This is a genomic window from Pseudomonas sp. UV AK001, from assembly GCF_046097675.1.
GTDB classification, from domain to species: domain Bacteria; phylum Pseudomonadota; class Gammaproteobacteria; order Pseudomonadales; family Pseudomonadaceae; genus Aquipseudomonas; species Aquipseudomonas kribbensis.
Genome location: NZ_JBJUVZ010000009.1, coordinates 1 through 56,231, shown reverse-complemented (window position 1 = coordinate 56,231; position 56,231 = coordinate 1). Strand labels below are relative to the sequence as shown.

Below are 56,231 nucleotides of genomic sequence, written 5' to 3'. Positions count from 1 at the left end.
CGACGCTGCACTCGACTTTCATCTTGGCGCACAGGGCGTCGCCGATGTCTTTGTCGAAACCAACAACCTGGCCGCTGGCGTCTTTATTGTTGAACGGCGGGTAAGCGGCTTCGATGCCCATCTTCAGGGTCTCGGCCATGGCGCCGGCGCTGAACGCCAGGGAGACGGCGGCGGCCAGGAAGACCTTTTTGTAGTTCTGCATGCGGGTAGCTCCGTTAGCGGTTGCTGGACATGAATTGTTTGCAGCGCGCCGAAAGCGGGTTTTCGAACACCTGCTGTGGCGATCCTTGCTCTTCGACCAGGCCCTGGTGGAGGAACACCACTTCACTGGACACCTGACGGGCGAACCCCATTTCGTGGGTCACGAGCAGCATGGTGCGGCCTTCTTCGGCCAATGCGCGGATGACATTAAGTACTTCCTGGACCATTTCCGGGTCAAGGGCGGAGGTGGGCTCGTCGAACAGGATCACCTTGGGCTGCATCGCCAGCGTGCGGGCAATCGCCGCGCGCTGTTGCTGACCGCCCGACAGTTGCGCAGGGTAGGCGTGGCGCTTGTCTGCGATGCCGACCTTGGCCAGCAGCGCTTCGGCGACTTCGATGGCTTCGGCCTTGCTCTGGCCGAGCACGCGGCGCGGGGCTTCGATGATGTTGTCGAGCACGCTCATGTGCGGCCACAGATTAAAGTTTTGAAACACAAAACCAATCTCGGAGCGCAGGCGATTGATCTGCTTGCCGTCGGCGGCAACCAGCTCGCCATTCTTGGCGGCCTTGAGCTTGAGTTCTTCGCCGGCAACCAGGATCTGGCCCTGGTGCGGGTTCTCCAACAGGTTGATGCAACGCAGGAACGTGGACTTGCCGGAACCGGAGGAACCGAGGATCGAGATCACATCGCCGTCGCGGGCGGTCAGCGAGATGCCTTTGAGCACCTCAAGCTGTCCGTAGCGTTTGTGCAGGTTGCGGATTTCAAGCGCGGGCGTGGCCTCAGCCATGTGCGTTCCTCATATATGTTGCGCTCCAGCTGTTGGTGGCCTCCCTGGCGAGGCGGCCAAGCTAGCATAGCGTTTCAATGGCAGCCAACAGCGCTACGAGCGGTAAACGGATGGCGTGTGGCAGGTTGTCGCATCAGCGCAGCAGACTGTCGCCCCGTCAACAACCGAACGGGCGTTTGAACGTTGATTCCCGTGGGTGTCGCGTAAAAAAAGGCGCGATGTTGCCACCTTTGGCGGGGTGTTGGAAGCGCTATCCGGCCGAACGTTCCTCATTCGCCCTTTTATTGTGCATCCCGCACTTTTTCAGTGTGTTTCTGGTGCGCCCGTTCGTTTGAAAAGTGAGTCGCAGGGTAACGCTTTGGCGAAAGGCCAGTATTCTCAAGGACTTGCGATGACTGTCCGGTCGCGCTAAAAACCGCGGGCCAGAAGACTTTGAAACATTTTGGCGCAATTATTGCGTGCAGAATCTGGAACGCCCCGTTGGATTCTTTTTACGAGAAGGAACGCCAGACGGGCCGGACGCAATCGCTTTCCTCGCAAAGGTAGTTTCAATGAGCAGTACCCCAAGCTCCAATGGCCTCGAACAGGGGCTCAAACCGCGTCATGTGACCATGCTGTCGATCGCCGGTGTGATCGGTGCAGGTCTGTTCGTCGGCTCCGGCCACGCGATCGCCGCCGCCGGCCCGGCCGTGCTGCTGGCCTACGCCGCTGCCGGCATGCTGGTTGTGCTGGTCATGCGCATGCTCGGCGAAATGGCCGTTGCCTCGCCGGACACCGGCTCCTTCTCGACTTACGCCGACCGCGCCATCGGCCATTGGGCCGGTTTCACCATCGGCTGGCTCTACTGGTGGTTCTGGGTATTGGTGATCCCGCTGGAGGCCAACGCCGCCGCGACCATCCTGCACGCCTGGTTCCCGAGCGTGGAGATCTGGGCCTTCGCGCTGATCATCACCATGCTGCTGACCGTGACCAACCTGTTCAGCGTGAAAAACTACGGTGAGTTCGAATTCTGGTTCGCCCTGCTCAAAGTCGTGGCGATCATCGGTTTCATCATTCTGGGTGTGGCGGCCATTTTCGGTTTCCTGCCGAACAGCCAGGTGAGCGGCGTTTCGCACATCTTCGACACTCAAGGCTTCCTGCCAAACGGCCTGGGCGCTGTATTGGGCGCGATTCTGACCACCATGTTCTCCTTCATGGGTACCGAGATCGTGACCATCGCGGCCGCGGAATCGAAGAACCCTGGCAAGCAGATTTCCAAGGCCACCAACTCGGTGATCTGGCGGATCGGTCTGTTCTACCTCGTATCGATCTTCATCGTCGTGGCCCTGGTGCCATGGAACGATCCGGCGCTGGCCAGCCTTGGTTCCTACCAGACTGTGCTGGAACGCATGGGCATCCCTAACGCCAAGATGATCGTCGACATCGTCGTTCTTGTAGCTGTGACCAGCTGCCTGAACTCGGCGCTGTACACCTCTTCGCGCATGCTGTTCTCCCTCGGCAAGCGTGGCGATGCTCCTGCCATGGCAACTCGCACCAACAAGAGCGGCACCCCTTACTGGGCGGTGATGCTGTCCACTGGCGCGGCGTTCCTGTGCACGTTCGCCAACTACGTGGCCCCGGCTGCAGTGTTCGAATTCCTGCTGGCCAGCTCCGGCGCCATCGCGCTGCTGGTGTACCTGGTGATCGCGATTTCGCAACTGCGCATGCGTAAACAACGCATGGCTCGCGGCGAAAAAATCGTCTTCAGCATGTGGCTGTTCCCGGGCCTGACCTACGCGGTGATCGTGTTCATCGTGGCCGCCTTGACCATCATGCTGTTCCAGGAAGCCCACCGCGTGGAAATCCTCGCGACCGGCCTGCTGAGCCTGGTGGTTGTCGCGACCGGCATGCTCGTGGCGCGTCGTCGCAAGGCAGAAAACCGTGGTGCGGTGGTGTTGAACTGATCCGTATCGCGTAATGCAAAACGGCCGCTGTCAGTGATGACAAGCGGCCGTTTTTGTTTGCGGGCGAGGTTTATTCGCTCTTTTCTTCCTGCGCTTCGAGCGACTGGCCGTAGGTGTCCAGTGCCTTCCCGAAGTCTGTGATGAACTGCGGCTCGCTCAGCCAGGCCTGGGCCGTCTCGCGATCCATGCCATCGGCCCACATGCGATAGTCGATCAGCATGTCGGCGGCCAGGTGAGTGGCAGCCATGCCTTCGTCGTCGGCGTTTTCCATGTCCAGCAGTTCAGGATGGTCGACGATGATGAACGCCAGTTCCCGCAGCAGGGTCAGCAGCATGTCGTCGCGGCTGACGGCTTCGGCGTCGCGCATCTTGCTGAACATCGCCAGGGTGTATTCCGGGATCGGCTCGGCCAGGTGACCGTGGTCATCGTCCAGGGCCAGAGGTTTGCGGCCGACCATGCGGATCTGCTTGGCTTTGGCCTTGGCGCGTTTGGCGCGTTTCTGTTGCTTGTTCAGGGATGCCATGGGAACTCAGTCTTTCTGTTGGGTTTGTGCGGCGATCGCGTCGGACGCGGCCACATAGTCTTTCTGGAAGTCAGGCGATTCGATCCAGGCCAGGGCGCCGGCTTCGTCGGTCTCGGTGGACCACTGGCGGTACTCGATCAGGGCGGCGAGGATGAAATCCATCGCGCCTTCTTCGCCTTCCTGCTCGTACACCAGCTCCAGCAGCGGGTCCTCGAGGAACGCGGTGCACATGGCCTGCTGGCTGATCTTCTCGGCGTCGATCATTTTCTTGAACAGTTCGGTCAGGTCCACCGACTCGAAATCGATGCGGTCGTCGTTCGGGTCCAGCTCGACCGGTGCCTCGGCGCGTTTGGTGCGGTTCTGCTTGGCCTTGGTCTTGGCCCGGGCGGCGCGTTTTTGCTGCTTGTTGGCGGAAGCCATGGTGTGTGTTCCGTGATGCGTTGGAGGGGACTCAACTGCGCGGCACTTGCCGCCCCGGTGTATCGGGGGCCAGTGCGCCGGTTTGCAGCCAGGTCAGCGCGATGGGCCATAGTGTGGCTTGGTATGCGCTGCGAAAAAAGGCGAAATGTCCGACTTCCTGTTCGCCGATGTCCTGCGGCTCGATTCGCAGGTGGGTCTTTTGCGCATTGTGGAAGTAATCGAGCAGGCGTTCGGTTGCCGGGATGGTTCCGTAAGGATCGTCGCTGATGCTGATCGCCAGGGTGTTTGCGCGGACGTTGCTGAAGGGCAAGCGACCCGTTTTTGTCAGCATCGCGCGACCGCTCGGACGCCGTTCATACCGCGCGCTTGGCGTGCTCCAGTCGCGCACAACACCAGCGGGCGTGTCCTCCAGCCAGCCGAGACGCTTGCCGGGGAAGTAACCGCAGAACAGCGTCAGCAGCGGCATCAGCAGATGCCACTTGCCGAACATCCGCCGGCGATGTTCCGGGGCGTAATCACGCCAGTAGGCAAACTGGGCGCCAACGGTTACCAATCGTCGGATCGCTGATCCGGAAGCGCCGAGCCCCGCCGCACAACCGCCGAAGCTATGCCCGACCACATCGATCGGCTGGCCGGGAAACTCCCGCTGAGCACGATTGAGCATCGCCTCGAAATCCAGTGCTCCCCAATCTGTCCACGAAGCCTGCAAGCGTTTCATCGACGTTGGTCGCGACTCACCAATACCCCGGTAGTCGAAGATGATCACATCGAAATTGTGGGCGAACAGGTAAGCGGCAAAACGCGAATAGTGGCGGCAACGCACCGAGGTGGCAGCGTTAATGATGACCACCGGGCGCTGTGCGTCAGGTGAGGCGTGGCGCCAGGTGAACCCGCCAAGAACATATCCGTCGGCGGCGGGCTCCCGGAAGGGTTCGTCCTGAACGTCGCTTGTGAGGGCGACCCTGTCCCGAGCATTTTCCAGTGCCTGCGTCTCTTGAAAACCCATGGCTCTCGACCTTCGCGAAGTAGCTGCCAACGATAGTCTCGGCAGCTCTCGTGAACAATCCGTCAGTGTTTATTCACTCGGTTGATTGCGCAGGCGCTCTTCGAGTTGAAGCTGTTCACGATTCAATTCCGCTCGCAATTCATCTTCGCTCGGCAGCACCAGCTTGTAGCTGCTGGCGAACAGTTGTTCATTGCCCTTGAGCATCGAGTAGTGCGCAACCGACTCGTTCTGTTGTGCACAGAGAATGATCCCGACTGTCGGTCCGTCGCCCTCGCTGCGTTTGAGGTCGTCGTACATGCGGATGTACATGTCCATCTGCCCGACGTCCCGGGCACTGAGTTTGCCGCGCTTGAGGTCAATGATGACGAAACATTTGAGCAGATAGTTGTAGAACACCAGGTCGATGTAAAAATCATCGTCGCCGGCGCTGATGCGTTGCTGACGGCCGACAAAGGCGAAGCCCTTGCCCAGTTCGAGGAGAAAACCCTGGAGCTGATCGATCAAGGCCTGTTCCAGTTCGGATTCCTGAAGCTTGCCCGGTGAGGGCAGGCCGAGAAACTCCAGAAGGACGGGGTCGCGGATGAATTCCCGGGGATTGCTTTTCATCGCGGCGATGTTGGTCGCTGCCTCTGCATAGAGGTCGGTCCTGTCTCGGCTCATCAACAGACGTTCGTAGTAGAGCGTGTTGATCTGCCGATCCAGGGCGCGGCTTGACCAGTTTTGCGAGGCGGATTCGTTCATGTACCACTGCCTGGCTGATTCGCTTTCGACCTGCAATATCCTGCGGTAATGGGTCCAGCTCAATTCGAGACGCAGTGCGTCTCGAATTGGAAAGAGCTGATAAAACTGCCGCATTTTGCGAAGGTTGGTTACGTCAAAGCCTTTTCCAAAGTCTGTGGTCAGCCCTTCCGCCAATGTGGCCAGCAAAAACTTTCCATACCCGGCCCGCCGGGCCCCTTGTTGTTCAAACTCGACAATATGCCGCCCGATCTGCCAGCAGGTCTGGACCTGAATCGTATCGACCGTTCGTAATACTTTCTTTCGCGCTTCACGTATCAAGTCACCGAGGTTGCCCAGCAACGAGTCGAGTTTCGGATCTTGCGTATCAGCAGGTTCAAGTTGGCTCATCAGGTCTTCCGGCTCAGGAGAAACAGAAGCGAGAGCATGCCAATAACCTACGACTTGGCGATGCCGGCCATGTCTGGTTCAACTGAAGGAAGGGTGAGGGGGTTTTGCGGGATCTGACCGAGTACGGCAATGATTGGGGAATACAACGCGTAGTCCTTTTCGCACCCAGGACAACTCCCAATCAATCTGAAACCTGCCCCGCATCACAAAATCTAAACAGGAGTAACGATTGGGTTCTGCGAGAACCCGGGAGTACTCATCATGAAACGCGTCACTTCACTCATGTTGCCCGTCGCCGCTGTGGCGATTCTGATGTTCCCGCTCATGGCGCAGGCCACGAGTGCCGAGCCTGTCGAAAGCGCCGGCGTGCAAGTCCAGCAGCAACAGCAAAACGGGATCAATTATCTGTCCGGCGGGATTGGGCTGGACGAGTCGCGGGCCATTCAACAGTCCGCTGGTTACAACTTGCACATGACCTTCGCGGTCGGTGCGCAAAATCTGTACACCTCGGACGTCGATCTGGTGGTGCAGAAGTCGACAGGACAGCCTGTTCTGAACCTGAACCAGATCGGGCCTCTGGTTTATGCACAGTTGCCTCCGGGCAAATACACCGTGGTCGCTACCCGCAATGGCGAGGTGCGCCGGGACGTTGCCAATGTCGGCAGTGGTGCAGCCAGCAATCTGGTATTCCATTGGGACTGGCACCAATAGCGTCGGCCAGGACGGGATTCGCCCTGAATCCCGTCCTTCGCGATCACTTGCGTACTTGCCGGTAGATCCGTAAGCCGAACAGCGCAACGCTCACCAGCATTAGGGGAATGAGGCTTTGCCACACGACTTCGAACCAGTACCTGCGCGGTTGCAGATCCCGGAGGAACGTTGTGCGCGGGCCGCGGTTCGTCGTCGTAATTGAGCCACTGATCAGGCTGTCGATGATCAAGTAGATCGACGCGCCAATGGCGAACGTGATCAACACCCCAACTAGAAGGGTCAGCCAGAACGAAGTCCGGCTCTGCCGATAAGGGGGCGGATGGGGCAGGGGGACGCGGGTTCGTTTCTGGTTCATCGACGTGATGACCCTCTTCCGTAAGGGGCGGCCAAAGTATCGTGGATCCGCAATGACTGAAACCCGTCAGCGTTGAAAACTCATCGCTCAATGACTGATACTGTTTCTCATTAACGCCCGTGAAAGGATCACATTGGCTCAGTCAAACGAACCCGGACTCGCCCCTCGATGCCGCCAGCCCCCCGCCTGCTGCTGAGTTTTCAGGAACACTACGACGACTTGCTGAATTTCCTCACCCGACGCATGAGCGACCGGCAGCGAGCGGCCGACGTGGCACAGGAAACCTATCTGAAGCTGCTGAACATCGATGAGTCGGTGGCGGTGCTCAACGACCGTGGTTTCATCTTCAGGGTGGCGGGCAATCTGGCAATCGATACCTTGCGTCGCGAGCAGCGCTTGAGCGGCAGTTTCGGCGACGATCTGGAATATTCCCAGGTCGTCGATCCTGCTCCCGCGCCGGAGGCGGCGTTTCTGGCCAAGGAGCGCCTGGGGATACTCGACGACGCCCTGCAGCAGTTGTCACCCAATGCGCGGCAGGCATTGCTGCTCAATCGCCTCGAAGGCTTGACCCAGGCGCAAATCGCCGTTGAACTGGGCGTCTCCGAAAGCATGGTGGCCAAGTACATCGGCCAGGCCCTGCGTCACTGTCGCGACTGGCTGAAGACCAACCATGCGTGACCTTTCTCTTTCCAGCCACGATGCCGCCATGACCGACCCTTCGCAAAGCCTTGAAGACACCGCACTCGACTGGGTGGTGCTGCTCAACTCGGGCAAGGCCACTGCGGCCGATCGGCTCGCCTATCAACAGTGGTGTGGCGAAAGTCCGGTTCATCAAACCCTGGCCGATGAGGCGCAGATGCTGTGGTCGATGATCGGCCAGACTTCGACCGCCAGGCAGCACCCGAAAACGCACCCGGCTGCACGTCGGGGCAGGCACTGGTGGCCGGCCCTGGCCGCCTCGGTGGTGCTGGCGATTGCCGGAGTGACAGGCTGGCAGCAATGGCCGGCGCTCAGTTCCGATTATCACACCAGTGTCGGCCAGCAGCAGCGCGTGACGCTGCCCGATGGCAGCCAGGTCATCCTCAACAGCGCCAGCGCGTTTTCGCTGGCCTATTCCAACGATGAGCGCACCGTGATCCTGCGCGAAGGCGAAGCGCTGTTCGAGCCTGCGTCGGATCCCCGGCCGTTTGTTGTGCGCATAGGCGATGAGCGTGTGCAGGCCAGTGGCGGAGCCTTCAGTGTGCGCCGCGATGGTGACGCCGTGACACTGGTGGTCAGCACCGGTCAGGTTCAGCTCAGCGGCCAGCACCAGCCGATGCTGGTGCAAGCCAATCAGCGACTGGAGCATCAACCCGGCCAGCCACTGCTCGCCGGGCAAAAAGTCGACGCCGCAAGTCTGACGGCCTGGCAGCGCGGCAAGCTGATCTTCAACGGGCGCCCGCTGGGTGAGGTGATTGGCGAGCTGGAGCGTTATCAGCACGGCAGGATCCTGATCTCCGACCGCGAACTGGCGGCGCTGCCGGTCAGCGGTGTGTTCGAACTCAACGACCCGCAAGGCTCGCTGCGCACGCTGGAGCAACGCTATCCGCTGAAGGTCACCTACCTGCCGTGGCTGGCGGTGCTGCACTGATCTGAAACTTTTTTCATAACGCGACTGCAAGTTCCTTCCTGCCGAATCGTCGTAGTGGGACTGAGAAGAAACTCATTCTCATTGACGCATTCATTTTGGCTGGGAAGGAAGACGTGAAAGGTATGTTCAAGCAGTCGGCACAGACGCGCAGCAACCACGGCAGAAACATCATGAGCCGGACCCTGTTGGCTCAGGCGATCATCGCCGGCCTGTTCGGTTCTACCCTGGTGCAGGCGCAGACCAGGGATGCTGCCGCGCAGGAAACCGGCGCACAACAGCGCCAGGTGACGCTCTCGTTGCCTTCCCAGTCCCTCGATCAATCCCTGACTGCGTTTGCCGATCAGGCCGGCTTGCGCCTGCTTTACACCACCGCCGACGTCGAAGGCGTGCAGGCCGATGCGCTGAACGGTTCGATGAGCATCGCCCAGGCGTTGCAGACGCTGCTGGCCGGCAGCGGCATGAGCTGGGAATTCAGCGACGCGCGGACGGTGATCCTGCGCCGTGCAAAGGCACCGGCGGACGCCATGACGCTCAAGCCGATCGAAGTCAGCGTGGCTTCGCGCACCAGCACCGCCATCAGTGAGATTCCCGGTACGGTCTGGGTGGTCGATCAGACCCAGTTGCGCGAACAACTGCAGACCGGTGTCAGCCTCAAGGAGGCCATCGGCAAACTGGTGCCGGGCCTCGACCTGGCGCCGGAAGGGCGTACCAACTACGGCCAGAACATGCGCGGGCGCAACGTGCTGGTGATGATCGACGGCGTCAGCCAGAACAGCTCGCGCGGGTTGTCGCGCCAGTTCGACAGCATCTCGCCGTTCAACGTCGAGCGCGTCGAAGTGCTGTCCGGTGCCAGTGCGATTTACGGCGGCGGCGCCACCGGCGGCATCATCAACATCGTCACCAAGAAGGCCACCCCGGGGCCGGCGCAATTCGAAACCCAGATCGGTGCCAGCAGCGGCTTCAACAACAGTGACGATCTCTCCACGCGCATCGCGCAATCGGTCAGCGGCGGCAACGACAATATCAGCGGCCGCCTCGGAATTGCCGGCGAGCAGAACAAGGCGTTCTACGACGGTGCCGGCAAGCAGATCTTCATCGACAACACCCAGACCGACCTGCAATACAACCGCACCATCGACGTCATGGGCAGCCTGGCGATGCGCTTCACCGACGAGCAGACCCTCGATCTGCTGGCGCAGTATTACGACTCGGGCAACAACGGCGACACCGGCATCTACTTTCCCAACCTGAAATACCAGAAGCCGTCGAACCTGGAAGACGCCGAACTGCGCAGCGGTTACTCCACCGACCTCGATCCGCGCACCAAGCGCGTGCTGCTCAATGCCAACTACCACCACAGCGATGTGCTGGGGCAGGACTTCTACCTGCAAGCGTCGTATCGCAAGGAAGACAACAACTTCTACCCGTTCCCTTACTACAACACCGGCAAACCGGTGGGTTCAAAAGGCGTGTACTTCGCGGCATCGCAACAGAACTTCGAGGTCAGCAGCCTCAAGGCGCTGTTCGCCAAGGAGTGGCAATCCTTCAAGTTCACCTACGGCGTGGACCTGGATCGCGAGCGTTTCAATGCCGAGCAGAGCACCTTCGATCAGCGCGTCTCTTCGGAAAGCGGCGGGCTGGATCTGGATACGTTGAGCAAGGCCCCGCGTTACCCGAGCTATCGTGTCGACGGCCTCTCCGGTTACGGCCAGCTCGACTGGTACGCCACGGACAACCTGACTGTCTCCGGCGGCATGCGTCGTCAGCAGATGGACGTGGATGTCGGCAACTTCAAAGGCATCGCCGGCGGCAGCAACGATTACGCGGTCAACCTGTACAACCTCGGCACCATTTACGATTTCAAGAACGGCCATCAGCTGTGGGTCAACTACGGCGAAGGTTTCGATCTGCCGGACCCCGCCAAGTTTTACGGCAAGCCGGGCCTGAGCGTCGCTGACAACCCGTTGGCCGGCATCAAGAGCCGTCAGGTGGAAACCGGCTGGCGCTACTCCGACAGCGACTGGGACGCACAGGCGGCGCTGTATTACATCTGGTCGGACAAAGTCATCACCACCGACAGCGCCACCCTGACCATCGACGTGATCGATCAGAAGAGCCGCGACTACGGTTTCGAAGGTGCACTGACCCGGCACTTCCAGAGCGGCTGGGAAGCGGGCAGCACCCTGCACCTGGTGCGTTCGGAAGAGGAGGGCGCCAACGGCGGCTGGATCAAGCGCGACGCCCGCTACGCCTCGCTGTCGAAATCCACCGCGTTCATCGGCTGGAAAGGCGACCATACCAGCGCCCGCCTGCAAGGCAATCACGCCTTCACCCTCAAGGACGACGCCGACCACAAGATCAGCGGCTACACCACCTTCGACCTGCTCGGCAGCCGCGACACCGAATTCGGTACCTTTAGCGGCGGCATCCAGAACCTGCTGGACAAGCAGTACAGCACCGTATGGGGCCAGCGGGCGACGCTATTCTACTCGCCGACCTACGGCCCGGCGTACCTGTATGACTATCAGGGCCGTGGGCGGACGTATACGTTGAGCTGGTCGATGGCTTATTGACCGGCTGAAAAGACAAAACCCGCGATTTCTGGAAAGGGATCGCGGGTTTTTTTCGGGCTGCGAGATGGGCCGGATTCAGCCGCCATCAAATCGCAGGCATAAAAAAACCCTGAATCTTGCGATTCAGGGTTTTCGGTATTTGGTGCCCAGAGACGGAATCGAACCGCCGACACGGGGATTTTCAATCCCCTGCTCTACCGACTGAGCTATCTGGGCAACGGGGCGCATTAAAAGGGTTTTTCGGATTTACGTCAACGACTTTTTTAAAATTTCTTAAATTAATTCCGTCGCTTACGATCAGACCCCCGATTTCCGCTGATTATTCCGCTGGCGGAACGTAGCCTTCGGCCTGGGCGTATTCCTCGCCGGAGAAGTACTTGTCCATTTCGCCCTGCAGATATTTGCGGTCTTCGGCGTTCATCATGTTCAGGCGTTTTTCGTTGATCAGCAGGGTCTGGTGTTTCTGCCAGTCGGCCCAGGCCTTGGCCGAGACGTGTTCGAAGATGTCCTGGCCCTTGGCGCCCGGGTACGGTGGGCGCTCCAGACCTTCGAGTTGTTCTTTGTACTTGCGGCACATTACGGTGCGGGTCATGTCGACTCTCCTGCATTCAAGACGGCGGCCGCGCGTTCGAGCAAGGTCTTGACCGGGGCGGCGAGGCCCAGGCGCGGCGGGGTGGCGAGGTTATACCAGAGCCAGTCGGCCTCGGCCACGTGACCGCCGGCTTCCTGTACCTGGACCAGCCAGGGTTCGATGGACAACTGGAAATGGCTGAAGGTATGGACGAGGCTCGGCAGCGCCTGCTGCTCGCCCAGTTCCAGCGAGTGCTGCGCGGCGAGGTGTGGCAGGTCGTCGAGGTCGTCGAGTTCCGGCAGGCTCCACAAACCGCCCCACAATCCGCTGGACGGGCGGCGATAAAGCAGAATCGCGCCATCCTCGTTGGCCAGCAGCGGCATCAGCGTGCGTTTCTGCGGAATGGCTTTGCGTGGCTTGGGGATCGGGTAACGCGTCTCCAGACCGAGCATGTGTGCTTCGCAGCCCTTTTCCAGCGGGCACAGCAGGCAGCTCGGTTTGCTGCGGGTGCACAACGTGGCGCCCAGATCCATCATCGCCTGGGTGTAAGCGTTGACCCGATCCTGTGGCGTGAAGCGTTCTGCGTTGGCCCACAGCTGTTTGGCGACCTTCGGCTCGCCGGGGTAGCCCTCCTGCGCGGTAAAGCGCGCCAGCACCCGTTTGACGTTGCCGTCGAGGATCGGCGCCCGCAGGCCCATGCTGATGCTGGCAATCGCGCCAGCAGTGGACAGGCCGATGCCCGGCAAGTCCGTGAGCTTCTCGACATCCCGGGGAAACTCGCCGCCGTACTGGCTGACCACGATCTTCGCGGTCTTCTGCAGATTGCGCGCGCGGGTGTAGTAACCCAGCCCCGTCCACAGGTGCAGCACTTCGTCCTCCGGCGCTTCGGCCAGGGCCTCGACCGTCGGCAACGCGGCCATGAAGCGGTCGAAGTAATTGAGCACAGTGCTGACCTGGGTCTGCTGCAACATGATCTCGGATACCCACACCCGATACGGGTTGATGTTCTGTTGCCAGGGCAAATCATGGCGGCCGTGGCGGTCGAACCATTCCAGCACCGCCGTGGAAAACTGCTCCGCTCTCATCGCTTGAACAGCCCCTTCAATGCGTTTTTCAGTTCCGGGCTGACTTTGTCGCCCAGTTTCTCGTCGATTTTTTCGCTGAGTTTGTCGCCGGCCATTTTGGTCGCGACCTGGCCCAGACGTTCGTTGTCCACGCGGCAAGCCTTGGCCCCTAGTTCCAGCGGGCCACGGCAGCGCAGCGGCCATTCGATGCCGACGAATTTCTCGCCGACCTGGCAGGCCGGATCCGGCATGGCGCTGGTGTCGCCTTCGACGATGATGCCGACGCGATAGTCCATGCCCAGCACTTTCAGGTCGATGTCGCCGTCACCGTTGACGGTCATGCCCGGGATGCGCACTTTCAGGTCCGGGTTGTTGGCCACACCGTTGCGGAAGGTCAGGTTGCCCTTGAGCTCCTGGAACGGCGTGTCCTTGCCCCGCGGTTCGCCGCTCAGGGATTTGCGGTTGAGGGTGGCGATGCCTTTGCACAGTTGCTGTTCAAGGTTGGCGTTGAGCAGCACGCCGTTGTTGATCACGAAACTGGCGTTGCCGTTGAGGGTGTCGATCAGCGCCTGCTGGCTGTTGCCGCTACCTGTGACGGTGCTGGTGAGGTTCACCAGGCCTTTGACCGGCGGGTTCTTGCCCTGGCTCTCGAGGATTTTTTCCACCGGCACGCGGTTGATCCGGGTTTGCAGGTTCAACAGCGGTGCATTCGGGCGTACGTCGAGGGTGCCCTTGGCTTCGAAGTCGCCGTTGTACAACTCGCCGCGCAGGTTCTCCAGGGTCAGCAGGCCGCCCTGGCCGGTGGCTTTCAGCGCGGCGTTCTGGATCGGCAGCTTGTCGAGGGTCAACTGGCCGAAGGTCAGGTCGGCATTTACGTCCAGTCTGCTCAGGCGCTCCACCGGAAACAGTCGCTCGGTGCTCCAGGCGCTTTTGCTCGGTTTGTCCGGCAGCGGGGTGCTGCCGGCGCCGGCCATGGCATCGGCTTCGGTGCTGGCGACTTCCGTCTGGCGTGCCTGGGTGGCGCTGGCGGCTTTTTCCGATTTCGGCGGCAGGTAGCGGTCGACGTTGAAGGTGTCGGCCTTGAGGATCGCCCGCAACGATTGCTTGGCGAAGTCTTCGACGGCGATGCGGCCGCTGAAGCTGCTGTCATCGAGTTTCAGGTTGATGTTGTCCAGCGCCAGGCTGGTCGGTGTGGCAGCGACACGGCTGACCAGCTCGACCTTGCTCAGGCTGCCTTCGGCCATGGCCGGCAGGGTCTGGCCGATGCTGTCGACGAACTTCGCCAGGTCGAACTGGGCGATGGAGATCGCGCCGGTGATTTGCGGGGTCTTGTCCAGATCGTTGGCCTTCAGTTCACCCAGTGCGCGCAACTGGTTGGCGGAGATCTTGATCCCGGTCCATTCGGCGACATTTGCAGCCTTGTCCAGCAGCATCTGCCCTTGGGCGGAGAACGTCATGGCTTTGCCTTGCAGCGGGTCGCCGGTCAGTTCGCCGGACAGCTTCAGGTCTTCGAACTTGTAACGTTGCAGGGCGCGCTCGATGCGCAGCTCGCCGTTCAGCTCGGTGCGCACGCGCAGCACGGGCTGATTGGTGCTGAGGAACGCCGTGGCTTTCAGCGGAATGTTGGTCGAATCGTGCACCGCACCGGTGCTCAGCTGGATGCTTTCGGCGCTGAACTGCTTGCCGGTCTGCTCGTCATTGTATTCAACCCGGGCGTTGTTGACGGTCAGGCTGTCGATGTCGAGGCGGATCGGCTGCGGTGGTTTTTCCGGCTGGGCAGGCGTTTCGGCGACCGGTTCGCCGGCGGCAGCTGGCGGGGTGCTGCCCGGCGCAGGAGCGGCAGTCGGCAGCTTGCCGATGTCTTCCCAGTTGCCGTGGCCGTTCTTGTCGCGGTTCAGGCGCAGGTTCAGGCCTTCGACACGCACATCGCTCATCTGCACTTCGCGGCGCAGCAGCGGCAGCACGCGCACCGACAGACCGAGCATCTGCAGATCGGCATACGGTTCGTCAGGCTTGATCAGGGTGGCGACGCTGGCCTCGTGCAGTTCCAGGCCGAGCCACGGGAACAGGCTCCAGCCGATATCGCCATTGAGCGTCAGCTCGATGTGGGCCTTGTCGCGGGCTATCTGGCGGATCTCGTTTTTGTAGTCGTTGGGATCGAAGAAGTGGGTCAGGGCGAAGCCCGCCGCCACAATGATCAGCAACAGCCCGAGAAGTACCAGACCCAGGATTTTGCCGAACGCTTTCATGGGCGAGTCCTTGTAGTTAGTCGAATTCGTAATTTAGCCGGGGAGTATAGCGCTGCCTGACCCCGTGCTGGTGCGGTGTCCTGAGGAGCCTCTTGAACCGCGGCGTGCAGCGCTTCGACAACGGTCGGCGGGAGGGTTCCCCGGTGATATGAGATCAGATGACTCGAAAAAGGTGATATCAGTTTGGTTTTTCTGTCACGTGCAGATGGTAACCTTCGCCCGTTCGTCCGTCCCTCTGCGACTTTTGGTCGCGCTTCAAGGAGCTCCACCCACCAACACGGTCATGCCTGCGTGCATAAAGGCCGGGGGTGAGCAGTGGCTGACGAACGCATACTAATAATTGGGGGATACACAATGAGCACGAGCATCACGGCGGACGGCCTCAGCGCCGCCCAGCCTGCGTTCCTGTCCAAGGAACGCATCATCGCCAAGCCCGGTTTCAACCGCTGGCTGGTCCCACCGGCCGCTCTGGCCATTCACCTGTGCATCGGCATGGCCTACGGTTTTTCCGTGTTCTGGCTGCCGCTGTCCAAGGCATTGGGCATCACCGCGCCGGTGGCTTGCGCGCCGGACATGGGCTTCATCGCACAAGTCTTCTCGTCGCAATGCGACTGGCCGATCTCCATGCTCGGCTGGATCTACACCCTGTTCTTCATCTTCCTCGGCTGCTCGGCAGCGATCTGGGGCGGCTGGCTCGAACACGCCGGGCCACGCAAGGCCGGCGTCGTATCGGCACTGTGCTGGTGCGGTGGCCTGCTGATTTCCGCGCTGGGTATTTATACCCACCAGATCTGGCTGATGTGGATCGGCTCCGGCGTGATCGGCGGTATCGGTCTGGGCCTGGGCTACATTTCGCCGGTCTCGACCCTGATCAAGTGGTTCCCGGACAAGCGCGGCATGGCCACCGGCATGGCGATCATGGGTTTTGGTGGCGGCGCGATGGTCGGCGCTCCACTGGCAACCGCACTGATGAGCCATTTCGCTTCGCCGACTGGCGTGGGCGTATGGCAGAGCTTCGTGGCCATGGCCGCGATCTACTTCGTGTTCATGATCGGTGGTGCGCTGGCTTACCGCGTGCCGCCAACCGGCTGGAAGCCTGAAGGCTGGACCGCGCCGGCGAAGAAAGCCTCGAATGCGATGATCACTCACCGTCACGTTCACGTGAATGTGGCGTGGAAAACCCCGCAATTCCGTCTGGTGTGGCTGGTGCTGTGCCTGAACGTGTCGGCCGGTATCGGCATCCTCGGTATGGCTTCGCCACTGTTGCAGGAAGTGTTCGGCGGCAAGCTGCTGGGCAACGATCTGCCGTTCGGGCAACTGGATGCCGGTCAACTGGCTTCCATCGCTGCCATTGCAGCCGGTTTCACCGGCCTGCTGAGCCTGTTCAACATCGGCGGCCGGTTCTTCTGGGCCTCGTTCTCGGACTACCTGGGCCGCAAGAACACTTACTTCGTGTTCTTCGCGCTGGGTTTCGCGCTGTACGCACTGATCCCGAACCTCGGTCACCTGGGCAACGTTGCGCTGTTCGTGGCGGCGTTCTGCATCATCCTGTCGATGTACGGCGGTGGTTTTGCGACCGTTCCGGCGTACCTGGCCGACCTGTTCGGCACGCAAATGGTCGGCGCGATCCACGGTCGTCTGCTGACTGCCTGGGCCGCCGCTGGCGTGCTGGGTCCGGTGTTGGTGAACTACCTGCGTGAGTATCAGTTGAGCATTGGCGTTGAACGCGCCGCGGCTTACGACATCACCCTGTACATCCTCGCCGGCCTGCTGGTGCTGGGTTTCCTGTGCAACCTGCTGGTGCGCCCAGTGGCGGACAAGTACTTCATGACTGACGCCGAACTGGCCGCGGAGCAGGCGCTGGGCCACGACAAGGGTGCTGACAGCAGCACTGTGCTGGAGTGGAAAGCCGCGCCGGGCAGCAAGCCGTTGGCAATCGCTGCGTGGCTGGTGGTAGGGATTCCGTTGGCGTGGGGTGTGTGGGTGACCCTGCAGAAGACGGCGGTTCTGTTTCACTAAGTAGCTGAAATTGCCAGCCTGATGTTTCGGGCTGGCGCTAAAACCTGTGGGAGCGAGCTTGCTCGCGAAGAGGGTAGATCAGTCGACATCACTGTTGGCTGGCCCACCGCTTTCGCGAGCAAGCTCGCTCCCACAGTTGTTTCGGGCTGTCCGAAATGGCTTGTATGGACATGTCTATCCCCGACAGCACGGGCTTCTATCCGTCTGCCATATCACGTCTCGTGTTTCTGTTTCGGCCCCGCACCCCTATAATGGCTGCCTTTTTCGCCCAATGATTTTGCGGAGCTGGTGATGGCCGAACGTAAGGCGTCTGTCGAGCGCGACACTCTGGAAACCCAGATCAAAGCCTCGATCAACCTTGATGGCACCGGAAAGGCCCGATTCGATATCGGTGTTCCTTTTCTTGAGCACATGCTGGATCAGATCGCCCGTCACGGGTTGATCGACCTGGATATCCAATGCAAGGGCGATCTGCATATCGACGACCACCATACCGTGGAAGACGTCGGTATCACCCTCGGCCAGGCCTTCGCACAAGCCATCGGCGACAAGAAAGGCATCCGTCGCTACGGCCACGCCTACGTGCCGCTCGATGAAGCGCTGTCGCGCGTGGTGATCGATTTCTCCGGCCGTCCGGGCCTGCAGATGCACGTGCCGTACACCCGCGCCACCGTTGGCGGTTTCGACGTCGACCTGTTCCAGGAATTCTTCCAGGGCTTCGTCAACCACGCGCTGGTCAGCCTGCACATCGACAACCTGCGTGGTACCAATACCCACCACCAGATCGAAACCGTATTCAAGGCTTTCGGCCGCGCGCTGCGCATGGCCGTCGAGCTGGACGAGCGCATGGCCGGCCAGATGCCTTCGACCAAGGGCGTGCTGTAATGCAGACGGTTGCGGTAATCGATTACGGCATGGGCAACCTGCACTCGGTGGCCAAGGCCCTCGAGCACGTTGGCGCCGGCAAGGTGCTGATCACCAGCGATGCGGACGTGATCCGCGAAGCCGACCGCGTGGTTTTCCCCGGCGTCGGTGCGATTCGCGATTGCATGGCGGAGATCCGTCGCCTCGGTTTCGACTCGCTGGTACGTGAAGTCAGCCAGGATCGCCCGTTCCTCGGCATCTGCGTCGGCATGCAAGCCTTGCTCGACACCAGCGAAGAGAACGACGGCGTGGACTGCATCGGCCTGTTCCCGGGCGCAGTGAAGTTCTTCGGCAAAGACCTGCATGAAGACGGCGAGCACCTGAAAGTCCCGCACATGGGCTGGAACGAAGTGAAGCAGTCGGTGGATCACCCGCTGTGGCACAACATTCCGGACCTGGCGCGTTTCTACTTCGTGCACAGCTACTACATCGCCGCCGGTAACCCGCGCCAAGTGGTCGGCAGCGGTCATTACGGCGTCGATTTCGCCGCAGCGCTGGCCGAAGGTTCGCGTTTCGCCGTGCAGTTCCACCCGGAGAAGAGCCACACCCATGGCCTGCAATTGCTGCAGAACTTCGCTGCGTGGGACGGTCGCTGGTAAATGGCTGTCAAGAAATCCAAGCCGCCGATCCTGACCCTCACGCCTGAGCAGGAGAGCGAGGCCAACCGCAAGATCCAGCGGTTCATGGAGGATCGTTTCGAACTGGACCTGGGTTCGTTCGAGGCGGCGGAAATTCTTGAGCTGTTTACCCGCGAAATTGCTCCGCACTATTACAACAGGGCGATTTTCGATGTGCAGACCCACCTCAAGGAGCGGTTTGAAAGCATCGAAAGCGACCTGTGGGCGCTCGAGAAAAACTGATTTCCGAGCCAAGCTGAACATTCAAATTTGAAGGTTTGCCAGATGCTGATTATTCCCGCTATCGATCTCAAAGACGGTGCCTGCGTACGTCTGCGCCAGGGCCGCATGGAAGATTCCACAGTGTTCTCCGATGACCCGGTGAGCATGGCTGCCAAGTGGGTGGAGGGCGGTTGCCGCCGTCTGCATCTGGTCGACCTGAACGGCGCTTTCGAAGGCCAGCCGGTCAACGGCGAAGTGGTGACCGCGATTGCCAAGCGCTACCCGACCCTGCCGATCCAGATCGGCGGCGGCATCCGTTCGCTGGAAACCATCGAGCACTACGTCAAGGCTGGCGTGAGCTACGTGATCATCGGCACCAAAGCGGTGAAAGAGCCGGCGTTCGTTGCAGAAGCCTGCCGCGCATTCCCGGGCAAAATCATCGTCGGCCTCGACGCCAAAGACGGTTTTGTCGCCACCGATGGCTGGGCTGAAATCAGCCAGGTGCAGGTCATCGACCTGGCCAAACAGTTTGAAGCCGACGGCGTGTCCTCGATCGTTTATACCGACATCGCCAAAGACGGCATGATGCAGGGTTGCAACGTACCGTTCACCGCTGCGCTCGCTGCCGCGACCAAGATCCCGGTGATCGCTTCCGGCGGCATTCACAACCTGGGTGACATCAAGTCGCTGCTCGACGCCAAGGCACCGGGCATCATCGGCGCAATCACCGGCCGGGCGATCTACGAAGGCACCCTCGACGTCGCCGAAGCGCAAGCTTTCTGCGACTCGTACCAAGGCTGAGGACTGACCATGGCGCTGGCCAAACGCATCATCCCTTGCCTGGACGTGGACAACGGCCGGGTCGTCAAAGGTGTGAAGTTCGAGAACATCCGTGACGCCGGCGACCCGGTGGAAATCGCCCGTCGCTACGACGAGCAGGGTGCCGACGAGATTACCTTTCTCGACATCACCGCCAGCGTCGATGGCCGCGACACCACGCTGCATACCGTCGAGCGCATGGCCAGCCAGGTGTTCATCCCGCTGACCGTCGGTGGTGGCGTGCGTACCGTGCAGGACATCCGCAACCTGCTCAATGCCGGTGCGGACAAGGTGTCGATCAACACCGCTGCCGTGTTCAACCCGGAATTTGTCGGCGAAGCGGCGCAGCATTTTGGCTCGCAATGCATCGTCGTCGCCATCGACGCGAAGAAGGTTTCGGGCCTGGGCGAAACCCCGCGCTGGGAAATCTTCACCCACGGCGGCCGCAAGCCGACCGGCCTCGACGCGGTCGAGTGGGCGAAGAAAATGGAAGGCCTGGGTGCCGGTGAAATCCTCCTGACCAGCATGGATCAGGACGGCATGAAAAACGGCTTCGATCTCGGCGTGACTCGCGCCATCAGCGATGCGCTGGGCATTCCGGTGATCGCTTCCGGCGGCGTCGGCAATCTGCAGCATCTGGCTGACGGGATTCTCGAAGGCCACGCCAGCGCCGTGCTGGCGGCGAGTATTTTCCACTTCGGCGAATACACGGTTCAGGAAGCCAAAGCCTACATGGCCAAACGCGGCATCGTAATGCGTTAAACCATACAGGCCAGTGGACAGCATGGCGTACCCGAGGCACTCTTGGGCACGCCATGGATTCCGGTAGCCCGACATGATCAAACGCCTGCTTCTCGCCCTCGCCAGTGCCTCCGTGTTGTTGATCAACACTGGCCACGCCGAAGAAAGTCCCGACACCGATCTGGTGCTCCTCACCGAAAACTTCCCGCCGTACAACATGGCGAAGAACGGCAAGAATTTCGCCCAGGACGAAAACATCAACGGCATCGCCACGGACATCGTGCGCGAGATGTTCAAGCGTGCTGGCATCACTTACAGCCTGACTCTGCGCTTCCCCTGGGAGCGGGTCTACAAGCTGGCGCTGGAGAATCCTGGTTACGGTGCTTTCGTCATGGCACGCCTGCCGGATCGCGAGACGCTGTTCAAGTGGGTCGGCCCCATCGGCCCGGATGACTGGGTCATGCTGGCCAAAGCCGACAGCAAAATCACCCTCGAAACCCTGAACGATGCGCGCAAATACAAGATCGGCGCTTACAAGGGCGATGCGATCGCCGAGACCCTGGCCAAGCAGGGCCTGAAGCCGGTAGTGGTTTTGCGTGATCAGGACAACGCCAAAAAGCTTGTCAGTGGTCAGATCGATCTGTGGGCTACCGGCGATCCTGCCGGCCGTTATCTGGCGCGGCAGGATGGCGTGACCGGGTTGAAAACCGTGCTGCGCTTCAACAGCGCCGAGCTGTATCTGGCGCTGAACAAGGACGTGCCGGATGCAACCGTTGCCAGGTTGCAGGCTGCGCTGGATCAAATGCGCAAGGACGGCGTGGTGGACGAGATCATGGGGCGGTATCTGTAGTCACCATCACTTGTTCCGTCGGCAGGACGGGGATTTTATCCTGCCCGAAAGAGGCTTTGCCCTGTTCATGACCGGATGTCATCGGCGAGGGGCAGGTGATTACGGCGTCTTTTTCGGACGGGTACTGGCTTATATAGAGGCTTTCGTCATCGCTGTACTCGACACCGAATGTCACTGGCGTGTTGTCCGCACGCAGCAGCCGGTACTCGCTCTGCAATTGATATACCGCAACCATCGTGTTTTTCGCTGCCAGGGCGACAACTTCAAGAGGGTAAAACTTGCTCCATCCGCCGGATGATGTTTCGGTGTGAGTGAAGGTTTTGCTCAGGTTGGCCGAAAATCGTATCGCCCAGTTATCGCCGGGTGCCCTGATCGGCCAGGCCTTGTCGAATTCGATGGCTGTCAGACGACCGAACACATGCAGTAAAGACGCATTTTGAGCTCGCTCTGCCGTCCATTTCACAGATCGATATTGATCCCCCGCGTTATGGTCGTGACCGACCAACACGTACCGATCCGCTCTTTCCAGGCGGTAGAACGGCGATGACCGCAGCTGTTCGAGCGGGTGCATATCGTCTCTGACGGCGAACCACGGAAGCCGGGCGACCTGAGTAACCGTAGCCGGCTCGATGGGGGAGGGTGATCCGAACCCGGACAGCAACGGGGCTGCTGGTGCCGCGTTTGACTGTACGGTGAGCGGTACTCGCAACGCGTAAGAAGCCAGGTATGACGAAGGTCTGGAGTGGCTCTGCACGCCCGTGAATGTGCCGGGTAAAAAGCAGATTTCTCCTGTTTCCGCGATCGGTGGTTCGATACTCCAGGCGCTGAAGTTCTGTTTTGCTCCGCTGCCTTTGTCACTCCAGATCAATGGGCCGGCGTTGGCAGGCGTTACCAGATCCATGCGCACGCAACGTACCGAATTGACCGATGGTTTTTCATGGTCACTGGCGCAGACCAGACCAAGAGCGACATAGCCTTCAGGAGGAATCGGGCGCCAGATCGAGACATAGGTTTTGGCACCCGAGCCTGAGTCCTTCCAGACCAGTTCGAAGTTGTCGGGCCGGCTGAGTGCTTTGCCCTTGGTGCTGTCGATGCTCGGGGAGTCCGCCTCCCGTACAACAGCCGCCACGTTCGTACCGTTGATGTTGGCAAATCCGGGAATCGCAATATCGCCCAGCGAAAAATAACCCGGCAATACATCGGGGGGCGGAGCGGGGCGCCAGAAACCGGCCGGGCTCGAGCGAAGGCTCTTGGTGTCCCACACTCGCTGAAACTCTGTGGTGAAGCTGATCAGCAGGTTGTCGAGTTTGATGGGTTCCATTGGCCGCGAGGGGGCGGCGGTGTTGTCAGTGATCGTCATGGTCAGTCCTGATAGTGAAAGGCGACTCGACTGAGTCGCTACCGGTTGCAGGTTTCACTATCCGGAAGTGGGCGCGGGGGCTGGCGGTAATTATGTATGGGCCGGCATTACCGATAGACACCGTCTTTGCCATGAGCGGCGGTGGCGCGATTGCTGCGCACACTGATCATCTGCTTGATGTCGATCCACTCGATGCCTTGAGCTTTCAGCTTCGGCAGCTCCCGCTCCAAAACAGCCAGCGTCTGTGGATAAGGATGGCCGATCATCACCGCCGAACCTTGTTTACGAGCCAGATTGATCGCGGTCTGCAGTTGGGTGTAAATCGCCGCTTCGGTGCGCTCGTCATCGAGAAACACATCTCGCGAAACACTCGCCAGATCGATCTTCTGCGCCTGTTGCGCGGCAACGGTCTGGGCGCTGGTGCGGCTGTCGACGAAGAACTTGTGACGGCGTTGCAGTTCGCCCATCAACCAAGCCATGGCCACCGGTTGTGCGGTCATGCGACTGCCCATGTGGTTGTTGATGCCGGCGGTGTACGGGACCATTTTGAACGCGGCGTCGAGACGCTTCTCAAGCTCCTCGATGGGCAGTTCGGGATGCCAGGCGAACGGGCCGGTGGCCGGGTCCATCGGCATGTGCAGGATCACGATCTTGCCGGCGCGATGGGCTTCGCGGGCGAATTCGGTGGCGTGCGGGGTGTCGGGCATGATCGCCGTGGTGACCGGCCCGGGCAGGGCCAGCACGCGGCGATCCCGGGGCAGGTTCTGCCCCAGGTCGTCGATGATCAGTGTCAGGTAGGCTTTTTGCGGTGTCGGTCTGGCAGGCTCTGCGTGAACAGCACCCGCCAGACAGCACAACAGGACAAGGACGAAACGCAAAGACATCCTCAACGGCCGGACGTAATGCTCAGGCCTTTGAGCAGGCTCAGGGCCTGGGCCAGCTGGTAATCGTCATCCTGCGGCATGGCTTTCGGCTTGCCGCCGGAGCCGGTCGGTTTGTCCGCGCCGCCGTTGCCGTTGCCCAGGTGGCCCTGCAGGTCGGCTTCCTTGAAGTAGTCGCCGTCCGCCTCGTTGGTGATCTTGGCCTTGCGCACTTCGATGTCCGGGACGATGCCCTGGGCCTGGATCGAGCGGCCGTTCGGCGTGAAGTACAGCGCGGTGGTGATCTTCAGCGCGCGGTCGTTGTTCAGCGGCAGCACGGTCTGCACCGAGCCCTTGCCGAAACTGGTGGTGCCCATGACCACGGCGCGTTTCTGGTCTTGCAGGGCGCCGGCGACGATTTCCGAAGCCGAGGCACTGCCACCGTTGATCAGCACGACCATCGGCACGGCTTCGCTTTCGTCCTTGCCGGTAGCGGAGAATCGCAGCTCGGAGTTGGCGATCCGGCCTTTGGTGTAGACGATCAGGCCCTTGGTGATGAAGTGGTCGACCACTTCCACCGCAGCCTGCAGCACGCCGCCCGGGTTGTTGCGCAGGTCGAGGATGATGCCGTTGAGCTTCTTGCCGTTGTCCTTGCGCAGCTTGGCCAGGGCCTTGGAGACTTCTTCGCCGGTCTTGACCTGGAACTGGGTGATGCGGATCAGGCCGTAACCCGATTCCAGCAGTTGCGCCTTGACGCTTTTCACCTGGATCACTGCACGTGCCAGGGTCACATCGAACGGCGTACCACCGTCGCGGACCAGGGTCAGGGTGATTTTCTGGCCGATCTTGCCGCGCATCTTGTCCACGGCTTCGGTCATGGTCTGGCCACGGGTCGGCGCGCCGTTGATCTTGACGATGAAGTCACCGGCCTGGATGCCGGCCTTGGATGCTGGCGTATCGTCGATAGGCGACACGACCTTGATGAAACCGTCTTCCGAGCCGACTTCGATGCCCAGGCCGCCGAACTCACCGCTGGTGCTTTCCTGCAGCTCGGTGAAATCTTCCGGGCCGAGGTAGGCCGAGTGCGGGTCGAGGTTGCTCAGCATGCCCTTGATGGCGTTTTCCAGCAGGGTCTTGTCGTCCACCGGTTCGACATAGGCGGCCTTGATCCGGTCCATGACCTCGGCAAAGGTGCGCAGCTCTTCCAGCGGCAACGGGGCCTTGGAAGTCGCGGCAGTGCCTGCCGGAGCGACAGCCGGGGCCGGTTGAGCGGCGAACGCCAGAGGCGCGCCGATCACCAGGGCGATCGTCAGGGCCAGCGAGGTAAGGCGGGACAAATGCAGCATGTCGAACGAACTCCTGAATTAGGCGACGCGCTTATCCTTGCGCGTGACACCATTGCGCCGGATCACTCGGGTGACCCTGCTGACGAATTGCGAAATACAGCGCTGGTGTGTCCTGCCCGCCACTGTTACCGACAGTGGAGATGGACTCACCGGCTTTTACCACGTCACCAGCCGATTTCAGCAGCGTCTGGTTATGACCGTAAAGGCTCAGAAAACCGTTGCCGTGGTCGAGGATCACCAGCAGCCCGGCACCGCGCAACCAGTCGGCAAACACCACGCGCCCGCCGTGCACGGCATGCACCTGGCTGCCGGCGGCGGCGCTGATCATCACGCCGTCCCACTTGGTGCGGGCATCGTCACCACGGGTTTCACCGAAGCGTGCCAGCAGTCGACCATCAACCGGCCATGGAAGTTTTCCCCGAGTGGCAGCAAAAGGGCCGCCGAACGTCTCGCCGCTGCTGGAAACCAGCGCGCCAGGGGTTGGTCTGGCTTTTGGGCGTGGGGCGTCGCTGGTGTCCGAGTCCGCATCGGCGCGGGCCTGGGCCTCACGTAAACGCTTTTTTTCGGCTTCCTGCTGGGCGATCAGCGCTTTCTGCCGCGCTTCTTCTGCCTCACGGGCCTGGCGGGCCAGGGTTTCTTCAATGGTTTTAAGGACTTTAGACAGGTCTGCCTGATCCTGCTCGCGGGCGGCCAGTTTCTGGTCGCGGGCTTTCACGTCGTCATTGAGCTTGGCCAACACTTGCTGGCGCTCCTTGCGAACCTTGTCGAGGGCGTCACGCTGGGTGTCGAGGTCGCTTTTCTGCACCAGCAACTGGGCTTGCTGCGAGGAGATGTCTTTTTCGACATTGGCCAGCTGGCGCAGGGTTTCGTTGAAGTTCTTCAGTTGCTCCAGGCGGGCCTGGCTCAGGTAGTCGTAATAGGTGAGGGTGCGGGCAAATTTCTCGGGATTCTGCTGGTTGAGCAGCAGTTTGAGGTATTCCTGCCGGCCGTTCTGGTAGGCCGCGCGGGCCTGGATGGCGATCAGTCGCTGCTGTTCAGTGCGCGCGCTCTGGAGTTTTTTTTTCTCCGCATCGAGCCGCTGCAGCTCGGATTCGCTCTTCTTCAGCTCTTTTTGCAGGGCATCGACCTGCTTTTCGAGCTTGCCCATCTCGGTTTCGGTGCCCTTGAGCTCCTTTTGCACCCCGGATTTTTCTTCCTGGAGCTTGCCCAGCAGCTTTTTCAGCTCGGCGATGTCCTGACGCGTGGCGTCCAACTGCTGTTGGGTTTGCGCACGCTCGTCAGCGAAGGCCGGTTGGAGCAGGCATGTCAGAGCGAGGGCGATCAGGACGCGAAGCATAGGGGCGGGCGGCACCAGGGTAAGGGACGGCCTAGTATGCCCGCCCCACGCGGCAAAAAAAACGCCTCAAAGCCAACTGCTTTGAGGCGTTCGTCATAAAAAGCCGTTTCAGGCTGATTACAGGGCGTTTTTGATATCAGACCAGAATCGAAGTGCCAGTCATTTCCGCCGGTTTTTCCAGGCCCAGCAGTTTGAGCATGGTCGGCGCCACGTCTGCCAGTACGCCGCCTTCACGGACCTTGAGGTCGCGTTTACCGACATAGATGAACGGCACCGGCTCGGTGGTGTGCGCGGTGTGCGCCTGGCCGGTGGCTTCGTCGGCCATTTGCTCGACGTTGCCGTGGTCGGCGGTGATCAGGGCTTCGCCGCCAACCTTTTCCAGGGCTTCGACGATGCGGCCGACGCAGGTGTCCAGGCATTCCACGGCTTTCACCGCTGCCTCGAACACGCCGCTGTGGCCGACCATGTCGCCGTTGGCGTAGTTGACCACGATCACGTCGTAGCGTTGATTCTCGATGGCCTCGACGATGCGGTCGGTGACTTCCGGCGCGCTCATTTCCGGTTGCAGGTCGTAGGTGGCGACTTTCGGCGACGGGATCAGAATGCGCTCTTCGCCCGGGAACGGCTCTTCGCGGCCGCCGGAGAAGAAGAAGGTCACGTGGGCATATTTCTCGGTTTCGGCGATACGCAACTGAGTCTTGCCGTTTTTCGCCAGGTAGTCGCCGAGCACGTTTTCCAGGCTGCCCGGCGCGAAGGCTGCGGGGGCCGGGATGCTGGCGGCGTACTGGGTCAGGCCGACGTACTGCACTTTTGGCTGGCGTGCACGCTCGAATTCCCTGAAACCGTCTTCGACAAACACACGGCTCAGCTCGCGGGCACGGTCGGCGCGGAAGTTCATGAACACCACGGCGTCGCCGTCTTCGACCGTCACCGGCTCACCAATGCTGGTGGCCTTGACGAACTCGTCGCTCTCGCCACGGGCGTAAGCGGCTTCCAGACCTTCCTGGGCGGTGGCGGCGTTGAATTCGCCCTTGCCATCAACGATCAGGTTGTAGGCCTGGGATACGCGGTCCCAACGGTTGTCGCGGTCCATGGCGTAGTAGCGGCCGATGAGGCTGGCGATGCGGCCCTTGCCGAGGGCCTGGAAGGTCGCGTCGAGCAGTTCGATCGACGAAGCGGCGCTTTTCGGCGGCGTGTCGCGGCCGTCGAGGAAGGCGTGCAGGTAGATTTTTTCGGCGCCGCGCTTGAAGGCCAGTTCGGCCATGGCGATCAGGTGATCCTGGTGGCTGTGCACGCCGCCGTCCGACAGCAGGCCCATGAAATGCACGGCCTTGCCGGCAGCCACGGCTTTATCCACAGCGGCGCAGATGGTCGGGTTCTCGAAGAACTCGCCGTCGCGGATCGCCTTGGTCACGCGGGTGAAGTCCTGATACACCACGCGACCGGCGCCCAGGTTCATGTGACCGACTTCAGAGTTGCCCATCTGGCCGTCCGGCAGACCGACGTCCATGCCGCTGCCCGAGATCAGGCCGTTCGGCACGGTGGCCCACAGGCGATCCAGCACAGGCTTTTTGGCCGCGAAGACGGCGTTGGATTCGGGGCTGTCGCTGTGACCGAAGCCGTCGAGAATCATCAGGACCAAAGGTTTAGGCGTGGTAGTCATGGAATCCACTCGTGGCTAATAAAGAAGAGGGCGATGGAAAAGGGAGTTGGAGTTTAAAGCGAAGTTCCTGCGGCGTCACCGCCGGACGGGGTTTGGCCGACCATAGTGGCTGTGTATACTGGCCGACATTTTAACGCCCTGGAACCTCCTTCGATGGTTGCTCACCTGATTGAATTTGCCACTAACCACTACATTCTTGTCGGTATCTTCGTCGTACTGCTGGCTTTGCTGCTGGCGCATACGGTGCAGGGCGGCGGTAAAAGCCTTAGCACGGGCGAGCTGACCGCACTGGTCAACAAGGAAGCCGGCGTGGTGGTGGACATCCGTCCGAGCAAGGAATACGCCGCCGGTCACATCGTTGGCGCGGTGAACATTCCCCAGGACAAACTGGCCGCCCGCATCGGCGAGCTGGAAAAACACAAGGCCAAGACCATCATTCTGGTCGACGCCCTGGGCCAGACTGCCGGCACCCACGCCCGCGAGCTGATGAAATCCGGCTTCACCGCCGCCAAGCTGTCCGGCGGGATCTCCAGCTGGAAAGGCGACAACCTGCCGCTGGTGAAGTGATATGAGCGAAGTCATCGTCTACTCCAGCGATTACTGCCCTTACTGCTCGCGCGCCAAGTACCTGCTCGCGAACAAAGGTGTGGCCTTCGAAGAGATCAAGGTCGATGGCAAGCCGCAAGTGCGCGCCGCCATGGCCCAGAAAGCCGGACGCACGTCCGTGCCGCAGATCTGGATCGGCGACACCCACGTCGGCGGATGTGACGATTTGTACGCCCTGGAGCGCGCCGGCAAGCTCGACGCGCTGCTCAAGGCCTGAACTGCTGCACCTCACCAAGAACCCAAAAGACCCAAGATCAGAAAGGATCTGAGATGACTGACCAACAGAACACTGCAGCCAGCGAAGAAGAAACCGCACCGCAATTCTCCTTGCAGCGCATCTATGTACGCGACCTGTCCTTCGAAGCTCCGAAAAGCCCGGCGATCTTTCGCCAGCAGTGGGACCCGACCGTCGGTCTGGATCTGAACACCCGTCAGAAAGCGCTGGAAGGCGATTTCTTCGAAGTCGTGCTGACCCTGTCCGTCACCGTGAAAAACGGTGAAGAAGTCGCCTTCATCGCTGAAGTGCAACAGGCCGGTATCTTCCTGATCAAGAACCTGGACGCGGCTTCGATGAGCCACACTCTGGGTGCGTTCTGCCCGAACATCCTGTTCCCGTACGCTCGCGAAACCCTGGACAGCCTGGTGACCCGCGGTTCGTTCCCGGCCCTGATGCTGGCCCCGGTGAACTTCGACGCCCTGTACGCGCAAGAGCTGCAGCGCATGCAGGAAGCCGGCGAGACTCCGACCGTTCAGTAAGCGGTCGATGCAACAACGAAAAAAGCGCCGTTACAGGCGCTTTTTTCATGGGCGATGATCGTTACTTGAAGCCGTTCTGCCGCCACGCTTCGTACACGGCCACTGCCACGGTGTTGGACAGGTTCAGGCTGCGGCACCCTTCGCGCATCGGCAGGCGCAGACGCTGTTCGGCGGGCAGGGCATCCAGCACTTCCGGCGGCAGGCCACGGCTTTCCGGGCCGAAGATGAAGGCGTCGCCCGGGACGAACGCGGCATCGTGAAACGGTCGCGAACCCTTGGTGGTGAAGGCGAACAGCCGTGGGTGGCCGAGACTTTCCAGGCAACTGGCGAGGTCGGCGTGGCGCTGCAGCGTGGCGTACTCGTGGTAGTCGAGACCGGCGCGACGCAGGCGCTTGTCGTCCATCTCGAAGCCCAGCGGTTCGATCAAATGCAGGTGGCAGCCGCTGTTGGCGCACAGCCTGATAACGTTACCGGTGTTCGGTGGAATTTCCGGTTGAAAAAGGATGACGTGAAACATGCACGGCTCCGAAGGTAAAGATGACGCGCATTCTACGCCGCCAGCCGACCCGCGTTCGAAACTATTCCCGCGAGTCATGGGATCGCTGGCGATTTTCGGCCTGATGGTCGGGATGATGATCGGCCGTTTGACCACGCCTGACCCGAGCGTCCTGCAGCAGGTCGAGGTGATCGATGGCGGTCTGGCGGTCTGGTTCAACAATGAGCCGAAGCTGCATGGCGAAATCGTCGATGGCACGCTCGCCCTGTTGTTTCAGGCCGAGGGCAAGGCACAAAAGGGCCAGTTGAAGCTCAACGGCAAGGACGTGAACTGGCGGACGCGATTGAGTGACGGTGGTTTGCTGCTGACGGTGCTGGCGGCTCGGCCGCTGCAAGGGGAGTGGGCCGGCCAGGCGGTCGATGACCGCTGGCGGCTGGAGATCCGTCTCCGGGAGCAATAAAAGAGGGAATCCCCGGCCTGCCTGTACCAAGGTTCCCGAAACGGGCGGGCTCATCGCATGGCGTGCTGAGCCGGTGTAAAGAAGGAACCCCTGACCTGCCTGTATCAAGGGCCCCAAAAGGGTGGGTTCATCACGTTTGAGGTGTGAGCCCGGTGTAAAGAGGGGAATCCCCGGCCTGCCTGTACCAAGGCCCCCGAAAGGGTGGGTGAATCGAATCACCTGAAAGGGTTATTGCAGGGGGCGTGCCAGTTTTTATCGTTTTGAAACAAAAAAGCCCGACACCATGACGAAGGCCCCGTAATACGGGGCCTTCGTCTTTTCATCGGCTGGTTTTTTCAGCGTGTTGCGGCACTAGGTCGAGCCCGCGGCCGTGCCCGATTACGGGTCACGGTGCCTTGCGGCGGTGCAGGCTGGCGCTGAATCTCAGCCTTCATCGCCCTCATCGTCATCCCCGCCATCGACCTTCATGCCGAGTTCCTTGATCTTGCGGGTCAAGGTATTGCGGCCCCAGCCCAGCAGCACGGCAGCGTCACGGCGACGCCCGGCAGTGTGCTTCAACGCCGTCTCGATCATGATCCGCTCGAACGCCGGCACCGCGCTGTCGAGCAGGCTCGACTGGCCACGGGCCAAGGCCTGGTCGGCCCACTGGCGCAGTGCCTGTTCCCAGTTGGTCACAGGCGCCGAGTCCTGCGGCAGGCTCAGCAGTTCCGGCGGCAGGTCGCCGATGTGCACTTCACGCCCGGACGCCATCACCGTGATCCAGCGGCAGGTGTTTTCCAGCTGCCGCACGTTGCCCGGCCATGGCAGGTTCTTCAGGTATTCCTCGGTCTCGCTTTTCAGCAGCTTCGGCTCCACCGCCAGCTCCTGCGCGGCGCGGCTGAGGAAGTGCTTGGCCAGGGTCGGGATGTCTTCGCGACGGTCCGACAGGCGCGGGATGTGGATGCGGATCACGTTGAGGCGGTGGAACAAGTCCTCACGGAATTTCCCGGCGTGAACCAGGGTTTCCAGATTCTGGTGAGTCGCCGCGATGATCCGTACATCAACCTTGACCGGCACATGCCCGCCGACGCGATAGAACTCGCCGTCGGCCAGCACCCGCAACAGTCGGGTCTGGGTATCTGCCGGCATGTCGCCGATTTCATCGAGGAACAGCGTGCCGCCATCGGCCTGTTCGAAACGTCCGCGACGCAAGTTGGCTGCGCCGGTGAACGCGCCTTTTTCGTGGCCGAACAGCTCGGACTCCATCAGGTCTTTCGGGATCGCCGCCATGTTCAGCGCAATGAACGGCGATGCCGCGCGCGGGCTGTGACGGTGCAGGGCATGGGCCACAAGTTCTTTACCGGTGCCGGATTCGCCGTTGATCAACACCGTGATGTTGGAGTGGCTCAGGCGCCCGATGGCGCGAAACACTTCCTGCATCGCCGGCGCTTCGCCGATGATTTCCGGGGTGCGGGTCAGGGCCGGCACCACTTCGAGGCCTTGCTGCTCCTGGGCGTGCTGGTTGGCGCGCTTGACCAGCGACACCGCTTCGTCGACGTCGAACGGCTTGGGCAGGTATTCGAAGGCGCCGCCCTGATAGGAGGCGACAGCGCTGTCCAGATCGGAGTGAGCGGTCATGATGATGACCGGCAGTCGTGGGTGCTGCTCGCGAATCCGCGCCAGAAGATCCAGACCGCTGGCACCCGGCATGCGGATGTCGGAGATGATCACGTCCGGCTGCTGGCGGGCCAGGCGGCTCATCACGCCATCGGCACTGTCGAAGCTCTGGGTGGTCATGCCTTCCTGTTGCAGGGCTTTTTCCAGGACCCAGCGGATAGAACGGTCGTCATCGACGATCCACACGGTTTCACTACGGCTCATGTCGATGTGGCTCCTTGTTCCAGTGGCAGAAAGATCGAGAAGGTGGTGTGGCCTGGATGGCTGTCACACTCGATCAGGCCCTGGTGCTGGCTGATGATGTTCTGGGTGATGGCCAGGCCGAGTCCGGTACCGTCCGGACGTCCGCTGACCATGGGAAAGAAAATGGTTTCCTGGAGTTCCGCCGGGATCCCCGGGCCGTTGTCGATGATCTCGATCTTGGTCACCAGACGATGGCGGATATGGCCGATGGTGAACTGGCGCATGGCGCGGGTGCGCAGGCTGATGCGGCCCAGGCGCAGCTCGTTCTGGCTGCTGATCGCCTGCATCGCGTTGCGCACGATGTTCAGAACCGCCTGAATCATTTGCTCGCGGTCGATCAGTACGTCCGGAATGCTCGGGTCGTAATCGCGCACCAGCGTGATGCAGCCCTGGCTTTCGGCCTCGACCAGTTGGCAGACGCGCTCCAGCACTTCGTGGACATTGCACAGCGCCAGCGACGGCAGTTTGTTCGAGCCGAGCATGCGGTCGACCAGATTACGCAGGCGGTCGGCCTCTTCGATGATCACGTTGGTGTAGTCACGCAGGCTGTCTTCCGGCAGTTCCCGGGCCAGCAATTGCGCGGCGCCACGAATGCCGCCCAGCGGATTTTTGATCTCGTGGGCGAGGCCGCGCACAAGTATCTTGCTGGTTTCCTGCTTCGACAGTTGCGCCTCTTCCTTGGTGATCCGCAGCAGGCGATCGCGAGGGTGAACCTCCAGCAACAACAGGGTCGCGCCGCTGCTGAGGATCGGTGTCACCGCGTAGTCGACGGTCAGGGTCTGGCCGGTGAGGGCGGTGAGCATCGCTTCGCGCTTGGTGAACGGGTGCGCCTGTTCCACCGCCTGGCGCAACGAATTGAGCGCTTCGGTGGATTCGGTGAACAGCTCGCTGATGAACTGGCCATGGCTGCGCTGACCGCTGATGGCCAGCAGCATCTCCGCCGCCGGGTTCATGTACTCGAGGCGCAATTCGGCGTCGAGCAGGATGGTGGCGGTGGTCAGGTTGTCGAGCAGCAATCGGTGGAGTGCGTCGCTTATGGTCATCAGGACCTCTTTTGGAGCAAGGCGTGCGAGAGAAACGAAGCGCCGGTGCGAGGAAAATGCAAAAACCAAACCAAGGCTCCGAAAAGAAGCGTTCATCCCCTGAAACGGGCGTTTGACGCTCGTTTGCGTGGCGATCAGCCGGCCCTGGCGGGTACTTTCGAACCAAAATGGGTTGCAATGTGGGTACGGTGCAGACTGTTGCACCAATATAGTGCGCAAAGCTGAACGGCGTTAGAAGAAACGCAGGAAGGGATTTTTCGGTTCGACGGGTTTGTCTTTCAGCGGGCATTCCGGGCGAACGCCGTAGTCGTCGGTGGCGCAGGGTTTGACCTGGCGCTTTTGTGCCAGGGAAATGCGCTGCATATGGAATGGCTGATTGGCGGTGCGCTCGACGATGCGGTCCTGCGCATCGAGAATCTCCACCGACAGGTTGTGGCTGCCGCGATCGATATTGCTCAGCGGGAACACCGGGCTCAGGCCGGGTTCGCCGGTGGGCTGGCCGTCCAGCAGCAGGCGATAGCGATGACCTTTTTGCAGGCCGGGTTCGCTGGTAATGCTGACGATCAATTCGCCGGCGCTGCTGCGAATGGTCGCGTCCGGTTCCGGGACCAGCACTCGCAGCATGTCGTAGCGGAACAGCGGTTGCTCCGGTGATTTTTTCGCCGTGGTGATGGGCACCGCCCCGGTCGGGTTCGAGGCCATTCGATTGCTGGTGGCCAACGGTACGCGCTTGGCGTTGCCGCGTGGTTGGTCGGTGTAGACCCGATTGCCCTGCGAATCGACATAAGTGAACACCTCGGCGGATGCGCCAAGCGCAAACAGAGCCAGGCACACGGCAATCAATCCGCGAGTCATGGCTTGTGCACCCGCTGCACGGTAAAGACCACAGCCGGACTCTGCTGAATGATCGCCTCGCCATCGATCACCTGAACCGCCAGCCGATGCTCGCCCCGGTCGACGTTCACCAGTTGCAGGATCGGCACATTGCTCGGCTGGCCGTAAGGCGCGTCGTCCAGCAACAGACGCAATTGATGCGGCGGTTGCAGGCGCGGCTTGATCAGCACGCTGACGGTGAACGTACCGTTGTTGGCGCGCAGAGCCTCTTCGGTGGGCAGGCCGGTCAGTTCCAGCACTTCGTAGGCATTTCGTGCCGGCGCCCGACTGGCCGTGTCCGACGACGGCGCACTCGGTGCCTGAGGCTGGACGCTGTTGAGCGGCGGCAACTCCACCGGCTGCGCCTTCACGCCGTCCGGCGAATGATCGCTGTACACCGTGTTGCCGTTGGCGTCGGTGTACTTGTAGATCTGCGCGGCGGCGGGCAGGGCGATCAGCAGCAGGATGTAGAGAAAGGTGCGACCCATGAAATCGACCGGAAACGAAAACGATGGGTTGCAGCATAGGCCAGTCGGGCGGAGATGGCTCGGACGGTAAACATCCGGCCAATAAAAAAGGCCTCCCGAAGGAGGCCTCTCTTTTGTCACGCCGCGTAGCGCAGCGCTACCGGATCAGCAGCTGTAGTACAGCTCATATTCCAGTGGGTGTACGAAGGTGCGAACCTTGATTTCTTCTTCGGATTTCAGCGCGATGTAGGCATCGATGAAGTCGTCGGAGAACACGCCGCCCTTGGTCAGGAACGCGCGGCCCTTGTCCAGCTCTTCCAGGGCTTCTTTCAGGCTGCCGCAAACTTGCGGGATCTCTTTCGCCTCTTCAGGCGGCAGGTCGTACAGGTTTTTGTCAGCAGCATCGCCTGGGTGGATCTTGTTCTGGATACCGTCCAGACCGGCCATCAGCAGCGCTGCGAAAGCCAGGTACGGGTTGGCAGCCGGATCCGGGAAACGTGCTTCGATACGACGGCCGCGTGGGCTGTTGACGTAAGGAATACGGATCGAGGCGGAACGGTTGCGAGCCGAGTAGGCCAGCATCACCGGAGCTTCGAAACCTGGCACCAGACGCTTGTAGGAGTTGGTGGCCGGGTTGGTGAAGCCGTTCAGGGCCTTACCGTGCTTGATGATGCCGCCGATGAAGTACAGGGCGGTTTCGGACAGGCCGGCATAGCCTTCGCCAGCGAAGGTGTTCTTGCCATCTTTGGCGATGGACATGTGAACGTGCATACCCGAACCGTTATCGCCGTACAGAGGCTTCGGCATGAAGGTCGCGGTGCGGCCATAGGCATCGGCCACGTTGTGGACAACGTATTTCAGAGTCTGAACTTCGTCAGCTTTCTTCACCAGGGTGTTGAACTTGACACCAATTTCGTTTTGACCGGCAGTCGCCACTTCGTGGTGGTGAACTTCAACGGTCTGACCCATTTCTTCCAGTGCGTTGCACATGGCGGTACGGATTTCGTGGTCGTGGTCGAACGGCGGAACCGGGAAGTAGCCGCCTTTCACGCCTGGACGGTGGCCCTTGTTGCCGCCTTCCACGTCCTGGTCGGACATCCACGAGCCTTGCTCGGAGTAGATCTTGAACATCGAGCCGGAGATGTCGGACTTGAACTTCACTTCGTCGAAGATGAAGAACTCAGGCTCCGGACCTGCGAATACGGTGTCACCGATACCGGTGGTCTTCAGGTATTCCTCGGCGCGGTGGGCGATGGCGCGCGGGTCGCGATCGTAACCCTGCATGGTCGAAGGTTCGATGATGTCGCAGACCAGGATCAGGGTCGGCTCTTCGGTGAACGGGTCCAGAACGGCAGTTTCGTCGTCCGGCAGCAGGATCATGTCGGAGGCTTCGATGCCTTTCCAGCCAGCGATGGAGGAACCGTCGAACATCTTGCCAACTTCGAAGAAGTCGTCTTCCAGCGCATCGCGAGCCGGCATGGTCACGTGGTGCTGAGTGCCTTTGGTGTCCGTGAAGCGCAGATCAATCCACTTGACGTCATGATCTTTGATGAGTTGAACCGACTTCGACATAGTGTCCTCCGGGTGGCTTAGGGCTGGTAGTGGATGCCCTTAAATGTTGGTGATGCCGGCGCGAATACTCTGCCAAGGCAACCTGCCTCACAAGGGAGCAAATTGCATGCCAGTGCCCCAGCATGGGTTTTTTGCCCCAAATTCACGCTTATTAAGGTGCGAAACGCATAAAGGCTGAAAATCTCGCCCTTTAATGTAGCGCCATAAGTCGAAAATGACCCGTTTTGGTGCATGCAAAACCTTCTGCACATTAACTGGTTAAACCTTGAGCAATTTCCGCTATAATCCGCGCCCCCCTTTTTCGGCTGGCCCAGCGCGCGCTGTTTTCATGAAACTAATCGTAAAAGTCTTCCCCGAGATCACCATCAAAAGCCGACCTGTCCGGACGAAATTCATCCGCCAGCTGGCCAAGAACATCCGCACCGTGCTCCGCGACCTGGACCCGGCCGTGGTGGTGAACGGCGTGTGGGACAATCTCGAGCTGGAAACCCGCGTGACCGACCCCAAGGCCCTGAAAGAGATGGGCGAGCGCCTGACCTGCATGCCGGGCATCGCGCACTTTCTGCAGATCGACGAGTACCCGCTGGGCGACTTCGACGACATCACCGAGAAGTGCAAGCAGCACTACGGCGATGCACTGGCCGGGAAGATTTTCTCGGTGCGCTGCAAACGTGCAGGCAAGCATGCATTCAGCTCGATGGACGTCGAAAAATACGTCGGCAGCAAGCTGCGCCGTGAGTGCGGTGCTGCCGGTATCGACCTGAAAGCGCCGGAAATCGAAGTCCGCATCGAAGTTCGCGACAAACGGTTGTTTGTCATCCACAGCCAGCACAATGGCATCGGCGGCTACCCGCTCGGTGCGCTGGAGCAGACGCTGGTATTGATGTCCGGCGGCTTTGACTCGACGGTTGCGGCCTACCAGATCATGCGTCGCGGCCTGATGGCGCACTTTTGCTTCTTCAATCTGGGCGGTCGTGCCCACGAATTGGGCGTGATGGAAGTCGCGCATTTCATCTGGAAGAAGTACGGCAGCTCGCAACGCGTGCTATTTATCAGTGTTCCATTTGAAGAAGTCCTGGGCGAAATTCTCGGCAAGGTCGATAACAGTCATATGGGCGTCGTATTGAAGCGTATGATGTTGCGCGCCTCCTCGGCCATCGCCGAGCGCCTGCACATTGATGCGCTGGTCACCGGCGAGGCGATCTCCCAGGTATCGAGCCAGACGCTGCCGAACCTGTCGGTGATCGACTGCGTGACCGACAAACTGGTCCTGCGTCCGCTGATCGTCGCCCACAAGCAGGACATCATCGACACGGCCAACGAGATCGGCACTGCCGATTTCGCCCGGCACATGCCGGAGTACTGCGGGGTCATTTCGGTCAATCCGAAGACCGCCGCCAAGCGTGGCCGGGTCGAGCACGAAGAGCAGGAATTCGACATGGCGGTGCTCGAGCGTGCGCTCGCAAACGCCAGACTGGTGCCAATCGATCGGGTGATCGACGAATTGGGCCAGGATTTGCAAATCGAAGAAGTCAGCGAGGCACTGGCCGGCCAGATCGTCATCGACATCCGTCACCCGGATGCCGCCGAGGATGAGCCGCTGGAACTCGAGGGCATAGAAGTACAGACGATGCCGTTCTATGCAGTGAACGCACGTTTCAAGGAACTGGACCCTACTCGCCAGTACCTGCTGTATTGCGACAAAGGCGTGATGAGTCGCCTGCATGCTCACCATTTGCTCAGTGAGGGGCATGCCAATGTGCGCGTTTATCGACCGAGCTAAGTGCCCGGGGCTGTTTGCCTGTGGCCTGCGTCACCGGCCCCCCGACACCGCCGTCAAGCTGTAACGGCCATGCCGGACACTACTGCTAATCGCTGCCAAGACTTGTCAGCAAACCGAATCCTCTGATCGAGATACACAAGTGATCGAAAATCTACGCAACATCGCCATCATTGCCCACGTTGACCATGGTAAGACCACCCTGGTAGACAAACTCCTGCGTCAATCCGGCACCCTGGAGCGCAACGAGCTCAACGACGAGCGCGTGATGGACTCCAACGACCAGGAAAAAGAGCGCGGCATTACCATTCTGGCGAAAAACACCGCCATCAACTGGAACGGCTACCACATCAACATCGTGGACACCCCGGGCCACGCCGACTTCGGCGGCGAAGTTGAACGCGTTATGTCCATGGTTGACTCCGTGCTGCTGCTGGTCGACGCTCAAGACGGCCCTATGCCGCAAACCCGTTTCGTGACCAAGAAGGCTTTCGAAGCCGGCTTGCGTCCGATCGTGGTCATCAACAAGGTTGACCGTCCGGGCGCGCGTCCTGACTGGGTTCTGGACCAGATCTTCGATCTGTTCGACAACCTGGGCGCCACCGAAGAACAACTGGACTTCCAGGTTGTTTACGCTTCGGCCCTGAACGGCATCGCCGGTCTGGACCACACCGCCATGGGCGAAGACATGACCGCGCTGTACCAGGCGGTTGTCGACCACGTTCCAGCTCCGGCTGTTGACCGTGACGGTCCGTTCCAGATGCAGATCTCCGCTCTGGACTACAACAGCTTCCTGGGTGTTATCGGTGTTGGCCGTATCGCTCGTGGTCGCGTCAAGCCGAACACTCCGGTTGTGGCTATCGACGCCAACGGCAAGCGCCGCAACGGTCGTATCCTGAAGCTGATGGGTCACCACGGTCTGCACCGCGTTGACGTTGAAGAAGCAGCGGCCGGCGACATCGTCTGCATCAGCGGTTTCGACGAGCTGTTCATCTCCGACACCCTGTGCGACATCAACACCGTCGAGGCGATGAAGCCTCTGACCGTTGACGAGCCAACCGTTTCCATGACCTTCCAGGTAAACGACTCGCCATTCTGCGGTAAAGAAGGCAAGTTCGTGACCTCCCGTAACATCAAGGATCGTCTGGACAAAGAGCTGCTGTACAACGTTGCACTGCGCGTTGAAGAAGGCGACTCGGCTGACAAGTTCAAGGTTTCCGGCCGTGGTGAGCTGCACCTGTCGGTACTGATCGAAACCATGCGTCGCGAAGGCTTCGAGCTGGCCCTGGGCCGTCCTGAAGTGATCATCCGTGAAGTTGACGGCGTGAAGCAGGAACCGTTTGAAAACGTGACCATCGACATCCCTGAAGAATCCCAGGGCAAGGTCATGGAAGAAATGGGTCTGCGTAAAGGCGACCTGAGCAACATGGTGCCGGATGGCAAGGGCCGTGTTCGTCTGGAATACAACATCCCTGCTCGCGGTCTGATCGGTTTCCGTAACCAGTTCCTGACCCTGACCAACGGTGCAGGCATCCTGACCTCGATCTTCGACCGTTACGCTCCAGTGAAGTCGGGCCACATGTCCGGCCGTCAGAACGGCGTTCTGGTTTCGGTTGAAACCGGCAAGGCACTGACCTACTCCCTGGAAACCCTGCAGGCTCGTGGCAAGCTGTTCGTAGAACACGGCCAGGAGATCTACAACGGTCAGATCGTTGGTCAGAACTCCCGCGACAACGACCTGGGTGTGAACCCAACCAAAGGCAAGAAGCTCGACAACATGCGTGCTTCGGGTAAAGACGAAACCATCGCTCTGGTCCCACCTGTTCGCTTCACCCTGGAACAGGCTCTGGAATACATCCAGGAAGACGAGCTGTGCGAAGTTACTCCTAAGTCCATCCGTCTTCGCAAGAAGATCCTGGACGAAAGCGAGCGTACCCGCGCTGCCAAGAAAGCCAAGGCATAAGATTTAGCCAGGCTTGAAAAAAACGCCCCCGGTCGAGAGACCGGGGGCGTTTTTGTTTGTCCGGGCTTTTTTGATATCTCGTTCCCACGCAAAGCGTGGGGACGATCAAGAGCCGATCAGAACTTCTCGATCGACCGCGAACTCTGCACCCGCTCCACTTCCTTCGGCTTGTACGCGCAATATCCCGGGCGCGGGCCGATTTTCGGGTGGTTGCGGCAGGTGTCCGGGCGCTTGTCATAAATGGTGCACAGCCGGCTCTTGCGATCCAGATAGTAGCAATCGTTGTTGCTCATGCGCTGCAGGGTGAAGATCCCCGACTTCTGGTTGAAGCGCTCCACCAGACCTTCCTTTTGCAGGCGCTTGGCGATGTTCTTCGGCGGGTCACCCAGTTCGAACTCGTCGACCACGCCGATGCGCACCAGATCCTTGATCTTGACCTCGACCGGCAGCGTGCAGCAGCTGGAAACGCACGAGCCGCACATCGGGGCCGAATATTTGGCCCAGGTATCGAGACGGTCGATCTCGGCTGCGGCGATCAGGTTGGGCTTCATCATCGGGGTTTACCAGGCATGTGCATCAGGGCGCGCGATCATACCGGGACTGGTGGATTTTTGAACAACCTTTCGCCAGATTTTTTCTTTCTGTCATCACCGGGGCCGACAATTCGGCACGGCCCCTGCATTCATTCAGGCATTCGCCAAGGGTTTGCCGAACGATCCCGCACTCTCAGGAAAAACTGCCGAACCAGAGCCCCCACCGTCGGTCAGACCGTCTAGGCTCTGACAATTCCCCGCTCGCTCGAGGTCCTATCGATGACTCAAGAACCACTAGTTCGCGAAGCAGAGGTGGCCGCATTCCGCGACGCCGTCCTGACCAAACTCACCTATGCGGTGGGCAAAGACCCGGATCACGCCTTTGACCATGACTGGTTCGAAGCCATCGCCCTGGCGGCCCGGGACCACATGGTCGAGCACTGGATGGACCACACCCGGCAGATCTACCGCAAAGGTCAGAAGCGGGTGTATTACCTCTCGCTGGAATTTCTCATCGGTCGTTTGCTGTACGACAGCCTGAGCAACCTCGGCCTGCTCGACGTTGCCCGTGAGGCGCTGACCGAACTGGGTGTGGATCTGGAACGCATCCGCCTGCTGGAGCCCGACGCCGCGCTGGGTAACGGTGGCCTCGGACGGCTGGCGGCGTGCTTCATGGAAAGCATGTCGACCCTCGGCATCGCCGGTCACGGCTACGGCATTCGTTACGAGCACGGGTTGTTCCGCCAGGCCATCGTCGATGGTTGGCAGCAGGAACAGACCGAGCACTGGCTGGATTTCGGCAACCCGTGGGAGTTCGAGCGGCCGGAGGTCGTCTACAGCATCGGCTTCGGCGGCAGCGTCGAGACCGTCACCGATGTCAGCGGCAAGAGCAAACAGGTCTGGCACCCGGCAGAAACCGTGCGGGCGATTGCCTACGACACTCCGGTGGTCGGCTGGCGCGGAGCGAGCGTCAACACGCTGCGCCTGTGGCGGGCCCGGGCCATGGAGGATCTGCACCTGGAGCGCTTCAATGCCGGTGACCACCTGGGCGCTGTGGCCGAAGTGGCCCGGGCCGAAAGTATCTCCCGCGTTCTGTATCCGGCGGACAGCACCGAAGCCGGGCAGGAGTTGCGCCTGCGTCAGGAATACTTCTTCGTCGCGGCGTCCCTTCAGGACCTGCTGCGCCGCCATCGCAACATGCACACCTCGGTGCTGACCCTCGGCGATCACGCGGCAATCCAGCTCAACGACACGCATCCTTCGATCGCCGTCGCCGAACTGATGCGTCTCCTGGTGGACGTCTACGACGTGGCCTGGGATGCGGCGTGGCAAGTCACCGTCGACACTCTTTCGTACACCAACCACACGCTGCTGCCCGAAGCACTGGAAACCTGGCCGGTGGGCCTGATGGAGCGCATGCTGCCGCGGCACATGCAGATCATCTATCTGATCAACGCCCAGCACATCGACTCGCTGCGGGCCAAGGGCATCCACGATTTCGACGTGCTGCGCGCGGTGTCGCTGATCGAAGAAGACAACGGCCGCCGGGTGCGCATGGGCAATCTTGCGTTCCTCGGCTCCCACAGCGTCAACGGCGTATCGGGCCTGCACACGCAGTTGATGCGCAAGACCGTGTTTGCCGAACTGCACAAGCTCTATCCGGAGCGGATCAACAACAAGACCAACGGCATCACCTTCCGCCGCTGGTTGTACCAGGCCAACTCCGAACTGACCTCGATGCTGGTCGATGCCCTCGGCCCGGATGTGCTCGACAACCCCGAAGAGCGTTTGCTGGATCTTGAACCGTTCGCCGAAAAAGCGGCCTTCCGCAAGGCCTTCGCCGAACAACGGCTGCACAGCAAAAAAGCGCTGGCCTACCTGATCCACGAGCGTCTGGGAATCGCTGTGAACCCGGCGGCGATGTTCGACGTGCAGGTCAAAAGGATCCATGAGTACAAGCGTCAGTTGCTCAACCTGATGCACACCGTGGCGCTGTATCAGGCGATTCGTGCCCAGCCGGAAACCGACTGGGTGCCGCGAGTGAAGATCTTCGCCGGCAAGGCGGCGGCCAGTTATCACCAGGCCAAGCTGATCATCAAACTGACCAACGATATTGCCCGGGTGGTGAACAACGACCCGACCGTACGCGGCCTGCTGAAGGTGGTGTTCCTGCCCAACTACAACGTCAGTCTGGCGGAGAGCATCATCCCGGCGGCGGATTTGTCGGAGCAGATTTCCACCGCCGGTTTCGAGGCGTCGGGCACCAGCAACATGAAGTTCGGCCTCAACGGCGCGCTGACCATCGGCACCCTCGACGGTGCCAACGTGGAAATGTGCGAGCGCATCGGCGCCGAGCACATGTTCATCTTCGGCTTGAGCGCTCAGCAGGTCGAAGCACGCAAGCAGAACCACGAGTTCAGTGCGGTGCCGGACATTGCGGCGTCCCATCGCCTCAATGACGTGTTGCAGTCGATCCGCAGCGGCGTGTTTTCGCCGGACGACACGTCGCGATACACCGGTCTGATCGATTCGCTGGTGGACTACGACCGCTTTCTGGTCTGCGCCGACTTCGATTCGTACTGGGAAGCGCAGATGCGCGTCGATGCGCTCTGGCACGATTCCAACAACTGGTGGCGTTCGGCGGTGCTGAACACCGCGCGGATGGGCTGGTTCTCGTCGGACCGGACGATTCGCGAGTACGCCACGGATATCTGGAAGGCGCTGGAGTAACTTTTAGCGACAAATGTGCGCCCGGCCCCACGCTTGTTGGGCCGGGCCGATATACTGAGCCCTGGTTTCGCCCCGTTCCGGGGCTGCTCAGGGATATCGACCATGCAATGGATGTTCATGTTGATCGGGCTGCTGCTCGGTTGGCTGCTCGACGAATCGTTCAGTTCTGCGCTATTGGGCGCCTTGCTGGGCCTGGCGATCGGGCAGACGATCCGCATCATGCGGCTCGGCTCGCAAGTGGCGGAGCAACAGCGGCAACTTGAACAGACGAAGGTGGCGTTGCAAGGCGTCGCGCAGCGTTTGTATCTGCTGGAGGGATCGCCCTCGCATGCGGTGCCGGCGCCAGGCGTGGAACCGGTCCCCGAGCCTTTGGTCGAGCCCGACGAGGTCGCCGAAGAGGCTGCGGCCCCTGAACTGGTCTGGGAGTTGCCGCCCGAACTCGAACCTCTCTCCGCCGTCGCCAGTGAAGCCAGTCAGCCGCTACCGGCCGATGCCTGGCGTCTCGACGCCGTTACCCCTGAAACCCCGGAACCCCGACAGCCCGCCGAACCCCGTGGCCCGAACCTCATCGAGCGCGGCATCAGTGCGGCGCGCAACTGGCTGTTCGGTGGCAACACCGTGCTGCGGGTCGGCGTGGTGCTGTTGTTCTTCGGTCTGGCCTTCCTGCTGCGCTACGCCACCGAAGGCATGGTGGTGCCGATCGAAATGCGTTACGCCGGTCTCGCGGCAGCGGCGCTGGGATTGCTGGCGCTGGGCTGGTGGTTACGCCATCGCAACACGAGCTACGCCTTGATGCTGCAGGGCACCGGGATCGCAGTGTTGTACCTGACGGTGTTTGCGGCGATGCGCCTGCATCCGCTGCTCGATCCGTCCGCCGCGCTGGGATTGCTGGTGGCGGTGACGGTGTTCTCGGCCATTCTGGCCATCACCCAGGATTCCCTGGCCCTGGCTTGCGTTGCTGCGCTTGGCGGGTTTGCCGCGCCGATCCTGACCTCCACCGGCGCCGGCAACCATGTCGCGCTGTTCAGCTATTTCGCGTTGCTCAACGCCGGCATCCTGGCCATTGCGTGGTTCAAGGCCTGGCGCCTGCTCAACCTGATCGGTTTCGCCGGCACCTTCGGCATCGGTTTCGCCTGGGGTGTGCGTTCGTATGCGCCGGAACTGCTGTGGAGCACCGAGCCGTTCCTGATTCTGTTCTTCCTGATGTATCTGGCCATCGGCCTGCTGTTCGCCCGGCGCAAGCTGCTGGACATGCCGGACGCCCCGGCGGAAGGCGATCGCGAGGCGCTGCTGCAGTGGTCGGCGCGCAAGGGTGATTACGTCGACGGCACCATGCTGTTCGGTCCGCCGCTGGTGGGTTTCGGTCTGCAATTCGCGTTGGTGCAGCATCTGGAATTTGCCGCCGCGTTCAGTGCACTGGCACTGGGCATGATTTACATGGCCCTCGCCCGGGTGCTGATGGGCGGCCGAGCGCTGCTGCTGGGCGAAACTTGCCTGGCGATCGGGGTGATTTTCGCCAGCCTGGCGATTCCGCTGGGGCTGGATGCGCGCTGGACCTCTGCGGCCTGGGCGGTGGAGGGCGCGGGGATTTTCTGGCTCGGCCTGCGTCAACACCGGCCGTTGGCCAGGGCCTTCGCGTTGCTGCTGCAACTGGGCTCGGCGCTGGCGTTTCTCAGCCAGTTGCGTGTCGGTGAAAGCAGCCTGCTCGACGGTGCACCGCTGGGCGCGTTGATGCTGGGCATTGCGCTGTTGTTCAGTTTCTATCAATTGCGCAAAACCCCGGCGGAACACACCTCGGCGTGGGAGCGCCAAGGCCTGCCGGTTTTGGCGAGTCTCGGTCTGACTCTTCTCTATCTGTTGGCGCCGCTGTTTTTCTTCACCCAGGCCACGGCCATCAGTTGGGCATTGGCTGGTCTGGTGACCTTGTTCGTCGGCTTGCGCCTGCAATCGCGCACGTTCCTGTTCTGCGCATTTGCCGTGCAACTGCTGGGCGGGGCGTTGTTCCTGTTGCGCCTGCAAGGGGCGGGCGAGGATTCGGCGGCCGTGTTCAGCGCTGGCTGGAGCGGTCTGCTCAGCGCCTCGCTGATCGGTCTGGCATTGATCGCCGGCATGTTGCTGGCGGCCCGCGACGAGATGGTGCGCAGCGATGTGCGGCTGCTGCGCGGTTTGTCGGTGGTGCTGCTGGCGGGGTTGGTGCTGATCAATCTGGCGGTGTTGTTCGTGCTGCCGTGGCAGACCGCGAGCGCGGTGTGGGCGGCCAGTGGTTTGCTGATCATCTGGCTCAGCCTGTACCTCAAGCAGCGCGTGAGTTTTGTCTTCGGTCTGTTGCTGCAGTTGATCGGCGGCGCGGCGTTCTTGCTGGCCGGTCCCGAACTGCTCGGGCCGCTGTCCAGCGAGGGTCTGCGACCGCTGGCCCATGGCGGATTCTGGACGCCACTGGTGCTGGGGCTGGCGGCGATGATCGGTGCGTGGCGCCTGCAACTGGGCAATCATGCTTCGGCGTTCGATGTGCTGAGTCTGCAGCGCCTGTCCGAAGTATTGCTGGTGTGGGGCGCCGGTTGGTGGGCGCTGGCGTGGGTCAGCGAGGTGCTGCGGTTTGCGCCGCTGAATCTGCAGGCGACGTTGCTGCTGCTGGTCGCCGCGTTGAGTGTCGCGTTGTGGACGGTGTTGGCATTGCGCCTGAAATGGCCGTCGCTCGGGTTGCTTTGCACCTTGCTGATTCCGGCGGCCGGACTGGTGTTGCTCGCTGCGTGGCACTCGCGTTATCACCCGGCGGCCAACTTCGGCTGGCTGGCGTGGGCGGCAGTGATCGCGGTGCATTTCTTCAGCCTGCGGCGTCTGGCGCCGATGTTGCCGGCGCGGGCCTTGAGCACCGCGCATGTGCTCGGTTGCTGGCTGCTGATCGGCGTGCTGGCGCTGGAGCTGCGCTACGGCCTGCTGCTGTTGTCCGAGCAATACAACGCCTGGCGTTGGCTGGGCTGGGCGATCCTGCCGAGCGTGTATCTGTTGCTGATGGCTGCGCCGCGCACCTGGACGTGGCCGGTGGCAGCGTTCTCTCGCGAGTACCGTTTGTACGCGGCAGCGCCGCTGGCGGTGTTGATGTTGATCTGGTTCTGGCTGGCCAACGGGGTGAGCGACGGCAACGCCGAACCGCTGCCATACGTGCCGCTGATCAACCCGCTGGAGCTGGGCCTGCTGATCGCGTTGTTCAGCGTTTATGTCTGGTCGCGCAGCGCGGTCACCGAGCTGTCGATCCGCAAGGATTACGCCGCTCACGCCTCGCAACTGATCGCCGGTGTTTCGCTGTTCGCCTTCTGTACCGCGATGGTGACCCGCGCCGCGCACCATTGGGCCGGGATCCCGTTCGAGCTGGACCTGTTGCTTGAATCGATGCTGGTGCAGGCCGGATTGTCCATCGTCTGGACGCTGATGGCGCTCGGGCTGATGATCGGCGGGCACCTGCGCCATCGCCGCGAAGTGTGGCTGATCGGCGCGGCGCTGATTGCGCTGGTGGTGGCCAAACTGATTTTTGTCGAATTGAGCAACCGTGGCGGGCTGGCGCGGATCGTCTCGTTTATCGGCGTCGGCGTGTTGCTGCTGGTGGTGGGTTACTTCGCGCCACTGCCGCCCAAACGCGTCGAAGCTGCACCGGCGGCGGACAAGCCGGCGCTGGAAACCGAAGGAGTGTCGTCTTGAGTCGCAAGCTTAATCTCGGGTGGCTGTTGCTGGGCGTGGCCATGACGGCCGGCGCCCAGGAAAAACCGGCGGACTTCGCCGCGCAGGTGCCGTTGTCGGTCAGCGGCGCAGGCCCGTGGTATCGCCTCGAACTGCCGCTGAACGTGCAGTTGCAGGCCCGTCAGACCGACCTCAGCGATCTGCGGGTGTTCAACGCCGCCGGCGAACCGCAGGCCTACGCGTTGGCCCGGGAATCGGCACAGACCCGCGATGACGGTCGCGTGAACGCAGTGAAATGGTTTCCGCTGTACAACTCGGCGGATGCCACCGAACGCGCACCGAGCGTGCGCGTCCAGTCGACCACCACCGGCACGCTGGTGGAAGTGCAACCCTCCAGCCAACTGGAGGCGGGCGAGGAAGTGCTGCGCGGCTGGCTGCTCGATGCCAGTGCAATCAAGGCACCGTTGCAGCAACTGATCCTCGACTGGACCAGCGAGCGCGACGGTTTCCAGCGTTTCAGCATCGAGGCCAGCGACGACTTGCAGCACTGGCAACCGTGGGGTGAAGGCCAGGTCGCGCGCCTGACTTTTTCCGATGAGCGTATCGAACAGCATGAAGTCGCGTTGCCGGGGCAATCGGCGCGCTATCTGCGGTTGTTGTGGGATTCGCCCAATGCAGCACCAACCCTGACTTCGGCGCAACTGAAAAGCAGCGACCCGCAAAACCTGCCGTTGCCGCTGGTCTGGTCGCCAGCGCTGGCCGGCAGCAGCACCAAGGCCGGTGAATACACTTGGCAGTTGCCGATGGGGCTGAATGTCGAGCGGGTCCAGGTCGAGTTGAAACAACCCAACAGCCTGGCACCGGTGACGCTCTCGGGGCGTCGCGAATCCAGTCTGCCGTGGCAGCCGTTGAGCAGCGGTCTGCTCTATCGCCTGACCCAGAACGGCCAGGACGTGGTGCAGAACGAATTGCAGCTTTACGGGCAGACCGTCCAGCAGTTGAAACTGACGGTCGACGAACGCGGCGGCGGCCTCGGCGAACAGGCGCCGAGCCTCAAGTACGCGGTGCGCGCCACCCAGGTGATCTTCCTCGCCCGGGGTGACGGGCCTTACAGCCTGGCGCTGGGCAATCCGACGGTGAAAACGGCCAACCTGCCGCTGACCACACTGATCCCCGATTTCAAGCCGGAGAAACTGGCCACGCTGGGCAAGGCCACGGTGCAGGGCGATGCAGTCGCGACGCAGACAACGACGGCGACGACAGCAGCTGTCGCCGAGACCAACTGGAAGAAAATCGGATTGTGGGCGGTATTACTGTTGAGTGTGCTGTTTCTGGCCGCGATGGCCTTCAGTCTGCTGCGCAAGCCGCTGGCGAAGTCCTGAATATGACGGGTGTGGCCTCCACACCCGTCGGGTTTCCAACTACGCTGAATCCCGTGCCTGAACTCTCCCGGTTCGATCACGTCTGATAGCAGGAATTGCACCCGACGCACGTTAGCGGGCGTCATTGCTCGCTACGGTTTCAGACTCCCTGTAAACTGCGCGGGTTTTCAGCCCCCCATTCCACCGGAGCCGTCCATGTCCCGCGTTACCCTGAGTCGCTATTTGATTGAGCAGACCCGCAGCAACAACACTCCTGCCGATCTGCGCTTCCTGATCGAAGTGGTGGCGCGTGCCTGCAAAGAGATCAGCCACGCCGTGTCCAAAGGCGCCCTCGGCGGTGTTCTGGGCAGCATGGGCACGGAAAACGTGCAAGGCGAAGTGCAGAAGAAACTCGACGTGCTGTCGAACGAAATCCTGCTCGAAGCCAACGAGTGGGGCGGTCACCTGGCCGGCATGGCGTCCGAAGAAATGGACAACGCCTACCAGATCCCGGGCAAATACCCGAAAGGCGCCTACCTGCTGGTATTCGACCCGCTGGACGGTTCGTCGAACATCGACATCAACGCGCCGGTCGGCACCATCTTCTCGGTACTGCGCTGCCCGAACGAATACCTGAGCCAGAACGAAGCCCTGAATGAAAAGGCCTTCCTGCAGCCAGGCACCCAGCAGGTTGCAGCCGGTTACGCGATCTACGGTCCGCAGACCATGCTGATCCTGACCCTGGGTAACGGCGTGAAGGGTTTCACCCTGGACCGCGAAATGGGCAGCTTCGTCCTGACCCACGAAGACATCACCATTCCTGAAAGCACCCAGGAATTTGCGATCAACATGTCCAACCAGCGTCACTGGGAAGCCCCGGTCCAGCGCTACGTTTCGGAACTGCTGGCCGGTGAAGAAGGCCCGCTGAAGAAGAACTACAACATGCGTTGGGTCGCGGCGATGGTTGCCGACGTGCACCGCATCCTGACCCGTGGCGGTCTGTTCATGTACCCGCGCGACAGCCGCGAGCCGTCCAAGCCAGGCAAACTGCGCCTGATGTACGAAGCCAACCCGATGTCGTTCCTGGTGGAACAGGCAGGCGGCGCTTCCACCGACGGTCACCAGCGCATCCTCGACATCCAGCCTGAAGGCCTGCACCAGCGCGTAGCGGTGTTCCTCGGCTCGAAAGAAGAAGTCGCCCGTGCTACGGCCTATCACAAGGAATAAACCATGACCGCGCCCTGGCAGCCGTTGCTCGATTGGTGGTTCGGACATGCCGAGTCAGCGACTGAAGTGACGGCGCAACAGGGCAGGTTGTGGTTTGGCAAGAAAGACAGTCAGGACCTCGAAGCGCGTGAGCGTTTCGGGGTCTTTGTCGATCAGGCCCTCGCCGGCGAATTGACCGAGTGGACGCAACGTCCCGAAGGTTGGCTGGCGGTAGTGCTGCTGCTCGATCAGCTTCCGCGAATGATCTTTCGCGACACGCCCAAGGCCTTTTCCGGCGATCTGCGGGCGCAGAAACTGGTTGCCCAAGGCATCGCGGCGGATTTCGACCGGCAGTTGAAGCCGATCCAGCGCCTCTTCATCTACCTCGTCTTCGAACACTGCGAAAACCTCGCGGTGCAGAACGAAGCGGTCTCACGATTCATCGAATTGGTGGCTGAACAGCCGGAGGCGGAGCGCGAAGTGTTTGCCGACAACCTGGATTATGCCGAGCGGCATCAGCGGGTGATTGCGCGGTTCGGGCGGTTTCCGCATCGCAATGCGGTGTTGGGGCGGGAGTCTACGGCGCAGGAGTTGGAGTTTCTTTCGCAGCCGGGGTCGCGGTTCTGAATCAGCATCTAGACGACTGACCTCTTCGCAGAAAGGTCCGCGAAGAGATCAGTGAGAGCGCCTTAGATCCGAAAGCTACCCACCAACTGCTTCAACCGCGCCGCCTGCTGCTCCAGATCCGCACAAGCGCGCAACGTCGCCTGCAGGTTCTCCACACCTTCCTGGTTCAGCGTGTTGATCTCGTTGATATCGACGTTGATCGACTCGACCACCGCCGTCTGCTCTTCGGTCGCGGTCGCCACCGACTGGTTCATACCGTCGATCTCGCCGATGCGCTGGGTCACGCTTTCCAGACGCTCGCCGGCCTGATTGGCGATGCCGACGCTGCTTTCGCTCTCGCGCTGGCTTTCGGTCATGATGCCGACGGCCTGACGTGCGCCGACCTGCAGTTCTTCGATCATGCTCTGCACTTGCTGCGCCGAATCCTGGGTGCGGTGCGCCAGGTTGCGCACTTCGTCGGCCACCACGGCGAAACCACGACCGGCCTCACCGGCACGGGCGGCTTCGATGGCGGCGTTGAGCGCCAGCAGGTTGGTCTGCTGGGAGATGCTGGTGATCACTTCCAGAATCTGCCCGATGTTCACGGTGTTGCTGTTCAGGGTTTCGATGTTGCCGCAGGAGTCGCTGATCTTCGCCGACAGCTGCTGCATTGCGTGGATGGTTTTATCCACAACCTGCTGGCCGTCGACCGCCAGGCTGCGCGCGTCGCTGGAGTGTTGCGAGGCGAGGGCGGCGTTCTGGGCGATTTCCTGGGCGGCGGCGCCGAGCTGGTTGATCGCGGCGGCCACGCTGTTGGTGCGCGAAGCCTGCTGGTCGGAGTTGAACATCGACGAGTTGGACGCTGCGACCACGCGCAGGGCGACTTCGTTGACCTGCCCGGTGGCCGAAGATACTTCGCGGATCGACGTATGAATACGTTCTACAAAGCGGTTGAACGACAAACCCAGCGCGCCGAACTCGTCGTGGCCATGGATCACCAGACGCTTGGTCAGGTCGCCTTCGCCTTCGGCGATGTCATGCATGGCGCGGCCCATGGTCAGCAGCGGTTGCATCAGCACGCGGATCAACATGCCGAGCAGGGCGATGATGATCACTACGGCGATGACCATGGCGATCAGCGCCGAGGTGCGGAACTCGCTGAGCATCGAGAACGCAGTGTCCTTGTCCAGCACCAGACCCACGTACCAGTCGGCCGACGGCACGCCGTTGACGCGGGTGAAGGAGATCAGCTGGGTCTTGCCGTCGAACTCGACTTCCTTCAGGCCCGGGCTGACTTTCGGCGCACCGCTTGGGTAGGCCTCGGCCAGGGTCTTGAGCACCAGTTTGCTGTCCGGGTGGATCAGGATTTTGCCGTCTGCACTGACGATGAACGCGTGGCCGTGGCCGCCGAAGTTCAGCGAGTTGATGATCGCGCTGACGCTGGTGAGGTCGATGTCGGCGCCGGCCACACCGATCATCTGGCCCTGGCGCTGCACCGGGGTGGCGACGGTGATCACCAGTTTGCCGGACGAAGCGGCGATGTACGGTTCAGTGACGATGGTCTGCTGGGCGCTGTTCGCGGCCTTGTACCAGCCACGGGCGCGCGGGTCGTAGTCCGGTGCGCGGTTGCCGGCCGGGACCGAGAACATCACGCCGTCGGCGCCGCCAAAGTAGCTGAGTTGGAAATTGCCGGTGTAGGCGGGCAGGTCGATGATGCGTTTCAGGCTGGCCGGGGCGCTGCCGTCGGCGACAACCTGCTGCGACATCGATTGCAGCAGCTGGATGCGGCTTTCCAGCCAGGTCTGGATGTTGCTGGTGGTCAGGCTGCCCAGTTCCTGCATTGACGCTTCGGTGCTGCTTTGCAGGGCTTCGCGTTGTCGATAGTCGTTGAACAAAATGAAACAGGCGAACGCTACGGCCACCACGAGGGCGGCAGCCAACAAGATCTTGTGGCTGAATTTCATGTTTCTGGTCATTAAGTGAGCTACCGCGAAGGGGCTGGTCAAGAAAGGGCGGCAATTTGCCACACTCTCGGGCTTTGCGCTGCTCTTATTTCGACCGCCGCGCGACAAAGATGAGGACGCTTTTGTTAAAGGCGACGAAATGCTCAATAGCCCTACAAAGTGTCTGATTTACCGATGAATGCCGGACGAGCGGGCCAATAAATAGCCACCTGCCGAGGGAACCAGACAGGGATTTTCTCTTCTAAGCTTCTGGTTGGCGCCAGGCCATCCCCCTTCCGTTCCAGGAGTTACACCATGTCGCTGCGATCTATCGCCCTTCTGTCGTTTTGCGTGCTGTTGGCCGCATGCAGCAAGGTCAATCAGGAAAACTACTCGAAGCTCTCGGCCGGCATGGCCAAGGCCGAAGTGGAGACGCTGCTCGGCAAGCCCACTGATTGCTCGGGCGCGCTCGGCATGTCCAGTTGCACCTGGGGCGACAAGAACAGCTTTATCAGCGTGCAGTACGCCGGTGACAAAGTGTTGATGTTTTCCGGCCAAGGCCTGAAGTAAACCGGGGCTACGCGCCCACGGGAGAAAAACAATGAAGCGGTTATTGCTTGTCCTTTTTGCCGGCCTGGTACTGGCCGGCTGCGCCACCACCGGTGAAGATCCGCTGGCGCCCAAGACAGTCCACAGCGTCAACCTCAAGCGTTACCAGGGCACCTGGTACGAGCTGGCGCGACTGCCGATGTATTTCCAGCGCAATTGCGCACAATCCGAAGCCCGTTACACGCTCGAATCGGACGGCAACCTGGGCGTGTTCAACCGTTGCCTGACCAAGGACTGGCAATGGGAAGAGGTCAAGGGCACGGCTTATCCACAGGTGCCGGGCAAGACCGACAAATTGTGGGTCGAGTTCGATACCTGGTTCTCGCGCTTGATTCCGGGATCGGCGAAGGGTCAATACTGGGTGCTGTACGTCAGTGACGACTACAAGACCGCCATCGTTGGCGATCCGAGCCGTCGTTACCTGTGGCTGTTGTCCCGCACGCCGACCGTCAATGGTGTGGTGCGCGAAGAACTGCTGAGCAAGGCGCGTCAGCAGGGTTATGACACCACGCGCTTGATCTGGCGCGCGTCGGATCAGCAGATGGCCAAGACGTCCAACTGACGCGCAACAAAAAACCTGTGGAGGTTGCCCTCCACAGGTTTTTTTGTGTCAGCCCAAAAGCTCTCGCAGCACCTGGGTGAAGGCGCGATTGCTATCTTCCTCTCCGGCATGCCGGCCATCACGTACGACCCACTGACCGTTGACCAGCACGTCGCGTACCTGACGGTCACCACCGGCAAACAGCCAGCGATTGAGGATTCCGTCACCGCTGGCGGTGGCCAGGTACGGATCGTTGCCATCGAGCACAATCCAGTCGGCGCGCTTGCCGACCTCCAGCGCGCCGATCGGCTGGCCCAGCGCCTGAGCGCCGCCGTCCAGTGCGGCGTCATACAACGTGCGGCCAACCATCGGCTGATCCGCACCATACAAGCGGTTGCGCCGCTGATCGCGCAGACGCTGGCCGTATTCCAGCCAACGCAATTCTTCCACCACGCTCAACGACACATGGCTGTCGGAACCGATGCCCATGCGTCCGCCCTGAGCGAGGAAATCCACCGCCGGGAAAATCCCGTCGCCCAGGTTGGCCTCGGTGGTCAGGCACAGACCGGCAATGGCGCGACTCTTGGCCATCAGCGTGACTTCTTCCGGATTGGCGTGGGTCGCGTGGACCAGGCACCAGCGCTGATCGACTTCGGTGTTTTCGTACAGCCATTGCAGCGGACGGCGACCGCTCCAGCTCAGGCAGTCATCGACTTCCTTCTGCTGTTCGGCGATGTGGATGTGCACCGGGCATTGCTTGTCGCTGGCCGCCAGCACTTCGCTGATCTGCTGCGGGGTGACCGCGCGCAACGAGTGGAAACACAATCCCAGCGACTGGGCCTTCTGCTGCGCCAGCAACGGTTGCAGGCGCGATTGCAGTTTCAGGTAGTTTTCGGTGCTGTTGATGAATCGGCGCTGACCTTCGTTCGGCGTCTGGCCGCCGAAACCGCTGTGGCTGTAAAGCACCGGTAACAGTGTCAGGCCGATGCCGGCGGAGCTGGCGGCCTGACTGATGCGCAACGCCAGTTCCGCCGGATCGGCGTACGGCTGACCGTTGTGATCGTGGTGGACGTAATGGAATTCGGCGACCGAGGTGTAACCGGCCTTGAGCATTTCGATGTACAGCTGACGGGCAATCACGCCGAGCTGGTCCGGGCTGATTTTTCCGACGAGCCGGTACATCAGATCGCGCCAGGTCCAGAAACTGTCGTTGGGATTGCCGGCCACTTCCGCCAGCCCGGCCATCGCTCGCTGGAACGCGTGAGAGTGCAGATTCGGCATGCCCGGCAGCAGCGGACCGCTCAGCCGTTCGGCGCCTTCTGCGGTGGAATCGGCCTGGATTCGGGTCAACACGCCATCGGCGCTGACCTCGAGACGTACATTGTTGGCCCATCCGTTAGGCAGCAGCGCGCGTTCGGCAAAGAAGGCGGACATGGTTCAGCACCCCATCGTGTGTTATTTGTATATACATATACAGACGTTTGCCTGCCCGGTAAACTCCGGCAAGCTAGCAACCTTATCCAATGAACAGGGATCCATCGTGCCGACTCCGCCTCCAGTTTCTCCGTTGGCCGCGAACATGGGCGACAGTCCGGCGCCCTTGTACGCCCGCGTCAAACAGATGATTACCCAGCAGATCGACAGTGGTAACTGGCCGCCGCATTACCGCGTGCCGTCGGAAAGCGAGCTGGTCAGCCAGCTGGGCTTCAGCCGCATGACCATCAACCGCGCGCTGCGGGAAATGACCGCCGACGGTCTGCTGGTGCGCATGCAAGGCGTCGGCACTTTTGTCGCAGAACCGAAGAGCCAGTCCGCGCTGTTCGAGGTGCACAACATCGCCGACGAAATCGCCTCCCGTGGCCATCGCCACACCTGCCAGGTGATCACCCTGGAGGAAGAGGCCGCCGGTTCCGAACGCGCGCTGGCGCTGGATATGCGCGAAGGGCAGAAGGTGTTCCACTCGCTGATCGTGCATTACGAGAACGACATTCCGGTGCAGATCGAAGACCGTTTCGTCAACGCGCTGGTCGCCCCGGAATACCTCAAGCAGGACTTCACCCTGCAAACGCCTTACGCCTATCTCAACCAGGTCGCGCCGCTGACCGAAGGCGAGCATGTGGTCGAAGCGATCCTCGCCGAACCGTCCGAGTGCAAATTGCTGCAGATCGAAAAAGGCGAGCCTTGCCTGCTGATCCGCCGTCGCACCTGGTCGGGCCGCCAGCCGGTGACCGCCGCGCGCCTGATCCACCCCGGTTCCCGTCATCGTCTGGAAGGTCGGTTTCATAAATGAGCAGTGAAGTGAAGGTTTTACGCGCCGAAGGTTACCCGCGCATGCCGTGGAAAAACGGCGGCGGCAGCACCGAGGAAATCACCCGTGACGCCGGTGCCGGCCTCGACGGTTTCGGTTGGCGCCTGTCGATTGCCGATATCGCCGAATCCGGTGGCTTCTCGACGTTTATCGGTTATCAACGAGTGATCACGGTGTTGCAGGGCGACGGTATGACCCTGTGTGTCGACGGTGACGACACCCGGCCGCTGTTACCCCTCGACCCGTTTGCCTTCAGCGGCGAAAGCCAGGTCTCCTGCACCTTGCTCGGCGGGGCGATCCGCGATTTCAACCTGATCTATGCGCCGCAGCGTTACAGCGCTCGTTTGCAGTGGCTGGATGGCGAGCAACGGTTTTTCAGCTCCGCCGGCACCGTTCTCGTTTTCAGTGTCAGCGAGTTGCTGCAAGTGCAGGTCGGTGACAGTGCTGCGCAACTTGGCCGGCATGATTGCCTGCAACTGGACGGCAACACCGGTCTGGTGGAAATTGCCGTCAATGCGGGCTGCTGTGTGATCGAACTGACTGCACGCTGATCCGACTCTTGAAAAACCGCCGCTTTGAACAGTGCCTGTAGGGGCTGTTGAGAGCGGCGGTTTTTTTCATCCCTGCGTTCCCGAACGCGCACCAACTTGTTACCGAACGCCCCAGCGTGGCGCAAAACCACGCACATGAACTCGCCTTCCGCTTGTTCAAACCCACCCCGCGAAAAAATTCATACACGCCACGACCCTTGATTCAGGCGTCCTCCAGCCGTCTCCGCATTTTTATTGATCAACCCTCCAACAAGTTGGCCGCTCGATTGCATATGCTTGTATGTACAAGTAAAGACGTATGCGTATGAGTCGTCAGAGGTTCTCCGCAGCGTCC

The 56,231-nt window shown here is 61.1% G+C and carries 50 protein-coding genes, 1 tRNA gene and 2 pseudogenes (1 of these 53 running past the window's edge); 27 read left to right on the top strand and 26 right to left on the bottom strand.

Annotated elements, in window-relative coordinates; genetic code table 11:
- Positions 1-202: the beginning of an ABC transporter substrate-binding protein gene (locus ACKLNA_RS22540; RefSeq protein WP_085712750.1), read on the bottom strand. It extends 548 nt beyond the left edge of the window; only the first 202 of its 750 coding nucleotides appear in the window; its start codon is at positions 200-202; the stop codon falls past the left edge of the window.
- A 13-nt stretch (positions 203-215) separates the two neighbouring features.
- On the bottom strand, positions 216-989 hold the full coding sequence (locus ACKLNA_RS22535; RefSeq protein WP_007897462.1) for an ABC transporter ATP-binding protein: 774 nt from the start codon (positions 987-989) through the stop codon (positions 216-218).
- A 551-nt stretch (positions 990-1,540) separates the two neighbouring features.
- Here ACKLNA_RS22535 and gabP point away from each other — a divergent pair.
- Positions 1,541-2,932 carry a GABA permease gene (gabP, locus tag ACKLNA_RS22530; RefSeq protein WP_085712751.1) on the top strand — a complete coding sequence of 464 codons (1,392 nt, stop codon included), beginning with the start codon at positions 1,541-1,543 and terminating at the stop codon, positions 2,930-2,932.
- A gap of 70 nt (positions 2,933-3,002) precedes the next feature.
- Here the strand turns inward: gabP and ACKLNA_RS22525 are convergent, their stop codons facing one another.
- The 4 genes from ACKLNA_RS22525 to ACKLNA_RS22510 all read right to left on the bottom strand — a co-directional run bounded on the left by ACKLNA_RS22525 (position 3,003) and on the right by ACKLNA_RS22510 (position 6,009).
- Positions 3,003-3,455 carry a hypothetical protein gene (locus ACKLNA_RS22525; protein WP_248738638.1) on the bottom strand — a complete coding sequence of 151 codons (453 nt, stop codon included), beginning with the start codon at positions 3,453-3,455 and terminating at the stop codon, positions 3,003-3,005.
- Positions 3,456-3,461: 6 nt separating this feature from the next.
- Positions 3,462-3,875: a hypothetical protein gene (locus tag ACKLNA_RS22520; protein WP_085712753.1), complete on the bottom strand. Its 414-nt coding sequence runs from the start codon at positions 3,873-3,875 to the stop codon at positions 3,462-3,464.
- Between the two features lie 31 nt (positions 3,876-3,906).
- Complete coding sequence (locus ACKLNA_RS22515) at positions 3,907-4,881, bottom strand: alpha/beta fold hydrolase (protein ID WP_408987146.1); 975 nt, start codon at positions 4,879-4,881, stop codon at positions 3,907-3,909.
- A 69-nt stretch (positions 4,882-4,950) separates the two neighbouring features.
- Positions 4,951-6,009, bottom strand: a complete 1,059-nt coding sequence (locus ACKLNA_RS22510) for a YhcG family protein (RefSeq protein WP_408987145.1) — start codon at positions 6,007-6,009, stop codon at positions 4,951-4,953.
- Between the two features lie 261 nt (positions 6,010-6,270).
- Between ACKLNA_RS22510 and ACKLNA_RS22505 the strand changes: the two genes are divergently transcribed.
- Entirely contained in the window at positions 6,271-6,720 is a 450-nt protein-coding gene (locus ACKLNA_RS22505; protein WP_408987144.1) for a carboxypeptidase regulatory-like domain-containing protein, read from the top strand.
- Between the two features lie 43 nt (positions 6,721-6,763).
- Here ACKLNA_RS22505 and ACKLNA_RS22500 read toward each other — a convergent pair whose 3' ends face one another.
- Positions 6,764-7,075, bottom strand: coding sequence for a hypothetical protein (locus ACKLNA_RS22500; protein ID WP_408987143.1), 312 nt, complete (start codon positions 7,073-7,075; stop codon positions 6,764-6,766).
- Positions 7,076-7,243: 168 nt separating this feature from the next.
- On the opposite strand from ACKLNA_RS22500, the pseudogene ACKLNA_RS22495 reads away from it, so the two are divergent.
- From ACKLNA_RS22495 to ACKLNA_RS22485, 3 genes and pseudogenes are all read left to right on the top strand, one after another.
- Positions 7,244-7,738 (top strand): annotated as a pseudogene (locus tag ACKLNA_RS22495) (RNA polymerase sigma factor); the annotation flags it as partial.
- Positions 7,739-7,745: 7 nt separating this feature from the next.
- Positions 7,746-8,705 (top strand): FecR family protein, encoded by a 960-nt coding sequence (locus ACKLNA_RS22490; RefSeq protein WP_408987142.1) that lies wholly within the window; start codon positions 7,746-7,748, stop codon positions 8,703-8,705.
- Between the two features lie 170 nt (positions 8,706-8,875).
- Entirely contained in the window at positions 8,876-11,278 is a 2,403-nt protein-coding gene (locus ACKLNA_RS22485) for a TonB-dependent siderophore receptor (RefSeq protein ID WP_408987141.1), read from the top strand.
- Between the two features lie 140 nt (positions 11,279-11,418).
- Here the strand turns inward: ACKLNA_RS22485 and ACKLNA_RS22480 are convergent.
- The 4 genes from ACKLNA_RS22480 to ACKLNA_RS22465 form a co-directional block, all read right to left on the bottom strand.
- Positions 11,419-11,494, bottom strand: a tRNA-Phe gene (locus ACKLNA_RS22480).
- Positions 11,495-11,597: 103 nt separating this feature from the next.
- Positions 11,598-11,870 (bottom strand): oxidative damage protection protein, encoded by a 273-nt coding sequence (locus ACKLNA_RS22475; RefSeq protein WP_085712761.1) that lies wholly within the window; start codon positions 11,868-11,870, stop codon positions 11,598-11,600.
- Positions 11,867-12,934: an A/G-specific adenine glycosylase gene (gene mutY / locus ACKLNA_RS22470; RefSeq protein WP_248738630.1), complete on the bottom strand. Its 1,068-nt coding sequence runs from the start codon at positions 12,932-12,934 to the stop codon at positions 11,867-11,869. Before mutY ends, ACKLNA_RS22475 begins: the two co-directional genes overlap by 4 nt.
- Positions 12,931-15,162: an AsmA family protein gene (locus ACKLNA_RS22465; RefSeq protein ID WP_408987140.1), complete on the bottom strand. Its 2,232-nt coding sequence runs from the start codon at positions 15,160-15,162 to the stop codon at positions 12,931-12,933. Before ACKLNA_RS22465 ends, mutY begins: the two co-directional genes overlap by 4 nt.
- A 354-nt stretch (positions 15,163-15,516) precedes the next feature.
- On the opposite strand from ACKLNA_RS22465, the gene ACKLNA_RS22460 reads away from it, so the two are divergent.
- From ACKLNA_RS22460 to ACKLNA_RS22430, 7 genes are all read left to right on the top strand, one after another.
- Complete coding sequence (locus ACKLNA_RS22460; protein ID WP_085712763.1) at positions 15,517-17,181, top strand: OFA family MFS transporter; 1,665 nt, start codon at positions 15,517-15,519, stop codon at positions 17,179-17,181.
- Between the two features lie 291 nt (positions 17,182-17,472).
- Positions 17,473-18,066 (top strand): imidazoleglycerol-phosphate dehydratase HisB, encoded by a 594-nt coding sequence (gene hisB, locus ACKLNA_RS22455; protein ID WP_039764670.1) that lies wholly within the window; start codon positions 17,473-17,475, stop codon positions 18,064-18,066.
- Complete coding sequence (gene hisH, locus ACKLNA_RS22450) at positions 18,066-18,704, top strand: imidazole glycerol phosphate synthase subunit HisH (protein WP_085712765.1); 639 nt, start codon at positions 18,066-18,068, stop codon at positions 18,702-18,704. The genes hisB and hisH overlap by 1 nt, the downstream gene beginning before the upstream one ends.
- Positions 18,705-18,965, top strand: a complete 261-nt coding sequence (locus ACKLNA_RS22445) for a DUF2164 domain-containing protein (RefSeq protein ID WP_011332018.1) — start codon at positions 18,705-18,707, stop codon at positions 18,963-18,965. It abuts the gene before it with no gap.
- 42 nt (positions 18,966-19,007) lie between these two features.
- Positions 19,008-19,745, top strand: a complete 738-nt coding sequence (hisA, locus tag ACKLNA_RS22440) for a 1-(5-phosphoribosyl)-5-[(5-phosphoribosylamino)methylideneamino]imidazole-4-carboxamide isomerase (RefSeq protein ID WP_085712767.1) — start codon at positions 19,008-19,010, stop codon at positions 19,743-19,745.
- A gap of 9 nt (positions 19,746-19,754) precedes the next feature.
- Positions 19,755-20,525, top strand: coding sequence for an imidazole glycerol phosphate synthase subunit HisF (gene hisF / locus ACKLNA_RS22435; RefSeq protein WP_320329486.1), 771 nt, complete (start codon positions 19,755-19,757; stop codon positions 20,523-20,525).
- A gap of 73 nt (positions 20,526-20,598) precedes the next feature.
- The gene (locus ACKLNA_RS22430) at positions 20,599-21,354 is read left to right on the top strand and encodes a substrate-binding periplasmic protein (RefSeq protein WP_408987139.1); all 756 of its coding nucleotides are present in this window, start codon (positions 20,599-20,601) and stop codon (positions 21,352-21,354) included.
- On the opposite strand, the gene ACKLNA_RS22425 is transcribed toward ACKLNA_RS22430, so the two are convergent.
- From ACKLNA_RS22425 to gpmI, 5 genes are all read right to left on the bottom strand, one after another.
- Positions 21,335-22,714, bottom strand: a complete 1,380-nt coding sequence (locus tag ACKLNA_RS22425; RefSeq protein WP_408987138.1) for a Vps62-related protein — start codon at positions 22,712-22,714, stop codon at positions 21,335-21,337. The two genes, ACKLNA_RS22430 and ACKLNA_RS22425, sit on opposite strands and share 20 nt — an antisense overlap.
- Positions 22,715-22,821: 107 nt before the next feature.
- Positions 22,822-23,598 (bottom strand): divergent polysaccharide deacetylase family protein, encoded by a 777-nt coding sequence (locus tag ACKLNA_RS22420; RefSeq protein WP_408987137.1) that lies wholly within the window; start codon positions 23,596-23,598, stop codon positions 22,822-22,824.
- A gap of 2 nt (positions 23,599-23,600) precedes the next feature.
- The gene (locus tag ACKLNA_RS22415; protein WP_085712771.1) at positions 23,601-24,920 is read right to left on the bottom strand and encodes a S41 family peptidase; all 1,320 of its coding nucleotides are present in this window, start codon (positions 24,918-24,920) and stop codon (positions 23,601-23,603) included.
- 31 nt (positions 24,921-24,951) lie between these two features.
- On the bottom strand, positions 24,952-26,256 hold the full coding sequence (locus ACKLNA_RS22410) for a murein hydrolase activator EnvC (protein ID WP_085712772.1): 1,305 nt from the start codon (positions 26,254-26,256) through the stop codon (positions 24,952-24,954).
- Positions 26,257-26,392: 136 nt separating this feature from the next.
- Complete coding sequence (gene gpmI / locus ACKLNA_RS22405; RefSeq protein ID WP_408987136.1) at positions 26,393-27,919, bottom strand: 2,3-bisphosphoglycerate-independent phosphoglycerate mutase; 1,527 nt, start codon at positions 27,917-27,919, stop codon at positions 26,393-26,395.
- Positions 27,920-28,072: 153 nt separating this feature from the next.
- On the opposite strand from gpmI, the gene ACKLNA_RS22400 reads away from it, so the two are divergent.
- Genes ACKLNA_RS22400 through secB form a run of 3 tightly spaced genes read left to right on the top strand, consistent with a single transcriptional unit; the run spans position 28,073 to position 29,281 of the window.
- Positions 28,073-28,486 carry a rhodanese-like domain-containing protein gene (locus ACKLNA_RS22400; RefSeq protein WP_085712774.1) on the top strand — a complete coding sequence of 138 codons (414 nt, stop codon included), beginning with the start codon at positions 28,073-28,075 and terminating at the stop codon, positions 28,484-28,486.
- Position 28,487: 1 nt separating this feature from the next.
- Positions 28,488-28,742: a glutaredoxin 3 gene (gene grxC, locus ACKLNA_RS22395; RefSeq protein WP_085712775.1), complete on the top strand. Its 255-nt coding sequence runs from the start codon at positions 28,488-28,490 to the stop codon at positions 28,740-28,742.
- Positions 28,743-28,795: 53 nt separating this feature from the next.
- Positions 28,796-29,281 (top strand): protein-export chaperone SecB, encoded by a 486-nt coding sequence (gene secB / locus ACKLNA_RS22390; RefSeq protein ID WP_408987135.1) that lies wholly within the window; start codon positions 28,796-28,798, stop codon positions 29,279-29,281.
- A 61-nt stretch (positions 29,282-29,342) separates the two neighbouring features.
- On the opposite strand, the gene ACKLNA_RS22385 is transcribed toward secB, so the two are convergent.
- A complete protein-coding gene (locus tag ACKLNA_RS22385; RefSeq protein WP_114881098.1) occupies positions 29,343-29,798 on the bottom strand; it encodes a tRNA (cytidine(34)-2'-O)-methyltransferase in 456 nt (151 codons plus the stop codon).
- Between ACKLNA_RS22385 and ACKLNA_RS22380 the strand changes: the two genes are divergently transcribed.
- Complete coding sequence (locus tag ACKLNA_RS22380; RefSeq protein WP_134825183.1) at positions 29,797-30,237, top strand: hypothetical protein; 441 nt, start codon at positions 29,797-29,799, stop codon at positions 30,235-30,237. The genes ACKLNA_RS22385 and ACKLNA_RS22380 overlap by 2 nt on opposite strands.
- A 423-nt stretch (positions 30,238-30,660) precedes the next feature.
- Here the strand turns inward: ACKLNA_RS22380 and ntrC are convergent, their stop codons facing one another.
- The 5 genes from ntrC to glnA all read right to left on the bottom strand — a co-directional run bounded on the left by ntrC (position 30,661) and on the right by glnA (position 36,091).
- Complete coding sequence (ntrC, locus tag ACKLNA_RS22375) at positions 30,661-32,097, bottom strand: nitrogen regulation protein NR(I) (protein WP_085712778.1); 1,437 nt, start codon at positions 32,095-32,097, stop codon at positions 30,661-30,663.
- Complete coding sequence (gene glnL / locus ACKLNA_RS22370) at positions 32,094-33,179, bottom strand: nitrogen regulation protein NR(II) (RefSeq protein WP_408987134.1); 1,086 nt, start codon at positions 33,177-33,179, stop codon at positions 32,094-32,096. The genes ntrC and glnL overlap by 4 nt, the downstream gene beginning before the upstream one ends.
- Before the next feature lie 231 nt (positions 33,180-33,410).
- The gene (locus tag ACKLNA_RS22365; protein WP_408987133.1) at positions 33,411-34,034 is read right to left on the bottom strand and encodes a DUF4124 domain-containing protein; all 624 of its coding nucleotides are present in this window, start codon (positions 34,032-34,034) and stop codon (positions 33,411-33,413) included.
- Positions 34,031-34,540 (bottom strand): DUF4124 domain-containing protein, encoded by a 510-nt coding sequence (locus ACKLNA_RS22360; protein WP_265812609.1) that lies wholly within the window; start codon positions 34,538-34,540, stop codon positions 34,031-34,033. Before ACKLNA_RS22360 ends, ACKLNA_RS22365 begins: the two co-directional genes overlap by 4 nt.
- Positions 34,541-34,684: 144 nt before the next feature.
- Positions 34,685-36,091 (bottom strand): glutamate--ammonia ligase, encoded by a 1,407-nt coding sequence (gene glnA, locus ACKLNA_RS22355; protein ID WP_085712782.1) that lies wholly within the window; start codon positions 36,089-36,091, stop codon positions 34,685-34,687.
- A gap of 328 nt (positions 36,092-36,419) precedes the next feature.
- Here glnA and thiI point away from each other — a divergent pair, with 328 nt between their 5' ends.
- Together thiI and typA are read left to right on the top strand one after the other, a co-directional pair.
- Positions 36,420-37,874, top strand: coding sequence for a tRNA uracil 4-sulfurtransferase ThiI (gene thiI, locus ACKLNA_RS22350; RefSeq protein ID WP_408987132.1), 1,455 nt, complete (start codon positions 36,420-36,422; stop codon positions 37,872-37,874).
- 139 nt (positions 37,875-38,013) lie between these two features.
- Positions 38,014-39,834, top strand: a complete 1,821-nt coding sequence (gene typA, locus ACKLNA_RS22345) for a translational GTPase TypA (protein ID WP_085712784.1) — start codon at positions 38,014-38,016, stop codon at positions 39,832-39,834.
- Positions 39,835-39,950: 116 nt separating this feature from the next.
- On the opposite strand, the gene ACKLNA_RS22340 is transcribed toward typA, so the two are convergent.
- Complete coding sequence (locus ACKLNA_RS22340; RefSeq protein WP_085712785.1) at positions 39,951-40,388, bottom strand: YkgJ family cysteine cluster protein; 438 nt, start codon at positions 40,386-40,388, stop codon at positions 39,951-39,953.
- Positions 40,389-40,646: 258 nt separating this feature from the next.
- On the opposite strand from ACKLNA_RS22340, the gene ACKLNA_RS22335 reads away from it, so the two are divergent.
- From ACKLNA_RS22335 to ACKLNA_RS22315, 5 genes are all read left to right on the top strand, one after another.
- Complete coding sequence (locus ACKLNA_RS22335) at positions 40,647-43,097, top strand: glycogen/starch/alpha-glucan phosphorylase (RefSeq protein ID WP_408987131.1); 2,451 nt, start codon at positions 40,647-40,649, stop codon at positions 43,095-43,097.
- Positions 43,098-43,199: 102 nt separating this feature from the next.
- Positions 43,200-46,793 carry a DUF2339 domain-containing protein gene (locus tag ACKLNA_RS22330; protein WP_408987130.1) on the top strand — a complete coding sequence of 1,198 codons (3,594 nt, stop codon included), beginning with the start codon at positions 43,200-43,202 and terminating at the stop codon, positions 46,791-46,793.
- A complete protein-coding gene (locus ACKLNA_RS22325; RefSeq protein WP_408987129.1) occupies positions 46,790-48,154 on the top strand; it encodes a DUF3999 domain-containing protein in 1,365 nt (454 codons plus the stop codon). Before ACKLNA_RS22330 ends, ACKLNA_RS22325 begins: the two co-directional genes overlap by 4 nt.
- A 195-nt stretch (positions 48,155-48,349) precedes the next feature.
- Positions 48,350-49,360 (top strand): class 1 fructose-bisphosphatase, encoded by a 1,011-nt coding sequence (locus ACKLNA_RS22320; protein WP_065261556.1) that lies wholly within the window; start codon positions 48,350-48,352, stop codon positions 49,358-49,360.
- A gap of 3 nt (positions 49,361-49,363) precedes the next feature.
- Positions 49,364-49,966: a DUF924 family protein gene (locus ACKLNA_RS22315; protein ID WP_408987128.1), complete on the top strand. Its 603-nt coding sequence runs from the start codon at positions 49,364-49,366 to the stop codon at positions 49,964-49,966.
- 62 nt (positions 49,967-50,028) lie between these two features.
- Here the strand turns inward: ACKLNA_RS22315 and ACKLNA_RS22310 are convergent, their stop codons facing one another.
- Both ACKLNA_RS22310 and ACKLNA_RS22305 read right to left on the bottom strand, forming a co-directional pair.
- Positions 50,029-50,793: a methyl-accepting chemotaxis protein gene (locus ACKLNA_RS22310; protein ID WP_371320915.1), complete on the bottom strand. Its 765-nt coding sequence runs from the start codon at positions 50,791-50,793 to the stop codon at positions 50,029-50,031.
- A gap of 93 nt (positions 50,794-50,886) precedes the next feature.
- Positions 50,887-51,909, bottom strand: a pseudogene (locus tag ACKLNA_RS22305) (cache domain-containing protein); the annotation flags it as partial.
- A gap of 294 nt (positions 51,910-52,203) precedes the next feature.
- Here ACKLNA_RS22305 and ACKLNA_RS22300 point away from each other — a divergent pair.
- Together ACKLNA_RS22300 and ACKLNA_RS22295 are read left to right on the top strand one after the other, a co-directional pair.
- On the top strand, positions 52,204-52,458 hold the full coding sequence (locus ACKLNA_RS22300; protein WP_007952486.1) for a hypothetical protein: 255 nt from the start codon (positions 52,204-52,206) through the stop codon (positions 52,456-52,458).
- 31 nt (positions 52,459-52,489) lie between these two features.
- Positions 52,490-53,059, top strand: coding sequence for a lipocalin family protein (locus tag ACKLNA_RS22295; RefSeq protein ID WP_085712791.1), 570 nt, complete (start codon positions 52,490-52,492; stop codon positions 53,057-53,059).
- Positions 53,060-53,107: 48 nt separating this feature from the next.
- Here the strand turns inward: ACKLNA_RS22295 and ACKLNA_RS22290 are convergent, their stop codons facing one another.
- The gene (locus ACKLNA_RS22290) at positions 53,108-54,472 is read right to left on the bottom strand and encodes a formimidoylglutamate deiminase (protein WP_408987127.1); all 1,365 of its coding nucleotides are present in this window, start codon (positions 54,470-54,472) and stop codon (positions 53,108-53,110) included.
- Positions 54,473-54,617: 145 nt separating this feature from the next.
- Here ACKLNA_RS22290 and hutC point away from each other — a divergent pair, with 145 nt between their 5' ends.
- Both hutC and ACKLNA_RS22280 read left to right on the top strand, forming a co-directional pair.
- Positions 54,618-55,328: a histidine utilization repressor gene (gene hutC, locus ACKLNA_RS22285; RefSeq protein ID WP_162803449.1), complete on the top strand. Its 711-nt coding sequence runs from the start codon at positions 54,618-54,620 to the stop codon at positions 55,326-55,328.
- On the top strand, positions 55,325-55,897 hold the full coding sequence (locus tag ACKLNA_RS22280) for a HutD family protein (protein ID WP_408987126.1): 573 nt from the start codon (positions 55,325-55,327) through the stop codon (positions 55,895-55,897). The genes hutC and ACKLNA_RS22280 overlap by 4 nt, the downstream gene beginning before the upstream one ends.
- The last annotated feature ends 334 nt before the right edge of the window (positions 55,898-56,231 follow it).

Bases quoted from the DNA above. Each gene is read 5' to 3' on its own strand.
- ACKLNA_RS22410 (WP_085712772.1), bottom strand. From the start codon at position 26,256: ATGCTTCGCGTCCTGATCGCCCTCGCTCTGACATGCCTGCTCCAACCG.
- ACKLNA_RS22525 (WP_248738638.1), bottom strand. From the start codon at position 3,455: ATGGCATCCCTGAACAAGCAACAGAAACGCGCCAAACGCGCCAAGGCC.
- ACKLNA_RS22420 (WP_408987137.1), bottom strand. From the start codon at position 23,598: ATGTCTTTGCGTTTCGTCCTTGTCCTGTTGTGCTGTCTGGCGGGTGCT.
- ACKLNA_RS22430 (WP_408987139.1), top strand. From the start codon at position 20,599: ATGATCAAACGCCTGCTTCTCGCCCTCGCCAGTGCCTCCGTGTTGTTG.
- mutY (WP_248738630.1), bottom strand. From the start codon at position 12,934: ATGAGAGCGGAGCAGTTTTCCACGGCGGTGCTGGAATGGTTCGACCGC.
- ACKLNA_RS22490 (WP_408987142.1), top strand. From the start codon at position 7,746: ATGCGTGACCTTTCTCTTTCCAGCCACGATGCCGCCATGACCGACCCT.
- ACKLNA_RS22335 (WP_408987131.1), top strand. From the start codon at position 40,647: ATGACTCAAGAACCACTAGTTCGCGAAGCAGAGGTGGCCGCATTCCGC.
- gpmI (WP_408987136.1), bottom strand. From the start codon at position 27,919: ATGACTACCACGCCTAAACCTTTGGTCCTGATGATTCTCGACGGCTTC.
- ACKLNA_RS22515 (WP_408987146.1), bottom strand. From the start codon at position 4,881: ATGGGTTTTCAAGAGACGCAGGCACTGGAAAATGCTCGGGACAGGGTC.
- ACKLNA_RS22535 (WP_007897462.1), bottom strand. From the start codon at position 989: ATGGCTGAGGCCACGCCCGCGCTTGAAATCCGCAACCTGCACAAACGC.
- gabP (WP_085712751.1), top strand. From the start codon at position 1,541: ATGAGCAGTACCCCAAGCTCCAATGGCCTCGAACAGGGGCTCAAACCG.
- ACKLNA_RS22300 (WP_007952486.1), top strand. From the start codon at position 52,204: ATGTCGCTGCGATCTATCGCCCTTCTGTCGTTTTGCGTGCTGTTGGCC.
- ACKLNA_RS22445 (WP_011332018.1), top strand. From the start codon at position 18,705: ATGGCTGTCAAGAAATCCAAGCCGCCGATCCTGACCCTCACGCCTGAG.
- ACKLNA_RS22460 (WP_085712763.1), top strand. From the start codon at position 15,517: ATGAGCACGAGCATCACGGCGGACGGCCTCAGCGCCGCCCAGCCTGCG.
- secB (WP_408987135.1), top strand. From the start codon at position 28,796: ATGACTGACCAACAGAACACTGCAGCCAGCGAAGAAGAAACCGCACCG.
- ACKLNA_RS22340 (WP_085712785.1), bottom strand. From the start codon at position 40,388: ATGATGAAGCCCAACCTGATCGCCGCAGCCGAGATCGACCGTCTCGAT.
- ACKLNA_RS22280 (WP_408987126.1), top strand. From the start codon at position 55,325: ATGAGCAGTGAAGTGAAGGTTTTACGCGCCGAAGGTTACCCGCGCATG.
- ACKLNA_RS22330 (WP_408987130.1), top strand. From the start codon at position 43,200: ATGCAATGGATGTTCATGTTGATCGGGCTGCTGCTCGGTTGGCTGCTC.
- ACKLNA_RS22400 (WP_085712774.1), top strand. From the start codon at position 28,073: ATGGTTGCTCACCTGATTGAATTTGCCACTAACCACTACATTCTTGTC.
- ACKLNA_RS22295 (WP_085712791.1), top strand. From the start codon at position 52,490: ATGAAGCGGTTATTGCTTGTCCTTTTTGCCGGCCTGGTACTGGCCGGC.
- glnL (WP_408987134.1), bottom strand. From the start codon at position 33,179: ATGACCATAAGCGACGCACTCCACCGATTGCTGCTCGACAACCTGACC.
- ACKLNA_RS22425 (WP_408987138.1), bottom strand. From the start codon at position 22,714: ATGACGATCACTGACAACACCGCCGCCCCCTCGCGGCCAATGGAACCC.
- grxC (WP_085712775.1), top strand. From the start codon at position 28,488: ATGAGCGAAGTCATCGTCTACTCCAGCGATTACTGCCCTTACTGCTCG.
- hisB (WP_039764670.1), top strand. From the start codon at position 17,473: ATGGCCGAACGTAAGGCGTCTGTCGAGCGCGACACTCTGGAAACCCAG.
- ACKLNA_RS22500 (WP_408987143.1), bottom strand. From the start codon at position 7,075: ATGAACCAGAAACGAACCCGCGTCCCCCTGCCCCATCCGCCCCCTTAT.
- ACKLNA_RS22510 (WP_408987145.1), bottom strand. From the start codon at position 6,009: ATGAGCCAACTTGAACCTGCTGATACGCAAGATCCGAAACTCGACTCG.
- hutC (WP_162803449.1), top strand. From the start codon at position 54,618: ATGGGCGACAGTCCGGCGCCCTTGTACGCCCGCGTCAAACAGATGATT.
- ACKLNA_RS22315 (WP_408987128.1), top strand. From the start codon at position 49,364: ATGACCGCGCCCTGGCAGCCGTTGCTCGATTGGTGGTTCGGACATGCC.
- hisA (WP_085712767.1), top strand. From the start codon at position 19,008: ATGCTGATTATTCCCGCTATCGATCTCAAAGACGGTGCCTGCGTACGT.
- ACKLNA_RS22415 (WP_085712771.1), bottom strand. From the start codon at position 24,920: ATGCTGCATTTGTCCCGCCTTACCTCGCTGGCCCTGACGATCGCCCTG.
- ACKLNA_RS22360 (WP_265812609.1), bottom strand. From the start codon at position 34,540: ATGGGTCGCACCTTTCTCTACATCCTGCTGCTGATCGCCCTGCCCGCC.
- ntrC (WP_085712778.1), bottom strand. From the start codon at position 32,097: ATGAGCCGTAGTGAAACCGTGTGGATCGTCGATGACGACCGTTCTATC.
- hisH (WP_085712765.1), top strand. From the start codon at position 18,066: ATGCAGACGGTTGCGGTAATCGATTACGGCATGGGCAACCTGCACTCG.
- ACKLNA_RS22465 (WP_408987140.1), bottom strand. From the start codon at position 15,162: ATGAAAGCGTTCGGCAAAATCCTGGGTCTGGTACTTCTCGGGCTGTTG.
- glnA (WP_085712782.1), bottom strand. From the start codon at position 36,091: ATGTCGAAGTCGGTTCAACTCATCAAAGATCATGACGTCAAGTGGATT.
- thiI (WP_408987132.1), top strand. From the start codon at position 36,420: ATGAAACTAATCGTAAAAGTCTTCCCCGAGATCACCATCAAAAGCCGA.
- ACKLNA_RS22505 (WP_408987144.1), top strand. From the start codon at position 6,271: ATGAAACGCGTCACTTCACTCATGTTGCCCGTCGCCGCTGTGGCGATT.
- ACKLNA_RS22365 (WP_408987133.1), bottom strand. From the start codon at position 34,034: ATGACTCGCGGATTGATTGCCGTGTGCCTGGCTCTGTTTGCGCTTGGC.
- ACKLNA_RS22485 (WP_408987141.1), top strand. From the start codon at position 8,876: ATGAGCCGGACCCTGTTGGCTCAGGCGATCATCGCCGGCCTGTTCGGT.
- ACKLNA_RS22385 (WP_114881098.1), bottom strand. From the start codon at position 29,798: ATGTTTCACGTCATCCTTTTTCAACCGGAAATTCCACCGAACACCGGT.
- ACKLNA_RS22320 (WP_065261556.1), top strand. From the start codon at position 48,350: ATGTCCCGCGTTACCCTGAGTCGCTATTTGATTGAGCAGACCCGCAGC.
- ACKLNA_RS22520 (WP_085712753.1), bottom strand. From the start codon at position 3,875: ATGGCTTCCGCCAACAAGCAGCAAAAACGCGCCGCCCGGGCCAAGACC.
- ACKLNA_RS22290 (WP_408987127.1), bottom strand. From the start codon at position 54,472: ATGTCCGCCTTCTTTGCCGAACGCGCGCTGCTGCCTAACGGATGGGCC.
- ACKLNA_RS22380 (WP_134825183.1), top strand. From the start codon at position 29,797: ATGCACGGCTCCGAAGGTAAAGATGACGCGCATTCTACGCCGCCAGCC.
- ACKLNA_RS22310 (WP_371320915.1), bottom strand. From the start codon at position 50,793: ATGTTCAACTCCGACCAGCAGGCTTCGCGCACCAACAGCGTGGCCGCC.
- hisF (WP_320329486.1), top strand. From the start codon at position 19,755: ATGGCGCTGGCCAAACGCATCATCCCTTGCCTGGACGTGGACAACGGC.
- ACKLNA_RS22475 (WP_085712761.1), bottom strand. From the start codon at position 11,870: ATGACCCGCACCGTAATGTGCCGCAAGTACAAAGAACAACTCGAAGGT.